The organism is Flavobacterium filum DSM 17961 (assembly GCF_000425465.1).
GTDB lineage: Bacteria > Bacteroidota > Bacteroidia > Flavobacteriales > Flavobacteriaceae > Flavobacterium > Flavobacterium filum.
Genome location: NZ_AUDM01000008.1, coordinates 1 through 57,671, shown reverse-complemented (window position 1 = coordinate 57,671; position 57,671 = coordinate 1). Strand labels below are relative to the sequence as shown.

Below are 57,671 nucleotides of genomic sequence, written 5' to 3'. Positions count from 1 at the left end.
GTACTCTTTCAGATGCAGTTTTACAAGTATTTAGCGGACCTTGTGCATCCCTCACAAGTTTAGCTTGTTCAGACAATACAATTTCTGGTGCTGAATCAGCCACGATTTCAGGGCTAACGATTGGAAATACTTACTTTTTTAGAGTTTACAGTTATTCAAATGGCTCCGGCCAAGGAACATTCACTGCTTGCATCACAACGCCAGTTAACCCATGCTCTGCCATTACTACCATAACCTCATGTGGTTTACAAATCAATGTAAATATTGCTGGTGGCTCCGGTTCTTTCGCTAATTCAGCTTGTGGTTGGACTACTCCAGGAAATGAAATGATTTTTAGTTTTACTCCAGCTACAACTGGACTATATTCACTTCAACAATTATCATCATTTGGAACTATAGATTATCAATACAAAATAGCATCTTCGGGTTGCGGAAGTACAGGATGGACTTGTATTAGTGCAGTTTCAGGAGCAGCACCGGCTGCAAACATTAATTTAACAGCCGGAGTAGAATATTTATTTTTACTTGACCCCGAGTCAACAACAGGTGGTAATGTTAGTTTTATCATCAATTGTCCATGTATTTTTGGTAATGGAACCGGAACTACTTCTTTAGCTTGCCCGGATGTAATTAGTGGAGGTTTGGGATTGAATGGTGCAGACCCATTTCCTATAGATTGTAACACTGCTTCAAGTTGTGTAGACATTGAAGCAATTTATACTCCAATTGCTCAAACAACATCATATAGCGTGACAAACATCCCTTATAATCCACCCTATCAATTTGCATGTTTGCAAAACCCAGTTAGTGTTAACATTGATGATGTTTGGTCACCTGTAGTGAACCTCCCTTTTGACTTTTGTTTTTATGGCAATAACTTTAATCAATGTTTAATTGGATCAAATGGAGTATTAACATTTGATTTAACGAACAATACACCAGGTGGATATTCTACTTGGTCATTTAATAGTAATTTACCCAATAATACGTTATTTATGAACACTATTTTTGGTGTTTATCATGATATTGACCCAAGCAAAGGTGGAAGTGTTGGATATGAATTAATCACACTGAATACCGGATGTAGAGCTTTAGTAGTTTCATGGCATAAAGTTCCTATGTTCTCTAGCACTTGTAATTCAATACTATATTCAGGAATGATGGTGCTTTATGAAAATACTAATGTGATTGAAATTTATATTCAAGAAAAAAATGTATGTTCGAGCTGGAATAGCGGTAATGCAATCGTTGGTCTTCAAAACGGAAACGGTACTCAAGCAATTGTTGCACCAGGTAGAAATGGACTAGATGCTGACTGGACAGTTGTAAACGAAGCATGGAGATTTACCCCTACCGGAGCTCCACTTACAACAGTAACGTGGTTTGAAGGCTCAGGCACCTCAGGGCCTGTTGTTGGAAATACTGATGTTATTAATGTTTGTCCAACATCAACAACTGTTTATACTGCACAAGTTACTTATCAACTTTGTACAGGAAACACACTTGTAGAAACGGCTGAAACAACCGTAACAGTTCTTGGCGATAAAACTTGGAATGGTTCAATTGATACCGATTGGAACAAACCAAATAACTGGACTCCAGCCGGAATTCCATATTTAACAGATTGTGTTATTATTCCTGTAACACCTAATGATCCAATTATTTCAGGCACTAACTACCATGGAATGGCAGGAACATTGACCATTCATAATGGTGCAACACTTACAGTCAACTCTAATAATATGATTACCGTAACCGATTGGGTAAATGTAAATGCAGGTGGAACATTTATAATCAATAATAATTCAAGTTTGATACAAGTGAATAATGTAACCAACACAGGAAACATCAAATACAGAAGAAATACAAACATCAGGAGATTAGACTATGTATATTGGTCATCACCGGTAGCTGGTTTTAATGTAAATAATATTTCAAGTCCTATTGCTCCTGGACCTATTTACACTTGGCATCCAACAGTGGCTAATCCAAATGGTGGTCAAGGAAATTGGCAAGCAGCAGGTGGCAGCACAATGCTTCCGGGAAGAGGTTACATCGTTAGAGGTCCAAATTCATTTACGGATACTCCGTCCACTTTATTTGGCAGTTTTACTGGTGTACCAAATAATGGTCCATATACTGTTCCAATTTCAAGAGGCAGTATTCAGACATCATTTACGGGTACTAATGGAACATTAATCACGAATTTAAGTGATAACAATAATCTTTTAGGTAATCCATATCCTTCAGCCATCCGAGCTAGTCAATTTTTATTTGATAACAGAACAAAAATTGAAGGAAATGTAAAATTATGGACACATGGTAACCTACCTGCCATCATTTCAAGTCCTTTTTATGATACCTACGCTTACAATTATTCACCGGGTGATTACTTAACGTATAATTTTACCGGAACTAGTTGTTGTCCTACAATGGGTGCTGACCTATTTATCGGTGCTGGTCAAGGATTTTTTATCCAAATGTTAGACGGCCCAGCTGCTTCAGATGTAATTTCATTTGGTAATCACTTAAGAAGTGCCACTTATGATAATAGTTTGTTTTATCGTCATGCCAATCAAGAAACCTATGTTGAGCAATTAATCCCGACCGAAAAAAGCAGATTTTGGCTTGATATTATAAATGCTCAAAATGTTTCTGAAAGAACATTAATAGGCTATGTTGAAGGGGCAACAATGGATAAAGATAACTTTTTTGATAGCTCAATTGCTATTACAAATGATTTATCGGTTTTTTCAATTATCGATGATTTGAAATTAAATATTCAAGGTAGAGCTTTACCTTTTAACACTTTAGATGAAGTTCCAATTGGTTTCCACGCTCCATCAGCCGGAAATTATACGATGGCAATTGCTGCTGTAGATGGATTATTCAATGACCAAACTATTCTGTTAGAAGATCTTTATTTAAATAGTGTTCATGATTTAAAACAATCACCTTATACTTTCCAAACCGTTAGCGGAACGTTTATTGACCGATTTAAAATTATCTATGAATCATCTTCAACTTTAAGTAATCCTACTTTTTCAATTGAAAATACTGTTAGGGTGATCACTAATGAAAATGTAGTTGTTTCTTCAAGTATAGAAAATATTGATTCGATTCAAGTATTTAATGTATTAGGACAAATGATTCATCAGTCAAGAAATATAAATTCTAAACAAATTGAACTAAGTCAACTTCAAAGAAATAACGCAACCTTATTATTAAAAATAAAATTAACTGACGGAACAACTTCCATCGAAAAAGTAATTTATTAAAGATAATTTATAAAACGCCAAAAAGACCTTTGCTTTACATAGTGAAGGTTTTTTTCGTTTTGATAAGCTTCTCGTTCAAACGAAATATTTCTGTAAGCCAAATTGCTGTTTTTAAATTGAATCAAACGAACCAAATATTCCAAACTATACCAAACATAAAAAGGCAAAACCAACAGTTCAATTTGTTGCCGAATGTGAATGCGTTCGTGGTTTAATAAAACTACATTTTCTTTGTCCGATTTGTATTTTAAAAACACAAACGGATACAAAGTGAGTCCACGAAAACCTTTTGGGGTTAAATATTTAAAAACTAATACAAACATTTGTGGCAAAGTTGCTAATTTTGTAGTTATGAATACACCAAATCCTGAAAATAAATTAATTGAAGGCGAAGATTTTTATTATACGCCCGAAGGTTATAAATGTTTTACAGAAAAATATCATTTAAAAAGAGGCTATTGCTGCAAAAGCGGATGCCGACATTGTCCGTATGGATTTGATAAAAAAGCGAATACAATCAAAAAAAAGTAATTCGAAAAATCTAATAATCCAACAATCTGAAAATCTAACTATCTAACAATCCAAAAATCTGATGCAAGCAATACATACCAAATCATTCAAAGAACAAATTTCTGAAGGAATTCCAACCGAATTACCTTCTCTAAAACCATACGAAACAGAAATAAATCACGCTCCAAAGCGAAAAGAAATTCTTTCGGAGGAAGAAAAAAAATTAGCTCTTCGCAATGCGTTACGCTACTTTGAACCGAAACACCATGCTACGCTCCTACCCGAATTCAAAGACGAATTAGAAAAATACGGTCGGATTTACATGTATCGTCTTCGCCCAGATTACCGAATGTATGCCCGACCAATTTCGGAATATCCCGGAAAAAGTGAGCAAGCTAAAGCCATCATGCTAATGATTCAAAATAATTTGGATTATGCTGTGGCTCAACATCCACACGAATTGATTACGTATGGAGGAAATGGAGCGGTTTTTCAAAATTGGGCTCAATATCGATTAACCATGAAATACCTTTCGGAAATGACGGATGAGCAAACCTTGGTGATGTACTCCGGTCATCCGATGGGATTATTTCCTTCGCACAAAGATGCTCCAAGAGTTGTCGTAACCAACGGAATGGTTATTCCAAATTATTCCAAACCCGATGATTGGGAAAAAATGAATGCGTTAGGCGTTTCACAATACGGACAAATGACAGCCGGAAGTTATATGTACATTGGTCCACAAGGAATTGTTCACGGCACTACCATAACGGTTTTAAATGGATTTAGAAAAATTAAAAAAAATCCGGAAGGTTCACTTTTCGTAACTTCTGGTTTAGGCGGAATGAGTGGTGCTCAACCAAAAGCCGGAAACATTGCCGGTTGTGTGACCGTTTGTGCCGAAGTGAATCCGAAAATAACCCACATTCGTCACTCACAAGGTTGGATTAATGAAGTGATTGAAAATGTTGATGAATTGGTAATTCGTGTCCGAAAAGCTCAAGCTGAAAAAGAAGTGGTTTCCATCGCTTATCTCGGAAATATCGTAGATGTTTGGGAACGATTTGATGCGGAAAATATTCATATTGATTTAGGTTCAGATCAGACTTCGTTGCACAATCCGTGGGCAGGAGGTTATTATCCGGTTGGAATTTCGTTTGAAGAATCGAATGAGCTAATGGCTAATAATCCCGAACTTTTTAAAACGAAAGTGAAAGAAACGTTAGTGCGTCATGCAGCGGCAGTAAATAAACATACTGCCAAAGGAACCTATTTCTTTGATTACGGAAACGCCTTTTTATTAGAGGCTTCTCGTGCCGGTGCTGATGTCATGGCGATTGATGGCATTCATTTTAAGTACCCCAGTTATGTGCAAGACATTATGGGACCGATGTGTTTTGATTATGGATTTGGTCCGTTCCGATGGGTTTGTGCCAGCGGAAAACCGGAAGATTTAGCCAAAACCGATCAAATTGCTTGTGATGTTTTGGAAGAAATGGCAAAAACCGCTCCTATTGAAATCCAACAGCAAATGCAGGATAATATTAAGTGGATTAAAGAAGCTCAGAAAAATAAATTAGTCGTGGGTTCGCAAGCCCGAATTTTATATGCCGATGCAGAAGGAAGAATGAAAATTGCTGAAGCATTCAACAAAGCCATTGCTAAAAACGAAATTGGTTATGTCATTTTAGGTCGCGACCACCACGATGTTTCCGGAACCGATTCTCCTTATCGAGAAACGTCCAATATTTATGATGGTTCGAGTTTTACGGCAGATATGGCGATTCATAACGTGATTGGCGATAGTTTCCGTGGAGCAACTTGGGTATCAATACATAACGGCGGCGGAGTTGGCTGGGGCGAAGTAATTAACGGTGGTTTTGGTATGGTTCTTGAAGGTACAGAGGATAGCGACAGACGATTAAAATCGATGTTATTTTGGGATGTAAACAACGGAATTGCTCGCAGAAATTGGGCCCGCAACGAAGGTGCAATTTTTGCCATAAAAAGAGCCATGGAGACGCAACCTTTATTGAAAGTTACCATCCCTAATGTAGTAGATGATGAATTGTTCAAAATGGTTTAAGATTGTTTGATTTTGTTCAAGGTTGTTAACCGTGACTATTCAAACCCTTTTAAACACTTAAACTTTTAAACTTTTAAACAAAAAAAGCTATGAAAACACTCAAATTCCTACCCGTACTTCTACTCTTTCTGCTTGCATCATGCAGTTCCGTAAGAGTTTATTCTGATTATGATAAAAGTGTTGATTTTACGCAATACCGAACGTATGCCTATCAAAAAAGCGGCATCGATAAAGTAGAAATTTCTGATTTAGATAAGAAAAGAATTCTTCGTGCTATTGACGAACAAATGACCGCTAAAGGTTTTAGCAAAAGTGAAAATCCTGATTTGTTGGTTAATATTTTCACGAAAGAACGTGAACAAGTGGACGTAAACCAATTCAACGCCGGCTGGGGTTGGGGTTGGGGTTGGGGCTGGAACCCATGGATATGGGGTGGCATGAACACCAGTGTTTCCTCTTATGTTGAAGGAACATTATTTATTGATTTAATAGACAACAGAAAAAAGGAACTCATTTGGCAAGGCGAAGGCATTGGGGTTTTAACCCGAAACATCGATAAAAAAGAAGAACGCATTAATGAATTTGTGGCGAAGATTTTAGCTCAATATCCACCGAAGAAGAAGTAAGGAGTTGATAGTTTGGAGTTTTTAGTCTTAAAAAAGGATAGAACCGGAGTAGAGATGCTTCGGTTTTTTTGTTAATATTTGCTAATAAGTATAGTTGACATTTATTATAACATACTTTAAATTAGCTATTCAAATAAATAAAATATGAGTATTTCAAAATATAGTCATAGTGGAACAGAAAATCTAAAAATAACCTATTTATTGGGTGCTGGAGCTAGTTATTATTCTAATCCAATTTGGAAAGAACAAGGAAAAACTATGTTTAGTGTTGCAAAAAATATAATTGCACTATTAAAGCGTGATAGTTTCTATTATAAAGATTCTAAATATCCCTCATTAAGAAATAATATGATATTAATTGATTTTTTTAATAAATTAGAAAGATTTGGAAAATTAGCAATGGAATATGGTTCAATCGATATTTATGCAAAACGATTATCAATTATAGAAAAACACCAAGAATTAAATGATTTAAAATATTGTTTAAGCGTTTTTTTTGATATTTGGGAGAATTTCATTAGTACTGAAACAATTTTAAAATATGACACGAACAACATAAGTAACAATGGCATCTATTTTGAAAAAATTGACAAACGCTATTTTGCTTTGTTATCTGTATTGTTAGAAAAAGTTAATAAAACACCAAAATTAAATGAAAATGTTTCTTTTTTAACTTGGAACTATGATTTACAATTAGAAAGTTCATTTGAATCATTTTTACCATATGAGTCATCTTCAATGAAACAGACAAATGAGAATTTTAATTTTATGAACTTGCCTGATTGTGATAAGAGAAAAGAGATTATTCATTTAAACGGTTTTAGAGGTAATTTTAGGCATACTAATAATTTTCATGAAACCGTTGAAAAAAAGTTTTTAAACTCTTTAGAAGAATATTTATACAAGTTTTTACAAAATTTTGATCAATTTAATGAAACGGATTATTCTAACTCAATCAAATATTCATGGGAAATTGATTCAAATACTAAAGAAAATGCTCTAAATGTAATGAGAGAAACCAATATTTTGGTAATTATAGGCTATTCATTTCCAGCATTTAATAGAAAAATTGACAGTGAACTCATTAGAGAATTTGAAAAAAAAGATGAGTATAAAAAAGTTTATTACCAAGATCCTTTTGGGAATTTAGAACTTATAAATTTACTTTTTTCGAACTCTTCTAATGTTGAACATATTAGCAATAGTAGTCAATTTCACATTCCTCACGAATTTTTGTTTCCAACTCCAGCATCTGAACCATATATCTAATCCCCTAGCCCAGATTGCAATGAAAAGACGGATTAGGGTTTTAAAACTTACTCAAACAACTTCCCTAAAGACCAACTTGCAACTCTGTCATTCTTTGATTGAATTGGGAGTCTTGGATTAATTTCATAGAGTAGCTCTATTTTTTCGATAGCTAATTCAAAGGAAATAATTTCGTGTAGTAATAATTGGTCAAAAACATATAAAATCCCTTTTACAGAAATTCCGTTTGCCATAGCTTGTTTTCTTAATTTTCCATCACCTGAAAGTAATATTCCATCAAGTTTATTGGCATAATGCCATACAGAACAATCTTCAAAACTTAAACCTGAACTATTTGCTAAAATAGTCGTAATACTTTCAAAATCTTCTTCTGTATCAGTAAGAATTAATTCAATGTCATCAGAATTAATATAAGCTTCAATTATAACTTTTTGATCATGATTAAGCTCCTCAAAAACAAAATCCGTTGTTTTCAAATCTAAGTTTAGCTTAATAAATTCATTCATTAAATCTAAATGAACCAAATCAATTAAAATATTTGCATCGTTTATAATAATTCTCATTTTATAAACTATAAAAGTGAATTTTCAATTAGTGAATTTATATCTTTATTCAATAAGGACGATGCTTTGCTTACAGATATTATTTCTTGAGATAAAGCTCTGTAAACCAGTTGTTCAAATCGATTTGATTTTTCTGGAGTTTCAAATCTTGATAAATTAACTTTTTCTTTAATACTTGGATTAAAATTTATTTTTTTATAAAAATCAGTTTTTCTGTTTTCAGTAAAAATTCCCGCATCAACTAATCTGTAAACTATTGCTTGAATACTGATACCGTATTTTTTTTGTACTTCTATCAACTCGTTTAATGAAATTAAATCTCGCTTAATACCAAATTCTTTAACTACGAGTTTTTTTGGAAAAAGGAATTCAGAAGCAAATTTATTACAATAATTTTCTTCAGCTTTTACGTCACATTCCGGAAGATTGAGTAGTAAATGACCTAATTCGTGTAATAAAGTAAATCGTTTTCTTTCTACAGGAAAATTACCATTTACAACAATCACCGGAAATTTGTCATTTACAAAAGTTGCTAAACCATCAAAAGTTTCCTCTACATCAAACAATTCAATTACTTTAATTTCATTGTCTTCTAAAAGTTGAATTATATTATGAATCGGGTCAAGACCAATTTCCCATTCATTTCGTAATGATAAAACTAGCCTTTCTATATCTTTAATAGAATTCACTTTTTCGTTACCGATTGAATTTTTAAAAGAATAATCAATTTGCAGCAAATCTTCAATCTCTAGATAATTTTCTAAATTAAGTTTTATTAATTGCTCAAGTGATTCTTGTTTTTTATTTGAAAATGAACTTTTCTTTCTAAAATTTAAAACTCCTAACTCAATTTTGCTAGGTTTGAAAAAATAATCAATCTTAACTTTCAAAGATTTCCCTATTTTTAAAAGATTAGAACTACTTGGAATAGATTCACCTTTTTCATACTTACTAATCATTTGCTTAGAAACACCTATCATATCTGCTAACTCTTGTTGAGAAAACCCATTGAGTGCTCTAGCATTTTTGAGTTTTTGTGAGACTATTTCTTTCATGATTATTTAGTTTAGTTGACAAAAATACAAAATTAATTATATTTTGTCAACTAAATACTTATTTCTTTTGAAATGCAACTCCCCTAGCCCAGATTGCAACGGAAAGCTTTTTTTGAAAAAACAAAGTAGTTTTGTTGGCTTTACAAAGCGACCAGAGGAAGCTCTTGGAAAGGCTTACAAAACTTTTGTTTTTCAAAAAAACTTGTAGTGGAAAGCCGGAATAGCTTCTGAAAAAAGTCTTCAGTCGCAGTTTTCAGTAAGCAGATATTCAGTTCAAATTGAAAAATTGAAAGCTTAACATAATGAGATTCCTCCTGCGTCGGAATGACAAGATTGTGGGGAAACTGAGACTAAAAACTGCAACTGAACACTGCGAGTGAGACTGAAAGCTGTGACTGTGACTGAGACTGTGACTGAGACTGAAAACTGCGACTGTGACTGAAAACTAATAATTCAGCAACTCCTCCATCTTCGCACGAACCTTATCCACATTTGGAATCATCGTGAATTCTAACGTGCTATTCAACGGAATCGCAGGCATATTTTCGGAACCGATGACCATGACTGGAGCATCGAGGTGTTTGAAACAGTTTTCCTGAATGAGTCCGGCTAGACTGCGTGCAAACGAATTATTGGTAGGTTCTTCGGTGACAACCAAACACTTTTTGGCTTTTTTAACGGATTTGAAAATGGTTTCTTCGTCTAGCGGATACAACGTTCGCAAATCAATGATTTCGACTTGGTTTTTGATGTCTGATGAAGCATTTAATGCCCAATGAACACCCATTCCGTAGGTAATAACAGTCATTGTTTCTGCCGTTTCTTGTTCCCAGATTTCTTGAACGATATTCGCTTTTCCGAACGGTAACATATAGTCTTCGCTAGGTTCATTCACTCTCGCAGCATCTGTTCCTTTCACTTTGCTCCAATATAAACCTTTGTGTTCCAAAATCACAACCGGATTCGGGTCGTAATAAGCGGCTTTCATCAAGCCTTTTAAATCGGCTCCGTTGCTTGGATAGGCTATTTTGATTCCGCGAATGTTGGTCAGAACACTTTCCACCGAAGACGAATGATACGGTCCACCACTTCCGTAAGCACCAATTGGCACACGCAAAATCATGCTTACCGGCCATTTTCCGTTGGATAAATAACACGAACGACTCACTTCGGTAAACAATTGATTCAAGCCCGGCCAAATGTAATCGGCAAATTGCACCTCAACAATCGGTTTTAAGCCAACCGCCGACATTCCGACTGTTGAACCCACGATAAATGCTTCTTGAATGGGCGTGTTAAACACTCTTTCATCACCAAATTTCTGTGCTAAAGTGGCTGCTTCACGGAAAACGCCACCTAAACGTCCGCCCACATCTTGTCCGTATAACAAACATTCGGGGTGTTTTTTCATTAATTCTTCTACGGCAAACAAGGCACAATCGACCATCACGACTTTTTCCTCACGGGATGGATTTCGCTCGCCAATTTCTTCAGTAATTGGCGTTGGTGCAAAATCATGTGTGAATAAATCTTCCGATTTTGGATCTTCGGCTTGTTGGGCTTTCATAAAATCTGCCTCAACCACGGTTGAAACCGTGGTTTCTATTGCTTGAATTTCATCTTTTGAAAATCCGGCATCAAGCAATTGCTGAATCAAAACCGGATACGGATCACGGGATTTTGCTTCTTCCAAATCGTCTCGGTACCATTCCATCCGAACGCCGGAAGTATGGTGATTTAACAACGGAACTTTAGCATGAACCAAAAAAGGACGACGTTCTTCACGAATGGTTTTGACTACTTTTTCAAGAGCCAAATAACTTTCGGTAAAATTTGCACCGTCAATCGAAATGGCTTCGATTCCGTGGAAACCTTTGGCATATTCAAAGGCATTTTGAGCTCGGGTTTCTGCAGCATTGGCAGAAATATCCCAACCGTTGTCTTGCACTAAATATAAAATAGGTAATTGCTTCAAAGCGGCCATTTGTAAGGCTTCGGCAATTTCACCTTCAGTTACAGAAGCATCGCCGAGAGAACAAACGACTATTGGTTTTGGCTCATTATCATTTTGGACTCCTGTGTTCTCTTTATACCAAAATCCCATCGCCGCTCCAGTTGCAGGAATGGCTTGCATCCCGGTAGCAGAAGATTGATGCGGGATTTTCGGTTTGTCAACATCCTTTAAACTTGGGTGACAATAATAAGTTCGACCTCCTGAAAATGGGTCGTCTTTTTTAGCCATCAATTGCAACATTAAATCATACGGACGCATTCCGATTCCGAGCAGCATGGCATCGTCACGGTAATACGGAAAAGCATAATCTTGTGGCAATAATTGCATCGCCATCGCAATTTGAATGGCTTCGTGACCGCGTGAAGTGGCATGCACATATTTGGAAACAATTTTGAAATTATCTTCATACAATTCAGCCATCGTTTTGGCGGTTGCCATGGTAGTAAAGGCTTTTTTCAGGATATTTTTGTCTAACATAATTGTCATTTTAAACCTGACAGGTTTTTGAAACCTGTCAGGTTTAGGTTTATTACTTCGCTTCCACAATCCAACCAAATGTGTCTTCTTCTTTTTGGAGTTTAATAGCGTTTAGTGTATCATTTACCATCACAGAAACTGGATTATTTTCAGGGAATTTAATGGTAAAATCATTATTTCCAATTTCGTCAATCATAGCAATTCCAACGGCTGTTCCGGTTCCGAATGCTTCTTCTAACGTTCCGTTTTTAGATGCTTCAATGATTTCAGAAATTTTGATAGGTTTTTCAATGACTTCAAAACCTTTGGAACGTAGTAAATCAATGACACTCATTCGCGTAATTCCTGATAAAATAGAACCGCTTAAATCTGGCGTGATGAATTTACCATCAATTTTGAAGAAGATATTCATTGTTCCCACTTCTTGGATGTATTCAAAATCGTGAGCATCTAGCCACAATACTTGGTCATATGCTTTGGCTTTAGCATATTCAGTTGGTCGAATGGCTGCTGCATAATTACCTGCGGCTTTGGCTTCTCCTGTTCCACCATTCACGGCACGAACATATTTTTTCTCCGCATACAATTTAATTTTTCTGCTGAAAAAAGGTCCGGCTGGTGAGGCAATCACCATAAATTTAAAACTGGTTGCGGCACGCATTCCGATAAAAGGCTCATCGGCATACATAAACGGACGCAAGTACAAAGCACTTCCTTCTTTAGTAGGAATCCATTGTTTTTCTAAAGCGGTGAATTGTTTCAATGCTTCCACAAATAGTTCCTCCGGAAAAGTAGGCATTCCCATTCGGTTGGCACTAAAATTTAATCGCTTTGCATTTTCATAAGGACGGAATAATAACGGCGTTCCCTCTTTTCCCAACGTGGCTTTCATTCCTTCAAAAATTGCCTGACCATAGTGCAAAGCCATGGCAGCAGGATGTGTCGGAATAAGCTGTAAAGGTTCAATTCGCGGATTTATCCACTCGCCGTTTTGATAATCGCAAACAAACATATGATCGGTGAACTTGAATCCCATCACGATATTGTTTAAATCGACTTCTCCAACGGTAGAATGTGCTGTTTTTGTTACTTTAATTGCTGTCATTACTTCTTGCATTGTGTTTATGTTTGCTCTCAATTCAAATTACGAAAAGAGAAAATTATATTTTTGTATTACTGTCAAACTGTTCTAAATAATCGCCCACTCGTTTTAAGAATGATCCGCCTAAAAATCCATCCACTACCCTATGATCGAAGGATAAGGATAAAAACATCATACTTCTTATGGCGATTTCGTCTCCTTTTTCTGTGGTAACTACTTCCGGTCTTTTTTTGATGATACCTAAGGCTAAAATGGCTACTTCCGGTTGATTGATAATCGGTGTTCCCATTAAACTTCCAAATGTTCCGACGTTGGAAATGGTGAAAGTGCTTCCTTGAATATCTTCCGGTTTTAGTTTATTATTTCGAGCACTTTCGGCTAAATAATTGACTTCTTTAGCAATCGAAATCATGTCTTTTTCATTGGCATTTTTTACCACAGAAACGATTAAATTTCCGGTTGGTAAAGCAGTTGCCATTCCGATATTGATGTCATTGTGTACAATGACTTTATTTTCATCAACAGAAACATTAATCATCGGAAAATCTTGAATCGCTTTTGCTACGGCATCAATAAATATTGGTGTAAACGTCAATTTTTCACCGTATTTCTCTTGAAATGTGTCTTTATTTTCATTTCGCCAATTCACCAAATTCGTCACATCCACTTCCAAATAAGAAGTTACGTGTGGCGAAGTTTGCTTGGAATAAACCATGTGATCTGCAATCATTTTCCGCATGCGATCCATTTCTACAATTCGGTCTTTTCCTTCAACAAAATTGATTTTAGGTTTAGGGAAAGTTGTCGGTTGTTTGTCCCGATAGCTATCGGGATTTGTTATCGGTTTTGATTGTAAAGGATATTTTCTGTTTTTTAGGTAATTGAACACATCACTTTTTTGAATTCTACCATCAATTCCATAACCCGGTATGCTTTGCACTTCTTCTAATGAAAGATTTTCTTTCTGTGCGATACTGATGATTAAAGGAGAAAGATAAGCATCTGGATTGGTTTTTACTTGTTTAAATTCAATATTAGATGGTTTAATTACTTCTGGCTGAGATTCAACTTTAGCAGTAATAATTTCTTGGCTCTTGCTTCTTGGCTCTTGCTTCCCTTCGGCATCAATTAACGCCAAAACAGTCCCCACTTCCACCACATCATCTTTTTGAAAACGAATTTCAGTAATGGTACCGGAAACGGGTGAAGGTACTTCGCTATCGACTTTGTCGGTGGCAACTTCCAACAGAGTTTCTTCCGCTTCAATATAATCACCTACGTTTTTGGTCCAACTGATGATGGTGGCTTCGGATATGCTTTCGCCCATTTTGGGCATTTTGAATTCAAACATATTAATTTGTTTCAGGTTTCAGGTTTAAAGTTTCAGGTTGCGATAACTTGAAACTTTAAACTTGAAACAAAATTTATTTTTTCTTAAACTCTTCTAATGTTTTATAAAACGCTTCTTGCGATGGCCGATTCTCCGGTATTTCACGCAATGGCTCAACAGCTCTCAATGATTCGTAACATTCTGCCGGTAATTGCTGATATAATGCTGTTCCTTTTGTTTTCCAATCAATCATTTCGTCTGAAACGTCTTTTATAATTGTGGCTGGATTTCCAACGACCATTTTTCGATTTGGGATTTGCATTCCGGCTTTTACAAAAGCTAAGGCTCCAATGATGCATTCGTCTCCCACATTCACATCATCCATGATGACCGCATTCATACCTACTAAACAATTTCTACCAATATTGGCTCCGTGAATAATAGCTCCGTGACCGATATGAGCTCCTTCTTTCAAAATCATTGACTTACCGGGAAACATGTGAATGGTACAATTTTCTTGCACATTGCAACCGTCTTCAATGATGATTTCTCCCCAATCGCCACGGATAGCTGCTCCGGGACCAACATACACATTTTTCCCAATGATTACATTACCCGTTACCGCTGCCTGCGGATGGATAAAACTGCTTTCGTGTATGACGGGAATGAACCCTTTGAATTCGTAGATCATATTTTTTTTAGATAAAAGAGAATAGAATATAGAAAATAGATTTTCGGTTTCGTCTATTTTCTATGTTCTATTTTCTATATTCTTTATTTAAACTTCTTCAACGTTTCTTTTGTGAAATCTGATAAAACCAATCGTCCGCTGATGGCGGCTCTTTCGGCTAATAGATTATCCCAATTGTCGGTGCCTCGCCAGAAAATCTTTTTCATTTCTTGCATGGCTTCCGAATTATAGGTGCAAAGGTGTTCTGCAAATTTTTGAACGGCTTCGTCTAATTCTTCGATGGTTTCAAAAACAAATGCATACAATCCTTTTTCTCTTGCCCAATTGGCTTCGTAAAAGGTGTTGGCATCAATGGCGATTTGTGACATCGCTGAAACTCCCATTTTACGTTCAATTGCAGGTGAAACCACAAATGGCCCGATTCCAACGTTGAGTTCGCTTAGTTTGATTGCAGCGAATTTGGTCGCCATACAATAATCGGTTGCAGAAGCGATTCCGACTCCGCCACCAACTGTTTTTCCTTGAATTCTTCCGATGATGAATTTTGGACATTTACGCATGGCGTTGATGACATTGGCAAATCCGGAGAAAAATACTTTTCCGGTTTCGGCGTCGTTGATGGCAATCAATTCTTTAAAACTGGCTCCTGCACAAAAAGTTCGGTCGCCACCACTTTTTAAAATGATGACTTTCACTTGGTCATTGTTTCCGGCTTCGGTGATGGTATTGGCTAATTTTTTTAAGACATCACTTGGTAGGGAATTTTGTTCAGGATGAAAAAATTCGATGGTGGCGATGTAATTGTTTATTTCAATTTTAACGTATGCTTCCATATTGATTTATTTGATTGATGATTAACGATATTTGATTGATGAACTTATTGTACTTCTATAATGTTAGGCCAATTCGAGCAAAGCTCTCGATTCAAAAATCGTATATCTTCAATCGTTATCTTTCTTTAATTTATTTATTTCTTTGTCAAAATCACTTAAATATTTTTGGTCTTGAATTATTCTAAATTTATCAAATTCCATCTCAGCTTTTATTTTGGCTTCTAAAAAAGTTATTTTTCCTTTATTGAGTAAAATTGGATAATTTGAAAGTTTGAGAAAATTATCCATAAAATCTACCCAATCGTCCATTTTCATTAGTACTTGTCGTTTAGCATTATTCTCGGCTAAATCTAAATAGGCTGAAACAATTCTATTTAATTCGGCTAAATGCTCTTGGTTCAAATAATTTTTTGCTACACTTATATCGGTCTTATGAATCTTACCATCCGGAGCATCTTTCCATGTAGTTAAACCCATAAATATTTTGTTGGCATCTGCTTCACTATATATTATTTCTGCTGCTGTTTTACCTGTAATTGCCCAATGTAGTTTGTTTTGAATGGTTGCAAAAAAAGTTTTTGTTTGTTCATGATTTTTATCGTAATCGGCAGAAAGTGCAAAAATATCTGTGATTTTTTGATAAAATCTTCTTTCAGAAGATCTTATTTCTCTGATTCTTTCTAATAACTCTTCAAAATAATCTTTACCAAATGACTTACCGTTTTTTAACATCTCATCATTTAGAACGAATCCTTTAATAATAAATTCTTTCAGCGTTTTTGTTGCCCAAATTCTAAATTGAGTTGCTTGCTTTGAATTTACCCGATAACCCACTGCTATAATTGCGTCAAGATTATAAAAATCTAATTCTCTGGATACTTCTCTTTTTCCTTCTTTTTGAACTACTCGAATTTTTCGAGTAGTTGAATTTTGCTCTAATTCGTTACTTTCAAATATTTCCTTTAAATGATAGGTTATTGTATGACTTTCAACTCCGAATAATTTTGCCATTACTTTTTGAGTTAACCAAAAACTTTCATCAAGGTACGTGACCTCAACATTAATATTGGTTTCTGCTGTTTGGTATAAAAGTATTGGCGACTGCATTGTAATAGTAACTTTTTAAATAAGATTAATTTAAAATTCCAAATTGTTCAAAATGATGATTCAAATGCTTTCGTTCGAGTAAATACGATTCATATTTATTTAAATGTCCAAACACCATGTTCTTTAATTTTACTTCCGGATTTTCTTTAAAAAATACTTTATACGCTTCTCTGGCTTCGAAAAATTTTGCTTTGGCTGTTTCAAAATCGGGGTGAATCAAATCTTCCAATTCTCCTTTTCTCATCGTTGGAAAAGCGGTTCCTTTTGGGAATTTATCATAATTGTACAATGAATTGTGCACTTTATCCAGAATCTTTTCGGGGGTTGCAATTTCGAAATCCTGAATTTCACCCGACATAATTCTGTAACCGTGTTCCAAATGCTCCAAAAGGTGTTGCGGTGTTAAAATTCCCCATTGCGGTTTGGTTTCTTCGGTTAATTTATTTAGACATTCAGCAATTTTTTCATCCGTCATTTCTATGAAGACTTCTTGCTTTTTCTGAACCATTGTTAAAATGGTGGCAACAGCAACGAGTTCATTTTCGGCATCAAAAACTTCCACAAACCATTTTACGATTCCACTTGGATGCTCGGCTGAAGCGACGTCGCGTTCAATTTTTTGTTTACACGTTAAACGAACATAAATCGTATCGTTGTGATAAATTGGTCGTAAAAATCGACATTCTTCCAGTCCATAATTGGCAGCAACAGGTCCTTTGTTCGGATAAACAAATAATCCGGCGGCGGCGGCTAAAATGAAATAACCGTGAGCGGTTCGTTTTTCAAAAATGCTTCCGTCAAGCGAAGTGATGTCGGTGTGAGCATAAAAATGATCCCACGTTAAATTGGCAAAATTGATGATATCAGTATCGGTGACTGTGCGTTTATGTGTTTTGAGCGACATTCCGGGTTGGATATCTTCCCAATGGTATTGAAACGGATGTTGTGTAATTTCTTTATAAGCCGAATTCGGTTGATAAATTCCGGTAATTTCCGTTAATGTAGTTGGCGAACCTTGAATGGCACAGCGTTGCATATAATGTTTGATACCGCGAACACCACCCATTTCTTCTCCTCCTCCGGCACGACCGGGACCACCGTGAATTAATAACGGAAGTGGCGAACCGTGTCCGGTGCTTTGCTTAGCATTTTCACGATTTAAAACCAATATTCTTCCGTGGTGAGATGCGGCATTAACCACATATTCTTTGGCAATTTCATCAGAATTGGTTACGATGGATGAAACCAAGGAACCTTTACCCATTCGGGCTAATTCCACCGCTTCATCTATATTTTTATAAGGCATGATGGTTGAAACGGGTCCGAATGCTTCTGTTTCATGAACTGATAAATTTTGAAAAGGTTTGTCTTCTCGCAATACAATCGGACTAACGAAAGCACCTTTTTCATCGGCTCCAACCAAGTTTACTTTATCTAAATTTCCATACACAACCGAAGCTGTTTTGGATAATTCATTTACTCTGTTTTTTAATACATCCGCTTGGGCTTTGCTGACTAAAGCTCCCATTCGAACTTCTTTTAATCGTGGGTCTCCGATAGTTACTTTGTCTAATGATTTTGCGAGAGCAATTTGAACATCATCTACTAATTTTTCAGGTACAATCATTCTGCGAATGGCAGTACATTTTTGTCCGCATTTCACAGTGATTTCGCTTCTGGCTTGATTGATGAACAAATCAAATTCGGGCGTTCCGGGAACGGCATCTTCTCCTAAAATAGAAGCATTTAGGGAATCAGCTTCCATGGTAAATGGAACAGACTCTTGAATAATTCTTGGGTGAGCTTTTAATAATCTTCCGGTTGCGGCTGAACCGGTGAAGGTGATGACATCCTGACTTTCAACGGTGTCAAATATATTTTTAGCTGTACCGCTGATAAGTTGCAATGCTCCTTCGGGTAGAATATTGGAAGCGATGATTTCTTTTACAACTGCCTCTGTTAAATAAGCAGTTACAGGAGCCGGTAATACCACTGCCGGCATTCCGGCCATCCAGTTTACGGCACATTTTTCTAACATTCCCCAAATTGGGAAATTGAACGCATTGATGTGAATAGCAACTCCTTTTTTGGGTACTAAAATATGATGAGCCATGAATCGACCGCCTTTTGACAAATCGATAGCGTCACCTTCTACGTGATACGATTGATTAGGAAATAATTTTCGTAAGGATGCGTTGGCGAATAAATTTCCAAAACCTCCTTCGATATCAATCCAAGAATCCACTCGTGTTGCTCCGGTGCGGTAACTGATTTCGTAGAATTGTTCTTTGCGTTTGGTTAAATACATTGCCAAACTTTTTATCATATTTCCACGCTCTTGAAAGGTCATTTTGCGGAGTTTTTCTCCACCTTTGGTTCTACCGTAATGCAAAATAGCAGGAATATCTAGGCCTTCTACAGTTGTGGAAGCGATAAATTCTCCTGTAACGGCGTCGAATGAAGGAATTCCTTCGCCGGTTCCGGTGGTCCATTTTCCGAGGACGTAATGTTGTGTTTTGTTCATATTTTCAACATTTATTTTTTTTTTTGAACCATTAAGTAATTAAGGTTCATTAAGTTTTAAGCTCTTTCTATGATGGCTGCATAACCTTGACCGACACCAATACACATAGTTATTAAGGCATATCGTTTTCCTGTTAGTTGCAATTCTAAAGCGGCGGAATAAGCAATTCTCGCTCCTGTTACGCCAAGCGGATGTCCGATGGCAATCGAACCTCCATTTGGATTTAATCGAGGGTCGTTATCAGCAATTCCCCAAGCTCTGGTGCAGGCTAATACTTGTGCGGCAAAGGCTTCGTTTAGTTCGATAATATCCATATCGGCTAAGGTTAAACCGGCTTTCGCTAATGCTTTGTTAGTCGCTTCAACAGGACCAATTCCCATTATTCTTGGTTCTACTCCAACCACGGCCGAACTAATGATTCGAGCTAATGGTTTGAGGTTATATTTTTTTACGGCTTCTTCTGATGCGATGATGGTTGCGGCTGCTCCGTCGTTTAATCCGGAGGCATTTCCGGCGGTAACACTTCCTTCTTTTCTGAAAGCCGGACGAAGTTTTGATAATCCTTCTAAGGTTGAATTTGGTTTTACAAACTCATCTTTTGAAAATAGGATTGGGTCGCTTTTTCGTTGCGGAATTTCTACTGCTACAATTTCTTTCGCTAAACGTCCGGATTGTTGAGCTGCTGCAGCTTTCATTTGACTATTGAAAGCAAAAGCATCTTGATCTTCTCTTGAGATTTTATATTTATCCACTAAGTTTTCTGCAGTTTCTCCCATCGCATCCGTTCCATATTGTAGATGCATTTTCGGATTGATGAAACGCCAGCCAAAACTGGAATCATACATTTTACTATCCGTTCCGAAAGCGGCAGATGGTTTGGAAACCACTAATGGTCCACGAGTCATGTTTTCGATTCCACCAGCTATGAAAATGTGTCCGTCTCCGGCTTTGATAGCACGGTTGGCATGAATAATTGCTGATAATCCAGAACTGCACAAACGGTTTACGGTTTCACCTGGAACGGAAAATGGTAAACCAGCTAGTAATAGCGACATTCTGGCTACATTTCTGTTATCTTCTCCTGCTTGGTTTGCACAACCCATGATAACATCATCATAGGCTTCTTTTGGTATGTTTGGATTTTTTTCTACTACAGTTTTGATGACCAAAGCTCCTAAGTCGTCCGGGCGAACGGCTGATAAGGTTCCTTGGTAACTTCCTATTGGAGTTCGAACTCCGTCTATGATGTATGCTTCCATATTTGTTGTCGGTTGTCGATTGTCGGTTTTTAGATTTCTGTTGAAAAAAACCGAGCCATTCTATTCTAATTATTTATATTATTCCCACTCTTTTTCGCTTCGGAACACGGTTCCTTTGAAAAGTGCGACTGTTTTTTCTTCTTTTTTTATTTCAATGGTATAGAACCCAAATTTGTTTTTTAGAGCATTTTCGGTGGCGATGGCAATGATTTTATCCCCTTCTTTCAAGGCTTCAATGTGATTAATCGACGTATCGATGCTCACTGATTGACGACCATATGAATTCGCCGCAAAAGCCAAAGCACTATCGGCTATTGAATACGTGATTCCACCATGAGCAATGCCAAAACCATTAGTCATTTCTTTGCGGATGGTCATGGATAAAACGCATTTTCCTTCTGAAATTTCTTCAACGGCGATGCCGAGCCATTGGCTAAAAGCATCGTTTTGGAACATTTTATTTACAATTTCATTCGGTTTCATTATTTGAAAAAAGTTGTGTTTTCACGCTTCATTTTTCTTAAAATCGGACTGCAGCGGTAGCGGTCTTCGTGATATTCATCATATAATTCATCCATTTTTTCGACACACCAATTGATTCCTTTTTCGTCTGCCCAAGCGAGTAATCCTTTTGGGTAATTGACTCCTTTGGTCATGGCATTGTCGATGTCTTTGGCGGATGCGATGTTTAAAAAATAAGCTTCTGCCGCTTCGTTGATGAGCATTACTACAATTCTGTCAACGATGTATTGTCCTAATTGATTATCTTCGGTTGGCTGTGGTAATTCTTCACTATAATTGTAATATCCTCTTCCTGATTTTCTTCCGAAAAAACCGGCTTCTGAAAGTCGTTTTTGGGTAAATGAAGGCTTGTATCTTGGGTCGAAATAAAAAGCGGTGAAAACAGTTTCGGTGACGGTGTAATTGACATCGTTTCCGATGAAATCCATCAATTCAAAAGGTCCCATTCGGAATCCGCCGATGGTTTTCATGGCCCAATCGATGGTAGCGAAATCTGCTTTCCCTTCTTCATAAATACGTAATGCTTCACTGTAAAATGGACGAGCTACTCGATTCACTATAAATCCGGGTGTATCTTTGGCAATGGCGACGACTTTTTTCCAATCGGTGATGGTTTGAACGGTTTGTTCTACCACTTCTTGACTGGTTTGTATGGCAGGAATGACTTCAACCAATTGCATAAGCGGAGCCGGATTAAAGAAATGAATCCCAATTACACGTTCCGGTTTTTGACAGGAAGCGGCAATGGAAGCGATGGATAATGAGGATGTATTGGAGGCTAGAATTGTTTCTGGTGAAACGTAATTTTCTAATTCTGAAAAAAGTTTTCGTTTGATGTCTAAATTTTCAATTATAGCTTCGATGACTAAATCAGAATATGATAACTCGGCAAATGTAGTTGAATACGAAATATTATTGATGATTCTGCTTTTTTCAATTTCATCAATTTTTGCTTTTTCGACTAATTTGGAAAGGGTGATTTCTAGGTTTTTTTCACTTCTTTCCAATGCGACATTACTGGTGTCAAAAATTTTAACATCACAACCAGCAGTAGCCGCAACTTGAGCAATACCGCTACCCATTGTACCACATCCTATTACTGCTACTTTCAAATTAGTTTCCATTAAATGTTGGTTTTCTTTTTTCTACGAATGCTGTGACACCTTCTTTATAATCGTTGGATGAACTGGCTTCAATTTGTAAATCAGATTCTAATGCCAATTGATTTTCTAAATTATTTATCATGGACTGATTCAACAATCTTTTTGTTAAACCAATCGCTTTGGTTGGCATTTCTGCTAATGTTTCGGCTAGTTTGTTAACTTCTTCTGTGAATGACTCCGGTGCAATTACTTTGTAAACCATTCCTAATTGCTCTGCTTCAGTAGAAGAAACTTTGTCGCCTAACATCATTAAAGCGGAAGCTTTTTGGAACCCGATTAAACGTGGTAGGAAAAATGTTCCGGCACTATCAGGAATCAATCCAATTTTACTAAATGCTTGAATGAAAGATGCATTTTCGGAAGCTAACACAATATCACAAGCTAGAGCAATATTGGCTCCGGCTCCGGCTGCTACGCCATTCACAACTGCAATTATGGGTTTTTCGATTGTTCTGATTAATTGAATAATCGGATTGTAATGTTCTTCCAGAATTTTTCTGAAACCGGGATTCAAATCTGGATCGGTGACTTCTTTTAAATCTTGCCCGGCACAAAAGGCTTTTCCGTTTCCGGTAATGACGATGGCTCGAACAGCGTTATCTGTTGAACAATCCGTTAGAATTTTTTGTAATGATAAAGCCATTTCACGGTTGAAGCTATTGAACACATCTGGTCTGTTCAATATAATGTAAGCGACTTTGTTTTCAATTTTCAAAAGAATTGAATTGCTCATACCTTATTTTATTTATTTAAGATTGAAGATTAACGATTTTTGAAATTAGAATTCTTCAACTTCAAAAAATCAACAATCTACAATCTACAATCATTAATTTTTTTATTTTAAACATTTAAAATAATCAAATGGTTCCAAGCAATCGTCGCATTGAAATAATGCTTTGCAGGCTGTTGAACCAAATTGACTCACTAATTTTGTATTAAATGAACCACATTGTGGACATTTAACTACTTTTTTATTACCTAATAATGCTTCTTTGTCTGCTGTTTCGTTTAATGGTGAAGCGATTCCGTATTTTTCTAATGCTAATCTTCCTTTCGGAGTAATCCAATCGGTTGTCCATGCTGGAAAAAGAACGAGTTCAACTTTTGCTTCTAATCCTTTTTCTTGAAAGGCCTTTTTAATATCATCTCCAATCACATCCATTGCCGGACAACCGCTATAGGTTGGTGTGATTTGAACATTGACGATTCCGTTTTGTAATTTAGCCGAACGAACGACACCCATTTCCATAATCGATAAAACCGGAATTTCCGGATCGGAAACTGTTTCGAGGATTTCGAAAAGTTGTTGGTCGATATGTTGGATTTGTTCTGTCATATAGATTTGTTTGATTGAAGATTAACGATTTTTGAACATCTTAAATCAAAAATCAAAAATCGTTAATCACTACCAAGTCATATTTGGGTATGTGCGTTGCATATATTGTAAATCAGATAACAAATACCCCATGTGTTCACTGTGAATACCTAACTTACCTCCTTTTTGAAAATACTCAACTTGTGGAATTTCAAGCGTAGCTTCTTCTAAAATGGAATTTATTTTTTTATAATAATCTTCTTTTAACAAGGTTACATCAACACCAACTCCTTGTTTAACCATTTCTTTATCCGCATCCGTTTGATGGAATAATTCATCGGTAAAAATCCACAAATCATTGATTGCGGTTTGAATTTTTTGATGACTTTCTTCTGTTCCATCGCCTAATCGTTTCATCCAATCAGAAGAAAAACGAACGTGATAGGAAACTTCCTTAATACTCTTATTAGCAATCGCTTTAAGCATATCATCCTTACTGTTTTGTAATTCAGTTAGCAAAGCCAAATGAAAAACATCAAACAAAAACTGTCTGGCTATTGAATAAGCAAAATCAGTATTGGGCTGTTCCACTAACAACACATTTTTGTATTCTCTTTCTAAACGCAAAAAGGCAACAGTGTCTTCGGTTGAGTCATTTCCTTGTAATTTAGCTACATACTGATAATAACTTCGGGTTTGCCCTAATAAATCGAGTGAAATATTGGTCATGGCAATATCGGTTTCCAAACTAGGACCATGACCACAAAGTTCACCAAGACGTTGACCTAAAATCAAGCAATTATCAGCAACTCCGAAGATGTATTGAATTAAATTTTGATTCATATTTATTATTTTGACACGAATTTCACGAATTAGCACGAATTCAAAAAATGCGTAAATTTCACAAACTACTTAAAACTACAAGGTTTTGCAAACCTTGTAAGTTGGATATTACATGTGTTTTAATTCGTCCGGAAGTTCATAGAAAGTGGGATGACGATAGGCTTTATCCATTGCCGGTTCAAAAGTTTCTCCGTTTAATTCAGGATTGGAAGCGGTGATTTGTGAAGAAGGTACCACCCAAATACTCACGCCTTCCATTCTTCTGGTGTAAACGTCGCGTGCATTTTGCAGAGCCATTTGAGCATCTGCTGCATGCAACGAACCACAATGACGGTGTTCTAATCCGTTTTTACTTCTGATAAATACTTCCCAAAGAGGCCAGTTTTTCATAATTTTATCGGTTGTCGGTTGTCGGTTGTCGGTTGTCGGCTTAAAACTGACAACGGATAACAAACAACTGAATTTATATTGCTTTTTTCAATTCTCTATCTTCTTGTTTTTCGGCATATGCAACAGCCGCATCACGCACCCATGCTCCTTTTTCCCAAGCCGATTTTCTGGCTTCTAAACGTTGTTTATTACATGGTCCGTGACCTTTAACCACTTGCCAAAACTCATCCCAATCTAAATCACCGAAGTCGTAATGTTTACGTTCTTCGTTCCATTTTAAATTAGGGTCTGGAATGGTTAAACCTAAAATATTAGCCTGCGGAACCGTTTGATCTACAAATTGTTGACGTAATTCATCATTGGTTTTACGTTTCAATTTCCATTTTACGGATTGTTCGGTATTAGGAGATTCTGCATCTTTTGGTCCGAACATCATTAACGATGGCCACCACCAACGATTCAAAGCATCTTGTGCCATTGCTTTTTGTTCCGGTGTTCCGTTGCATAAAGTCAATAAAATTTCATACCCCTGACGTTGGTGAAAACTTTCTTCTTTACAAATGCGAACCATTGCTCTGGCATACGGCCCATAAGAAGTTCCCATCAAAGCCACTTGGTTCATGATGGCCGCACCATCAACCAACCAACCCACAGCACCCATATCCGCCCAAGTTATGGCAGGATAGTTGAAAATACTGGAATATTTTGCCTTTCCGGAATGCAATTGCTCGTACATTTCTTCTCTTGAAATTCCCAATGTTTCAGCTGCACTATATAAATACAATCCGTGACCGCCTTCATCTTGAATTTTTGCCAACAAAGCCACTTTTCTGCGTAAAGAAGGTGCACGTGTAATCCAATTGGCTTCCGGTAACATTCCAACAATTTCTGAATGAGCATGTTGCGAAATCTGACGAATATGCGTTTGACGGTATTTCTCCGGCATCCACTCTTTCGGTTCAATTTTTTCGTCCCGATCGATGCGGGCTTGAAATAATTCTTCTAAACTTTTTAATTCTTTTTCAGACATTTTTTTTAATTTTTTAAGGATTAAATACCAAAATCAATGACTACTTTTTTAGATAACGGAACGGCCTGACAACTCAATACGTAGTTTTTGGCCAATTCATCTTCTTCTAACGAATAATTTAATTTCATTTCAACATCGCCTTCTACCACTTGACAACGGCATGTACTACAAACACCACCTTTACAAGCATAAGGCAAATCGGCACCGGCTGCGATGGCTCCGTCTAACAAATTATCAAAATCTTCACCCATCACAAAGTGAAATTCTTTCCCCCCATCAATAATCGTTACTTCTGTGCCTTCTACTTTTTTCTCTAAAATTTGAGAAATGCGTTTTTTATCATCTTCTGACATTCCCGAAGTAAACAGCTCGTAATGGATATTTTCTTTTGGTAAACCGGCAGCTTGCAATTCATCACGCAATAAAAAAATCATTTCTTCCGGTCCGCAGATAAAACAAGCATCTGTAGAGGAAACATCAATAATTTTATCAGTCAGAATGTTTATTTTTTCTTTCGTAAATCTACCGTTGAACAATTCAGCGGAACGATGCTCTTTGGTTAAAAAATGAAAAATTTCAAAGCGATTGAAATAGACATTTTTTAATTGCTCAATTTCTTCTTTAAAGATAATGGATTTTACACTTCTATTCAAATAAAACAACTTAAACGTTGCATTTGGTTCTGCTGCTAAATGCGTTTTGATAATAGACAAAATCGGTGTAATTCCGCTACCGGCAGCAAACGCGATATAATTTTTTGTTTTTTGAGGTTCAATTTGGGTATGAAACGTTCCGTTAGGTGGCATCACTTCTACTACGTCTCCTTTTCTTAATTTTTCATCCACAAAAGTGGAAAACAAACCACCGTTGATTTTTTTTACGGCAACTTGCCATTTATTTTCGAGCGGACTCGAACATAAGGAATAAGAACGTCTTACATCTTCGCCGTTAATATCTTTTTTTAACGTTAAATGTTGCCCTTGTTGAAACTGAAATTGTGGTTTCAATTCTTCCGGAACATCAAACGTTATTACGGAACAATCCTTGGTTTCCTTGTAAATATCCGCTACAGTAAGGTTATAAAAATTTGCCATACATCATTTTAAATTAAAACTAACAATTGTTAGTTTAATAGGCAAATTTACTGATTTTTTTTGAATTACGAAAACGTTTGAAAATTTAACAATTGTTCGTGAAATTGTTTTTATTAGTTTTCCAACCCTTTGAAATATAACGAAGTAATTGATTTTAGTAATGTTTTTTCATCCAACCCTTTTGATTTGGAATGCCAAAGATACATGGTTCGCAAAGAGGAAAGAATGGCATAAACCATTACTTCTTGATTGGATTTTTTGAGTTGACCATTTTGAATCCCTTCTTGAATAATTTTTCTGAAATTTTGTTCGTAGTCTTCCCGCATTTTAATAAAATACGACAATTGATCATCAGTAAGATGCATCCAATCGTTATTCAAACAGGCTAATGCATCTGAATTTCGTAATGTAATTGTGATATGCAATTGAATTACTCTTTCAATTTTTTTTAAGGTTGAAAGGTTGGAGGAAACTATTTCATTCATCACCAAAGTAAATTCTTCTGCAATTTCAATGATGATGAGCACCAAAATTTCTTGTTTGGATTGAATATGATTATACAGACTTGCGGCTTTAATATCCATTGCTTGGGCAATGTCACGCATGGTAACTGCACTATACCCTTTTTCTTTAAACAAACGAGCCGCTACAGCAATAATCTCAGTTTTTCTATCGGAAATTTTCATACGATTCAAAGATAGAGAGTTTTATTTGAGTTTGGTAACTTTTGTTACGGAATGGTTTTGAGGAAGTTGTTACTTTTGTTTCAAATTTAAATATCTAAGAATTGAAAAATCTAAAAGATGAGTATTCAATAGAACACAGATTCAAGAAATTTTAGAAAGTTAAAAAATAGTTGAACTTAAGTGATTTAGGTTCATTAAGTTAAAAAACTAATTAAAAAAAATAAACATGGGATTGTTAAGTATGTTAGGTATTGGTGGAAAATCGGAAAGTGTAAAAGAATTCATGGACAAAGGAGCGATCATTATTGATGTAAGAACTGCCGGAGAATATAGAGAAGGGCACATCAAAGGTTCAAAAAATATTCCATTGGACACCATTTTTTCAAAAGCAGCAGAGATTAAAAAATTAAACAAACCGGTTATTGTGTGTTGTCGTTCCGGTATGCGAAGCGGTCAAGCGGCTTCTATTCTAAAAAACAGCGGTGTGGAAGTGATGAATGGAGGTGGATGGGAAAGTTTGGAGAGTAGATTATAATCTAAAAATAAAAAGCGACTAAAGAAATTTCAGTCGCTTTTGTTTTATTTTAAATCATCTACAACATCATACGAAAGCACACTTACATTGAATGATTTGACATAGGTTGTATCAAAATTTTTTGAACCTTCTTTTGTTCCGTCGGTAAACGTAATTTCGGAGAATTTAAAGAAATTGCTCAACGAATCGTCAAATTCGTCATATTCTGTTGCTCTGCTTTTCAAAATGGCACCCGTTTTTCCATATATATAATTCGTATGGTATTCATCTAATCCATCATCTAAAAGAATTCTGTTCCCTTTGGAATCATATTCGTATTGATACAAAATATTACCCAAGGAGTCATTGATTTTTTTTGACATCATAAGGTACTTTACATACTTATCTTCTATTATTGAAATCTCTTTTCCGTTTGAAAATATTTTTGAAACCACAGTATAATCAGTTGGAGTAGTATAATTATATTTCACTTCTTCCATTACTACATTGTCTTCATCGAATGTTTTGGATTGAATGATTTTTCCCGATTTATCATACGTCATTTCTTTGATTATTTTTTTGCTCCCTCCATGCGTAATCACTTTAGTCAATTGATTTTGGGTATAAAAAAATTCTTTACTCAAATAATACTTCGGATTTTGATAATCTGAGGCTTCTTTTATGGCAATCAATTGCTTCTGGTCGTTATATTCATAGGTTTTCAAATTTGCATAAATCCCTAAATAATTATCCATCAGAAAATCCGTTTTCAACATTCCATTTTCGAAAAATAATAGTTTCTTTTCAACTGTTTTAAATTTTCCGGAAGGTACGTCATATAAATAGGTAAACGTATGATAACTTTTCACATTTTCGGGAAGAGCGTAATCTGCCGTTTTGTATTTTTCTGTTTGGGCATTGCTAAAAATGGAGAGTAACAATGCAAAAAGTACAAATTTTTTCATATTCATATCTTATAACCAATTATCATTTCCAAAGAAAGAAATCATAACCATTTGTGAACCATTAAACTTCCCGGAAGTGATTTCCATCACCACATTATTCGATGTTGCATCTGTTAATCGTGTAGTCATAACTTTCGTTTCAGGATCGTTGAAGTCTTCACCTTTATATTTTCCACCAGAGACTAAAAGATTGGCAAAACCTATCGCATCTTCAACAATTTTTGCTACTGCTGTTAAATCATTAGAATTAAGTTCAGATAAATTAAAATACAAAGTGTATAATGATTTTTGTTTGTCATTTATACTTTCAACGGTGATGAATTCCGTGGTAGTTAAAAATCCGTCTTTACAGGAATGATAGGTCTTTTTACCATCTTCACTTTTGTTAAAGGCATCACCTTTAATAGTTGAAAAGTTTTGTTTTGCTTCATTTAATAAAAGCATAAATGTAATTTGATTGTTATTTTGAGCTTTAACGGAAAAGCTTGAGAATAATACAAATAAGAACAATGTGAATACTATTTTTTTCATGATTTTAAAATTTAATTAGGAAGTAATATTACGTCTGAAACTGTTTTAGGTTGAGGCGAAGAAAGCAAGGTTTTTACAATCGATAGTAATACTCCGTTTGATGTTCCTTCTAACGCAGAAATAGTTTCGTTATCTTGGAATAATTCAGGTTTGTGCATTACAAAAGTTGATTCGGATAATTTGTATAGATTTTTATCTAGACCAGTGATGAGATAAACATTGTTACTGGAAAAAACCAACTCTTTATATACTCTTACTGAACCTGAAATGATTGGAATAGAAGTAGGCAGCGATATGCCGGTTTTAACTATTTCAATCGATGAACCGGTGAATTTATAAATGTCTAAAATATCTGAATTATACCGTCGGACAACCATGTAAGGCTGATTGAGATTATTTGGATTTTTATGAAGTGTAATGGTATGAACAGCATCCCACCCGGAGCCAATACTACCGATGCCCTCTAAACTGGTAACCGAACTAAAAGAACTTCCGTTATAACTGATAATGTTAATTTTTCCATTGGTTAGATTGGTTGTATAACTGAGCCAAGCCCAATATACTTTATCGCTATTCCCTACTTTCGAGGCATCGTTTGTCATTGGAATATTCACACCACTACCTTGAACATAATCCATTGGTGTTACGAGGTCACCAAGCCAAGTGTTGTTAACAGGATTGTATCGATAAAGCATCGGTTTACCATAATTGGAATTCAATCCCAAACTCAACATAAAATTACTATCATTTAAAGTATGCATGTAACCTTGATTAGAACTTGCCGATATAGCTCCCATAAAAAAAGTTGGATTATGCACTAAAACTTTGGTTCCATAAAAACCATAGGCTCCATGTGCTCCTCCTGAGGAATTATAAGAGATTAATCGGTTGCCATCCAAAACTTCAAAATCATCAAAAGCATAAGTGTTTTGCAACGGAACCGCAGTGGAAGATTGAGGAGAAACAATTTCATCTTGAATGTTTAAAACTGCTCCTGTTGACTGCAATGAAATAGCCGGAACCAAATAGCGTCCAATAATTGATATTTGACCATTTTGATCAATAATTTTATGAACATCTGCCATGTGATTATTGTTGTTATTATTATCGCCTTCAATTGGCGGATAATTATACAAGCGAAATTTAAACGTAGCTCCGTTATTGGAGTAAAAAGTTTTAGCGGGTTGAATTTCTTGAGTAATTGTACTATTGCTCCCTCCATCATCCTCAGAGGAGGAACAAGCTGATGAGAATACCCCTAAGACGATTAAAACTGGTAAGATTATTTTCTTCATTTTCTTCAGTATTAGTGAAACATTTTTGTTTGTAATAATGAAGTAAAAGTAGGCGGGATTACTACGTAATGAAATACGAAGAAATTCGTATATTGGTTAAATCAAATTATTGTTTTTTGCTTTTTGAATGGCTTCTAACTTATTATGAACCTGAAGTTTAGTGTAAATATTTTCCACATGTTTGCGGATGGTTCCTAGTGACAAAAACAAATTTTCGGCTATAGCATTATAGGTTAATCCTTTGCTTAATTGCTCTAGCACTTCAATTTCTCTGTTGGTTAGGCTAATTTCTTCTTTTGAAATCGAATCGTCAAAAACCAAAGGCTCACGAAGCAATTTTAAAGTTCGGGTTGCAATGGAAGGTGTCATTCCGGCACCACCGGCTAATGTTTCAACAATTCCATCGTAAAGTTCTTGTGGATTCACTTCTTTCAAAAAATAACCATCCGCTCCGGCTTTAATGGCTTTAAAAATATTTTCATCATTATCAAAAACCGTCAGCATGATGATTTTAATTTGAGGAAACTTTGATTTGAGAAGTGAAGTTGCCTCAATCCCATTCATTTTTGGCATTTCGATATCCATTAAAATCAAATCGAGATGATGATTCTTTTCTACTTTTTCAATAATATCCAAACCGTTGATTGCTTTGAATCGCACCTCAACATCTGAAAAAAACTTTAATTTATCTTGAATCGTTTTTTGTAAAAACGGATTATCATCAACAATGGCAATTCGAATCATATTTTATAAAGAAATGGTTATTTGAGTTCCTTTTAACTGTTCAGAGTGAATGACAAAAGTTCCGCCAATGTCTTCTATTCGCTTTTGCATGTTTAGTATTCCGTTTCCAAGTTCAATGGCATCTCTATCAAAACCTTTTCCATTGTCTGAAATCAAAATGTTCACTCGTTCATTTGCAGCATTTACATGAATGGAAATTTCGGTTGCATCAGCATACTTTATCGCATTATTCAGAGCTTCTTGTATTGTTCGATAGATGTTAATTCCTTCCAAAGAAGTAAACGATTTAGTTTTACATTGTTCATCAACTTTCAACTGAAATACAATATTTTCTTTTGCCGCTTGAGCTTTTTCAATAAAATTATACATTCGGGAACTTAAATCTTCAAAACTAAATCCGGAAGCATTCAAAGCCCAAATGGTATCGCGAAGTTCAACAATGGTTGTTTTGGTAAATTCACTAATGGTCGTTAATTGATTTTTGATGGATGCTTCAATGGTTGGAAAACCAAACTTTAAATTCTCAACAGATGAAATGATAAAAGTTAACTGTGCCCCAATATTATCGTGTAAATCTCTCGAAATTGCCAAACGTTGTTCATGCAATTTATTCTGATTGTCAATTTGAGCTATAGCTGATTGCAATTCAAATTCTTGTTTTTGCTGACGGTTTTTCAAACGCTGTTGACGATAAATTAAATACCCCACAATTGCGATAAAAAAAGCAAATAAAGACAAAATGATAATGGTTGTCGTTTTTTGTTTGGCCTCCGCATTTTTTTGCAAAAGTTGCTTTTCTTTTTCGGCTGTTTGGTATTTGGTTTCTAATTCTGATGTTTGCTCTAAAACAGATTTTCTTAATTTTTCCTCTTTTAGATTGATGTATTTTTCAAAATAAAAAATACTGCTGTCTTTCATCGCTTTTTGCAAACATACATTTGTTAACAGTTTATACGTTTCCAACAAATAGCGATCAGATTCAAAAGTTTCGTGGATATTTTTTACTTGAAGTAACTTTTCATAAGCCTCGTTAAATTTATTTTGTTGAATGAATTCATTAGCTTTAACCAATAATAAATTTGATTGCTCAATTTCAGAATTTAATTCTTTTAATAACTTTTCGGAAAGTTGAAAGTATTTCTTTGCGTTAGCTGAATTACCTTTCGCTGCATACACCGAACCTATTCGTTGATTAAGTGTAGAAATTCCTAAATTATCTTTACAATCTTTGCAGTTTTCAAGACTGGTTTGATAATAATTCAAAGCTTTTAAGGTGTCACTTTTATCTAAATAAACATCACCAAGAGAAAGATAAGTTCGACACAAACCTTGCTTTAAGTTATTTCTTTTTAAAAAATCTGTTGATTCTTCAAGATATTTTATGGCTTTGGAAAAATTTTTCATTTCGTAAAAAATCAAGCCAAGATTTCCTTTCGTTAAACTTGCAATCGTATCATTTTTACCTTCAAAATAATCAATAGCTTCAATAAAATAAGTTGTAGCCGGCAAATAATCTTGTTGACTTGCAAAAACGTTTCCTACATTGATTTTAGCTTTCGCAACGCCATCAAAATCTTTATTTACTTTTCTAATTTCTATTGCTTTTTGATAATATTCAAGAGACTTTTTGAAATTCTCTTTTCGTAAATAAACTCCACCTAAATTAGAATAACTCTGTGAGATTAAATCATGCCGTTTGGTTTTTTGAGCTGTAAGCAAAGCTTTTTCACCATAAACAATAGCTGAATCTAATGAAATATCAATATAATCCCATGTTAAATCAGAGTAAAGCTGAGTTGTTCGTTCTATATTTGGTTTGGTTTTTAATTCCTTTTTTAGATTTGTAATGTGCTCTTGCAAATCTTGAGAAAATCCAAAACATGGAATAAATAGAAATATTAAATATCGATTTTTCATGAATATACCCTAATCAATTTTAAAATAAATGTAACAAATTATTGCTTAGTAATAAGTTCAAAAATCTTTTTTTGAAGTACAAAGATTTCTTCACTCAATTTGCTCATATCCGATTTGTATTTTAGCTGAAATTCACTTGAAATTGTAGCTTTTTGATGTAGCATTTCTTGCTTTTTTACCAAACCACTGAACAATTCATTTAACTGCTCCATCTTTTGATGATGAATACTTTTCAGTTTTGTAAAAAGAATTCGCAACCAAATCATTAAAACCAAAAGAGAGAAAACTAATATTACTACAATTGTATCCATAAAAAAATCGTTTAATCAAAAACAAAATTGACACAACGATTTTACTCTTTCAATACGAAGAAATGCGTATTTATAGTTTATGCTTTATATCGCTTTCGCTTTTTATGGTTTTACCTTCGTAATTTAATGTCCAACCCATAGTATTCGTCAAAATCAAAATTTTAGACAATTCGCTAATCAATCGATTTTCGGCATTTGTTTTTAATTTTGATTTTTCCATTTTTTTAGCAATTTCAGCTTTCACTTTTTTGTTAATTTTGTTGTAATCGGCAGTACCAAATGGATTAAACGTACTCTCATCAATACTATAAAAATGAATGTCAGGATTAATTTTCATTTCCGCTTCAGGAATATTAGTAATGGAAATGGTTTTGGCCGTTTCGTTGATGTCGTATTTAATCTTGCTTAAATCATACGAAACGGTAACATCTGCATTCACTACCATTAACGCTTTCTTTTCAAAAGAAACCAAATCCATAAAGTATTTTTTCTGGTCTTTATAGGTCATTACTTGCGAATAATGTCCTTCTGTAACCACTAATTTGGAAACATTTTTCAGTTGTTTTTCAATTAAAGCGGAATTGTATTCAATTGTAGAAGATGCAGACGAGCGAGTAAAAAATTGGTATGCAAAAAATAAAACTATTCCAATTATAATTAAATAAATTAATTTTCCTGATCGTCCAATAGCTTGAATAATTGGAACTAATACATTTTTAACTTGGGTTTCTGTGGATTGATTTCTTCGCGTAGCCATCGCCTTTAAATTTATACGAAGATAAAAATTTAAATCAATTTATTGGATTTGGCTTTTTGAATGGCTTCCAACTTATTGTGCACTTGCAATTTGGTATAAATATTTTCAATATGTTTTCTAACGGTGGAAGGGGAAAGAATCAAATTATCGGCAATTTGATTGTAATTTAGTCCTTTTGAAAGTTGTTCCAACACTTCAATTTCACGCGTAGAAAGTTTGATTTCTTCTTCTTCCGTTTTCGCATCAAAGTCGATTGGATTTCGCAATAATTTTAACGTTTTTAAAGCAATAGAAGGATTCATCGCCGCACCACCATTGAGTGTTTCGATGATACCTTGGTGCAAATCGGTTGGGTTAACCTCTTTGAGTAAATAACCATCGGCTCCGGCTTTGATGGCGTTGAAAATATTTTCATCATTGTCAAATGCCGTTAGCATAATTACTTTAATGTGTGGATATTTTTGTTTGACGATGGCAGTTGCTTCAATACCGTTTAACACCGGCATTTCAATGTCCATCAGCAACACATCCAGGTTGTGGTTTTCGTCTAATTTTGTCAACAATTCTGCTCCGTTTAAAGCGGTAAATTTGATTTGAATAGCCTCAAAAAAAGACAATTTCTCTCGAATGGCTTTGATTAAAAAACTATTATCATCAATTATGGCGAGTTTGATGTTCATTTTTTTAAAAATTAGTTTTACTAAAAAGATGTAAAAATTCCAATTTCAATTGAATGGCGGTTAATTGTTGTTGCGTGTTTTCTTCCAATTCTGCCAAATTGTTAATGGAATCATTCATTTTGTCTTTTTTATTTTTTTCTGAAACCATTTGATCTTGTATACAAAAAACTCGATAAAGATGCTCTTTTGTATTCTCACTGTTTTTTCGTTTGAAATATAAAATCAAAAACAAATTGATCAAAACAAATACGATTAAAAGGGAATGATTCATGATAATTACATTTTTTGACAACATTCAAATGTAGTAAAAAGCATAACTGAAATCCATACGGCAATTGCCTTATTCTATCCAATATCTTTTGAAATCGAAACCATCGTTCCTTTTCCTTTTTCAGCTTCAATTTTCAATTCAGCTTTTAACTCTAAGGCTCTTTTTTTCATGTTATTCAAACCATTTCCGAGTTCAATTTCGCCTTCTGAAAAACCAATTCCGTTATCGCTGATAGAGAAAATCATCTTATTGCTCTCTTGTTGCAATTGAATTTTTATTTGAGAAGGGTTGGCGTACTTAATCGCATTATTGACCGCTTCTTGAATAATTCGGTAAATATTCATTCCTTCAATAGATGAAAATTCATGTGAGGCGTTCACGTTCTTTTCAATAGCAAAATCAAACGAAATTCCCTGAGTAGCTAATTTAGCTTGATCAATAAAATTGGTGATTCGAATTTGCAAATCTTCAATAGAAATAGCGTTTTTATTCATGGCCCAAATGGTATCACGCAATTCGGTAATCGTATTTTTAGTAAACCCGCTAATGTTATCAAATTTGGAAACTAATTTCTCTTTGGCGATATCAAAATACTTCAAATTATCAATCGAGGAAATGATAAAAGTGAGTTGTGAACCAATATTATCGTGTAAATCTCTTGAAATTTGTAGCCGTTGTTCTTGCAATTTGTTTTGAGTTTCAATTTTAACAAGAGCTTCTTTGAGTTCGGCTTCTTTGATTAATTGATTGTTCTTAATTTTTTGTTGGTTATATAAAAGATAACCCAACAAACCCAATACAAAAGCAAAACCTAACGAACCGAAAATCATCGTATTTTTCTTTTTTAATTTCAATTCTTTTTCGGCTAAATCGGCTCTGTTTTTAGCAATTTCGGAATCTTTTTTGGCGGTTTGGTATTTTGTTTCCAGTTCTTGAAGTTGTTTTACATTGGACAATTTTTGGATACTATCGCTAAAAACACCTTTCTTTTTATAAAACTCACTTGCTTTTTTATAATCATTTTTGGCTTCATATAACAGAGCATAATAATTTAACGTGTTTTCTATATCAAAAGCGGATTTGGATTTTTTTGCATAAAAATAGGCACTATCAAAACTTTTTTTTGCAGCATTATAGTCTTGTTTATATAAATGAACATCGCCAATATTATTATAAGAAGAAGCTAAACCGGCAAAATTTTGAATGGAATACTCGGTCTTTAAAGCTTTGTTAAAATATATAAAAGCAGAGTCTGTTTGTTCTAAATAATAGTAAACACCACCAACGTTGTTCAATGACTCGGCAATTCCTCTTTTGTCATTAAGTTGAATTTCAAAATCAAGTGATTTTTTAAAATATTCTAATGCTTGCTCTAAGCTATTTTCTTCCGCATAAACAATTGCCAGATTATTATACGCTTCCGAAAGTCCTTTTTTATGATTTAACTTTTGATATGCATCAATCGCTTTTTGATGATAACTTTTTGCTTTCTCTGCCACTTCAAGTGATTTGTAAACCAAACCCAAGTTGTTATAAATAGTAGCTTGATTCAGAACATCATTTTTTTTGTCATAAATTTTTAATGCATTCAGAAATGATTTTAGTGACGCTTCGTATAAACCCATATTTCGCTGACAAGCTCCAATGTTATTGTGTGAGGAAGCTACAATCATTTCATCTTTTGACAATGAAAGTGCTCTTTTGGAATAATCAATAGCTTTTGGATAATCACCAATCACACGAGTTACAATACCAAAACTACTATAAGTGTAAGCTAGAGAAAGTTTTAGATTTTTAGATTTAGCGATTTTTTCAGCTTTTTCTAATAAATCTATCGCTTGATTAGAATTGGAAGGATATACTTTTAATGCTTTTACATTTAATTCATCAATCGTTTTATCTTCTTTTACTTGTGCAAAAGTATAGATTGTAAAAAAAAGAAATAAGCAAAAAATTCTCAATTGGTTCTTCATACGACTATTTTAGTAATCTATTCAAATTTAATTGTTTTAAGCTAAATTTCATAAAAAATAGCTTTACTCATTTGATTTTTATTTCAACACCATCATTAAATTGAGTAGTAAAACTAAAAATACCATAAAATAAAGGAGCAGCACGATACGTAATGATTTGATTGTTTTCATTTTTTTTTTGAATATTGGGATAGAACAAAATTCGGCATATGAATTTTGCTGTACAATACGACATTTGCCGTAAAAAAAATTCCCAACCAAAAAATCTTGATTGGGAATGAACTACAAAAAACAAACTAACTACATTTTCAAATCAAATGCCTGAATGGTTTTATCATTAGATTGATAATATAAAAACCCTCCAATTTCATCAACTTCATATTCCGGTTTTTTATCTTCAATGACAATTTCTTTTTCCACCTTTCCGGTATCTTTACTTACTTTTACTAACCCAATTCCGTTATCAAGTTTAGTCAATATAAATTGATAATTTTGAGTTGCAGCAGTGGCTTTAAATCGTTTCCCCATTTCTGCAAAGGATGCCGAAGCAGCTACCGCAAAATCTCGTGAACTATCCATTAAAGATTCTCCATAACTTGTATAACTTCCCAAACTATTGCGATGTTGATTTGCTTCTGCAGCTGTAGCGGCAGACATGGCAACAGACGCAACTCCCATTACTCCTGCAAAAATTGCACCGGCAGCACTTTTGCCTGGTGCTTTATAAAACTCATGGAACTTTTGTTTCCCATCAAAACCTAACATCATCATATTTTGTTCTGAAGAAAGCAAAATTCCCTCTTTTCGCAAGATTACTTTTGATGGAGTTTCTTTTCCTTTAAATTCATACGAAGCAAGTGTGGAAATATTTCCTGAATTTTCATCAATAGCTACCATTTCTTCTCCTGTGCTAATCAAATAGCGATTATGCTCTTTATCATAAGCACTTGCCACTGATGTAGCTTTTTTGTATTTTATAGGTTTACTCCAAATAGACTCACCTGTTTTTAAATTAATGATATCTGCATCAGTATCAGTAATATAAATCATTCCTTTCGGCGTTAAGGCCATCGTATGAATATTTTCGCCCGTCTTTAATGGTTTTTTAAACAACGGATTTCCATCAAAAGAAATTTTATTGATACCTCCTTCAAATAGTCCAAATAAGATACCATCCTCAAGAATATAAAAATGTTGAATGTAACCTTTTGTTTTAGGTGCTTTTTCCCATAAGTCTGAACCATCAGCTGCATTCAAAAAAGCTATCTTCGATTCTGAAGCAGAAGAAGCTAATTTTGCCAAACCACTTTTCCCTGAATTATCAACGTCGCTAACAACTGCCAAACCTTGAGGTAAAATCTCAAATCGAGATACTTTCCCTTTTATCTTTCTTTCTTTTTCCCAAAGAATTGTTCCGGTACTGCTAATTTTATGAATTCGTGTATCTCCATTTTGTCTTTCCTCAAATGTATAAATTTCTTTACCTGATGGATCAGCCGTAATCCAAGTAATATCATCAACATCTTTATTGGTCCACAACACTTTTCCGTTGGCAACATCAATTCGCATTAAACTTTTAGTCGTGGGAACAAGCAATCCATCACCTACAATTACCGGTCTACCGGAAAACTGTGGAATTGAGGAACCAACAGTTACTTTTTTTGGATCATTTAATTCCACTAATCCTTCCTCTTTTCCTGTGGCTAAATCATAAATACCAACAGCCATTGCACCGCCTTTTCGCATTCCCAAGACAACCAATTTATTTTGCGGCAACATCACATCACATCGATTAGTTACTTTCCAATTGTTTTCTTCTGTTCCAAACAATTTTTTTCCAGAAATAAAATCTATAACTGATTTCTTTGAAGTCATAAATCCACCTTGACTAACAACTAAGTATGGCGACATCGGAACAAATTCCAGCTCTTCCGGCTTTACTTTTCCATAATCTTTAAAATTAAAATGAGGCTCTTTTGCATTCGGTTTTATTCCCACCAATCCATCACCATTTGCTACTACCAAAATACCAGCATCGGTTAATTTCATTAAACTGATTTTACCTCCTAAACTATAGGTGTGATTTGCCTCTGTTTTCTGAGCAAATAAATTATTAGCTTCTAAAACTATAAAACCAATAAATAAGACTTTGAAAATTAATTTTACAAAATTTTTCATTTTTTAAAATTTAATATTGTTATTGTATATCTTTTTTTCTCAACAACTCAAAACATTATAGGATGTAATAAAACTTCCCAACTGAAATCAATTTTCAATTGGGAAGAACTACTACTACTTTCAGCTTTTAGTATTATAATTCAATATTAAAAGAACCCTCAGTAATTTCTTTAGTTGTATTATCATCAACATTTTTAGCTGTGAAAAAGAAGGTTCCTTTTACATTTGTATCCGTAACTTCAGAAATTTTAATTTCGCCCACTTTTTCACCACCTTCAAAAGGAGCATTCCAAGTTTTGATATCTGGTGCTGTTGGGTTAGATAAGTCAACTGTTGTTTCAACATAACTAACATTTGCTTGACCTAATCCCGTTTCGCCTCCACCAATATCATATGTTCCTACACCATCAAAAGTTAGAATGTTTAATACAAATGCTTTACTGGATGTCCCCCCCGTATTTCCTTGTATTTGCATTATAGACCCAAATTGATTAGCAAATGTTGCAATTTCTACCGTTGTAACTGTTGAACCATTAACTTTAGCTCTAATGGTTCCGGCTGCCGCACTACCGCCACCTCCTCCATCATCGTCACTTGAACAAGAAGAGATGAACATTGAACTTGTTACCAAAAGGCACGCACAGATAAATTTAATTGTTTTCATAATTGTTAAAAATTTAAATTGGTTATTGTATGGGGCAAAGTTGAACCAAAAACCAATGCTCATCAATAAGGCAAATGCCGTATTTTAACAATTAAACGCTAAAAATGAATAAACTATTGACTATGTCAATTGTAAAAAAGGATATTTTTCTTGTAGCTGTTCAATACGTTCATGCAGCTTTTGAACAAACAAAAGATGTTGTTCTGTGTTTGGATTAAACGGACGATGATTCAATCCTTTATGAATGCTTTCTAATTCTGTCATGATAGGGAAAACATGATACGAAATGTGCGATTCTACGAAATATTTCCAAATATAATCCACCGCCGTTTGATTCGGATGCAACATGTCTTCAGCATAAAAACGATAATCACGAAGATCGTCCATCATGATTTCATAACTCGGAAAATAGCTTGAAGTTGAAAGATGGGTGATGGAAGAATGTAATGCTGCTATCAAATGTGCTTTGCTCAGTTGATTTTCTACAAAACCATCTTTTATATGACGTACGGGTGAAACGGTGAAAATAAATTTTATTTCAGGATTAAATTCGGTTAATTTAGTTTGGATGTTATGTAGCGAATCAGTGATTTCTTCAACCGACAACAATTCTTTTGTAAAATTGCTTTGTGGTATTTTATGACAGTTGGCCACTCTTTTCTGCGTATGCGAAAAACGATACGACCAAGCCGTTCCTAAAGTGATAATTACATGTGAACACGTTTGAAGTTGTCCGTTCAAATAGGTTAAAATACCATTCAAATTGACAAGCATGTCGGCTTTGTCCGGATTATTCAACTCGGAATGCACTTCAAAACAATGCCATAATTCATTGTCAAAAAATAAATCGGCTTCGGTGAACAAACGCATTTCGATGGCACGCAACAATACGTTTTCAATTGCATCCGGTTGAAAAAGTATCCCAAACGGATTGTTGTAATGCTGAAATTTGTATTGCTCAAATTTCGCACTGATATTTTCTGAAAAACAAGAACCCATCGTCACCACCTTCGAATAATAATCGATGGGATGATTGCTTTTTGGAATGCTGATTGGGGTTCGGAAGTTCATGAAAATTAAGCTAAACCGGAAATACTTACTTCAATTAAATACGATTGAATTTCCTCCTCTGTGGGCGGATTTGGAATGATATATGTAACTTCTTCTTCATAATTGATTCCTTTGAAATAGCCGAGTTGCATTTTAAATAACTTTTTTGAAAACATTTCACCAAATAGCAATTCTGCTTGTGCAGCTATTTCATCAAACGAATAAAAATCTTTTAATATAAAATACAAATCAACATAATCTTTCCATTTGGCTCTTCTCCCTAAAGCAAATGCCTTCATCGCTGCTAACGTTAATAAATCCGGCATTTTAATAACACTCTTTATTTCTGAGTTTAATGGAATTTTATGGGGAAATGAAAAAAAAGTAAACTTAACATTATTAATGATCAAATTGAGTTGTTCATAATTTTCATAACCGAATTTATAACCAACTTTGGAAGCCGAAATTTTTCTGTAAATATCATTCTTACGCAAAACGGATAATTTAAACAAATCAAAATCAATAGATTCTCTATGACCAATATGCAAGGCAATAGCTGTTCCACCAACCAAATAATATTCTCTTTTAAAAAGACTAATAAATGGCAACAGTTCAACTTGATTCTGATTTAGAATATTAAGATGCATATTTATTTACAATAAGTCCCAAATAGTTTAAAATTTCTGGATGGTAATTCCCAACTTTTCTATCGGTAATTCCTTCATAAACCCGTTTTAATTCCTGAAAACCGATGATTTTTATCAATTCTTTTACATCTTCCCAAGTGCCGTAATTAAAGATAAATTCCACCAAAACCTCATTGCTGATGTTGGGAATAGCCTCCTTTTTGATGTACCAAAAAAGATGAGCATTTTTTGCTATGAACTCGGCTCTTGTCATGGTTTAAATATAATAAAATAAATTAATCAAAAAACAAGTACATAAACTGTTTAATATGCTTCTGAATTAATTTCTTGTAAAAGTTGTTATATACACAAAAACACCTTCAGGTTCATTAACGGTTTGCTTTAATTTAAGTTCTTCATTGGTTAAACTCTCTATCACATAGGTATATTGATAAATCATTGGGTCTTGAGGTGGACTTGCTACAGTCAATATGTTTCCATTCAATGTCCATATAGATGTTTGAGTATCACTTAATGTACATTGAGCATTAAATCCATTGAAAGTGAATTCACCATTTTCAAAAAACTCTTGGAAATCTTTACTCGTTTCACAATCATGGTTATAATTTTGAAATTCTCCTCCATTTGAAGTACCCCCTTTTATGTACCATTTCCCTAAAATAGTGGGTTCAGAAGTTGTTGAACCTTCATCATCATTTGAATTACAAGAAAATAATATTACCGTAAACAGTAAAAATAAAATTACTTTTTTCATCTATTTAAGTCGTGATTTTTATTTAACAAACTCAACCGCCTTCTCCAACGCTTCTTTAATTCCATCCACATTTTTACCACCGGCTGTAGCAAAAAACGGTTGTCCGCCGCCGCCGCCTTGGATATATTTTCCTAACTCACGAACCACTTGTCCGGCATTCAAATGGTGTGAAGCAACCAATTCTTTGGAAATATAACACGTTAACATCGGTTTATTATCCTCGGCTGTAGCCAAAACCATGAATAAATTAGTACCCAAATTACCTAATTCATACGCCAAATCTTTTGCTCCTTCCGGATTCAAATCAACTTGTTTGGCTAAGAATTGTATACCGTTAATTTCTTTTAGCTCTGATGCTAATTCACCTTTTAAATTCTTAGCTTTCTCACGCAATAATTGCTCAATTTGTTTTTTCAATTTGGCATTATCATCTTGTAAGGAAACCACTGATTTTAAAACATCTTGTGGATTTTTTAAAGCTTCTTTAAGTTCCGCTAAGGTATTTTCTTGATTTTTGTAAAAGTCTTTCACCGCATCTCCGGTAATCGCTTCAATTCTGCGAATTCCCGCAGCCACAGCACCTTCTGAAATGATTTTGAAATGCCAAATGTCGGCTGTGTTTTTCACGTGAATTCCACCACATAATTCTTTACTGTCACCAAATTCAATCATTCGAACCGAATCGCCATATTTTTCGCCAAACAAAGCCATTGCACCTTGCTCCATTGCTTGCTGAATTGGAATATTTCGGTGTTCGACCAATTGTAATTGCTCTTCAATTCTGGCATTTACAAAAGCTTCAACTTGTCTAATCTCATCATCTGAAACTTTCGAAAAATGCGAAAAGTCAAAACGCAAATAATTAGGATTGACCAATGAACCTTTTTGTTCCACGTGTGTTCCTAATATCGTTCGTAAAGCCAAATGCATCAAATGCGTAGCCGAGTGATTTTTTGAAGTAGAAGTTCTTAAATCGGTATTGACTTTCGCCACAAAATCAGCTTCCACATTTTCAGGAAGTTGTTTCGCAAAATGCAAAATCAAATTATTTTCTTTTTTGGTATCGATGATTTCGATGGTTTCATTTGCTGAAACTAAAGTCCCTTTGTCTCCAACTTGTCCACCACCTTCGGGATAAAAAGGTGTTTTATCTAAAACGATTTGGTATAAAATTCCATCTTTTTTAGAATCTACTTTACGGATGCGAGTGATTTTCACTTCGTTCTCCGTTTGGTCATAACCAACGAAGGTTTCTACATTGCCATCGATTAAGATTTTCCAATCATCGGTTGTTACTTCCGAAGCGGCACGAGAACGGGCTTTTTGTTTTTGCAGTTCCGTTTCAAAATCGGCTTCGTTAAATGTATATCCTTTTTCTTTTAAAATTAACGTAGTTAAATCCTTTGGAAAACCAAACGTATCGTACAATTCGAATACTTTTGCTCCAGAAACTTCGTTCCCTTTGGTTTCGGAAACTACATTTTCCAACAACTGCAAACCTTGTTCTAACGTTCTCAAAAACGAAGCTTCTTCTTCCCGAATTACATTTGTAACTAAATTTTGTTGTGATTTAATCTCAGGAAAAAACTCACCCATTTGATTGGCTAAAACAGCCACCAATTCATAAATAAATGGCTCTTTGGTATTTAAAAATGTAAATCCGTAACGAATCGCTCTTCGTAAAATTCTACGAATTACATAACCGGCTCCGGTGTTAGAGGGTAATTGTCCATCGGCAATCGCAAATGCTACCGCACGTATGTGATCAACAATTACTCGAATGGCAATGTTGATTTTATTTTGTTCTTCATCCACCTGAACGGACAGGTCGCGACCTGTCCCTACGGGATTTGGTGTATATTTTAACCCCGTAATTTGTTCTACTTTTTCAATCAATGGTGTAAAAACATCGGTATCATAATTGGATGTTTTTCCTTGTAACGCCATACACAAACGTTCAAAACCCATTCCGGTATCCACGTGTTGAGCGGGTAATTTTTCTAGACTTCCATCGGCTTTACGATTGAATTCCATGAATACGTTGTTCCAAATTTCCACTACTTGCGGATGGTCGTTGTTCACCAAACTTTTTCCGGAAACATTTGCTTTTTCTTCCTCCGAACGCAAATCAACATGAATTTCAGAACAAGGTCCGCACGGTCCTTGATCGCCCATTTCCCAGAAATTATCTTTTTTATTTCCTAAAATAATTCGGTCTTCATCGATCAATTCTTTCCAAATATCCCACGCTTCTTGGTCAAAAGGTACATTTTCATCAGGATTTCCTTCAAAAACAGAAACATATAAATTTTCTTTTGGAATTTTATATACTTCCGTTAACAATTCCCACGCCCAATTGATGGCATCTCTTTTAAAATAATCGCCAAACGACCAGTTTCCTAGCATTTCAAACATGGTGTGATGATAGGTGTCAAAACCAACATCTTCCAAATCATTGTGCTTTCCGGAAACACGTAAACATTTTTGGGTATCGGCAATTCGTTTGCTTTTGGGTTCGGCATTTCCTAAAAAATATTCTTTAAACTGAGCCATTCCTGAATTGTTGAACATCAAGGTTGGGTCATCTTTCAAAACAATAGGAGCCGAAGGAACGATTAAATGTCCTTTACTTTCAAAAAACTGCAAAAACTGCTTGCGGATATCGTGTGATTTCATTGTAAAAATTGTTCGGTGTTTAATTTTCAATTGGTTAGACTAATTTTACAATAAAGAATCATTTATACAGTTAAAATACCAATGCTTTTTGAAAAAAATTAAATTAGTATTAGAATGAAACATTTCTTAAATTTGTTCGTCTAATCGGTTTTGAAAGCACAAAAATAGTATAATTTAAGAAATGTCGAAGAAAGTAAAGTATTATTACGACACAGAAAGTTTAGCCTACAAAAAAATCAGTCCAAAAAAAGGTCGGAAGTTTGGTTATGTGGCTTTATTTCTGCTTTCATCAGCTCTTTTTGGATTTTTATGTTTTGTAATTTTATTGAATACACCCTATTTTGAAACGCCAAAAGACCGTTTACAAGCAAGAGAAATTGAGAATTTAAAGTTGCGATACGAAATTCTAAACAAAAAAATGGACCAGTTGGATGAAGTTTTGGTTAGTTTAGAAGAGAGAGACAACAACTTATATCGGGTTTATTTTAACTCCTCGCCCATTCCAACCGAACAACGAAAAGCAGGATTTGGCGGAGTAAATCGATATAAAGAATTGGAAGGATACGACAATTCAGAGTTGGTAATTAATACCACTAAACGAGTGGATATGATTTCAAAACAATTGTCCATTCAATCCAAATCTTTAGATGAAATTTTAACGTTAGCCAAAGGAAAAGAAAAATTATTAGCCGCCATTCCGGCGATTCAACCAGTTAAAAATGAAGACTTGAAACAAATGGCTTCCGGTTTTGGGTATCGGAATGACCCTTTTACCAAAATCAGAAAATTTCATTACGGAATGGATTTTTCTGCAAAAACCGGTACACCTGTGTTCGCTTCTGGTGACGGAGTGGTGTATAAAGCTGATAATTCGATGTCAGGTTTTGGAAATTTGATTATCATTAAACATGGATTTGGCTATGAAACCTTTTATGCACATTTGAGCAAATACAAAGTCAAAGCCGGTCAAAAAGTAAAACGTGGCGACATTATTGGTTATGTAGGCAGCACCGGACGTAGTGAAGCTCCGCATTTACATTATGAAGTGCACAAAGACGGCGAACCGATTAACCCAATTAATTTTTATTACGGCAGTATTTCTGCAGATGAATATATTGCGATTTCAAAATTAGCTAACCAAGAAAACCAAGCACTCGACTAATGCATTTAAACTTACCAGAAAAACGATATTATAGCATTGGAGAATTGGCCAAGGCATTTGATGTAAACGCTTCATTGATTCGTTTTTGGGATAAAGAATTCGATATTCTGAAACCAAAAAAGAACGCCAAAGGCAACCGAATGTTTACACCGGAAGATGTAAAAAATCTTCAATTGATTTATCATTTGGTAAAAGAACGTGGATTTACGCTAGATGGAGCTAAAACCCATTTGAAAGAAGGCCAGAAAAAAACGTTGGATAAATTTGAAATTATCAGTAAATTGGAAGGAATAAAGGCACAATTACAGCAGATTAAAGAGGGGCTTTAGGATGGTGATTGGTAATTGGTAATAGGTTATTGGTAAAAGTAAACACATAAAATATAAAAAAACTCAGTAACTCAGTAACTCAGCAACTTAGTAAAAAACTCAAAACCTTAAAAAACAAATAATATGAGAAAATGGTTATTACCCGTAGGGATTATAGTAGGACTAATTTTAGTCATCGGATTTTACATAGTAGGAATCCAAAACACAGCGATTACAAAGAGTCAAGCTGTAAATAAGTCTTGGGGTGATGTGCAAACGTCTTACCAACGCAGAAATGATTTAATTGGGAATTTAGTAAACACGGTTAAAGGAGCGGCTGATTTTGAAAAAAGCACGTTAGAAGCGGTGATTTCTGCAAGAGCTAGAGCAACGCAAACAACCATTGACCCGACTAATGTTACACCGGAGCAATTGGCACAATTTAATCAAGCCCAAAGCGGTGTTTCTTCTGCTTTGTCAAGATTATTGGTAACGGTTGAAGCCTATCCTGAATTAAAGGCGAACCAGAACTTCTTGAAATTACAAGATGAATTGGCCAGTACAGAAAATACGATTCAAACTGCTCGCGTTCGTTTTAATGAAACGATTGAAGTATATAACAACCACATCTTGAAATTTCCAAACAATCTGTTTTTAGGTGAATACAAAGAAAAACCATTCTTTGATGCTGAACCGGGTGCAGAAAAAGCTCCTGAAGTAAAATTCTAATCCATGTCTAGTACAGAAGATTTTCTGAGTGCAGCAGATGAACAAGAAATTGTTCAGGCGATTGCTTTAGCTGAAAAAAACACTTCAGGTGAAATTCGTGTGCACATTGAAAAACACTCTGATACTCCACCTATTGTACGAGCAAGAGAAGTGTTTGATGAATTAAAAATGTACAAAACCGAAGCACGTAACGGTGTTCTGTTTTATGTAGGTGTAGAGGATCATACTTTTGCCATTATTGGGGATAAAGGTATTGATGATGTAGTGGAAAGTGATTTTTGGGAATGTACCAAAGACATTATTATTGAACACTTTAAAAACAAACAATTTAAAGAAGGTTTGGTAAATGGCATTGAAAGAGCAGGCAATCGCTTGAAAGAATATTTTCCTTATGCATCTGATGACACCAATGAACTTTCCAACGAAATATCCAGAAGCTAGATGAAAGTAAACATACGTTATTTGTTGATTGTATTCGGATTGTTTTTTCCGATTCAATTGGTTGTGGCTCAATTTACTATTCCTGACAAGCCTAGTTTTCAAACCAGCGTTTATGATTATGCCAAGGTGTTGTCTGACGTTGAAAAGAAAACGTTAGAAGAAAAGTTAATTCGATATACTGATACTACTACAACTCAAATTGTAGTCATTACCATTGAGGATTTAAAAGGAGAAAATATTGGATTGTTAGCTCCAAGATGGGGACAAGAATGGGGAATTGGTGGTACAAAAGAACAAGACAATGGTGTTGTCATTTTGTTAGCTAAAAACGACCGTCGTATTCATATTTCACCGGGTTATGGTGTTGAAGATAAACTGACAGCGGGAATTACTGGAGAATTAATCAGAAATATCATTTTGCCGGAGTTTAAAGCAGGTAGTTACTATCGTGGTTTAGACAAAGGCACAGATGCAATTTTTGAAGTACTTAAAGGCACCTACAAAGGTAGCCGAAAGTCTGACAAAGGTGGAGCCATTCCGATGCTGGTGGTTTTGGTATTCATCATTATCTTTTTAATCATTGCCTCAAAAGGGAACAAAAACAACCGTAATGGCGGTTCCGGACGTTTTTCCGGACCGGATATAATGGATATTATCATCTTGAGCAGCCTCGGAAGAAGTAGCGGTGGTGGTAGTTTCGGAGGTGGTTCATCCGGAGGTGGATTTGGAGGTGGTGGATTTGGAGGTGGTGGATTCGGCGGAGGCTTCGGTGGCGGAGGCTTTAGTGGCGGTGGTGCCGGTGGAAGTTGGTAAAATCAAAAAAACAATTATAAACAAAAAGCGACTTGAATTTACAAGTCGCTTTTTGTTTAATCTATAAAGAACATTCCACCTTCATTATCTTTTTTTCCTCCAAATTTATCTAGTTTATAAGTCAATGAAAACATCACATATTGTTGCAGAACAATATTTTCGGTATCGGTAATGGCGGTTGGCGTAATGGTTCTTCGCACACCCACGTTTTGATTTAACACATCATACACTTTTACTTTGGCTAGTAATCGGTCTTTGTAGAAATTGTAACCTAAACTGGTATTCCACAAATAAAAATCTTTTTGAAAACCATCGGCTATATTAGAGTTGTAGGTATATCCAAAATCATTTCCAAAAACTACTTTCTTTGGCCAATAACTGGTAAATTCCATTTTGAATCGGTGCACAAAATTATTGGCATTTTCAATTACATAATTGGTAAAATCGGTAGAATTGAAACTGTAACTGTAGGATGGAGCAATAGTAATCAATTCTTCAATAGACCAATTTAAACTCATACGAGGTTCCATTCTCCATCCTTTTGCTTCATATAATTCAGCATTTGTCAATCCTTGATTAAGATTATATCCACCATCAATACCCAAACTCAACCGCAAGCTTCTTTTTTCTTTTTTGAACGTCTTACTCCATGATGCTCCAAGATAACTATTAAATCCTTTGTCCACATTTTCATAAGTAGTTTGTGCTCTGAAACTTTCATCAAAAACAGTTGAAGAAACTATCTGGTCTTTGTAAAGATTCATTCCGCTGTAAAAGAAGAATCCACTTCGCGATTGCCAATCATAATTGTTGAAATTCATGTACATATTATGTTGTTGGGTCGGATTCAAATCGCCATTTCCAACAATCGTATTCAACGGATTGGATAAATTAATGACCGGCAAAATTTGATTGGCTAATGGCAATTCCATTCTGAAATTGTAATTAGCATAAACCGATTTACTTTTTGAAATGGTATAATATAAATTAGCAGTTGCTCGTGGAAAAACATAATTTTTATCCAAATTGGTTCGAACACCTAGGTAATCAGATTCATTTTTAAAAGTTACAAATTCCGGCCCAATGTTAAAACGAGTTCGCAAATTCTTTTTGTTCCAATTTAAGCCAGCTGTGGGATGAATTTTTACAACACTTGAATTAATTTCATTCGACAAGAATCCATTAAAATCAGTATAACTGCCGGATGTGGCATTAAAATCAAACGTTGCATCTTTATCTTTGGAAGCATAATAATCTATTTCGGTGGTAACACTCAATTTTAACGAATCCGTTATGGGTTCACCAAATCGAATTTCTGAGGCAATTTTATTAAAGTTATTATCACGGTATAAATTCTGATTTCGAATATCATCCGGTTCAGCAGTTTGATAATAAAAAGTAGAAGAATTTACAGTTGAAAAAGTAGCCGATTTTCGATGTTCATTTTGTAAAGAAACACTCCAACCTCTGTTTTTCTTCTTTTTCGACTGTTGATAATACAGCATATAATTTTCAAAAGATGTGTTATCTACATCAGAATACGTATCGTTTATGCTTTCATTCGATAATACATCTGCTTGATTTAGCGTTTCCTGTTGACTGGAAAAGCGGTCTTTATTGATACTCCTAACCAACTTGGGTTCGATATATATACTTGTTAAAGAGTCAAACTTAACCTCAAAATTCATACTTAGATTATGAGAATTTCCCAATCGATTAGAATTGGAAACTGATTCTGTAAAAGTTGTTTCCGTAGGCAATAAATTGGTTCGTGAAGAACGGGTTACATTTTCAGATTCTGTATTCGTGAAAAAATAATTGTTGTTTACTTCTACTTTTTTAAACCATTTGTCAGCATAATTTACGCCTATCAAATTAGAGGTTGTTAAACCGTTGCTACCACCAAAATTCATCCCGTTTATACCAAATGAACCATCATCATTAGAATAAACCGAAACATTTCTACCGCCACCCATGTTATCAAAAATTTCGTTCATCGAAAATCCGACAGAATTGATATTGTTGGCAGAGGCCAAAACGCTAATTTTTTGATCTCCCTTGAACCAATTGAGCAATAAACTCGATTCGTAGCGTTCATCCGAACCATAACCGCCCATGATTTTACCAAAAAAACCTTTGTTTTTATCTTCTTGAATAGTGAGATTAATGGTCTTTTCTTCTCCTGAAGCTGTTTCACCCGAAAGTTCTTCAGCTTTAGTTTTGGTATCCACTACTTGTATTTTCTCAATAATTTCTGCCGGTAAGTTTTGCGTGGCAATTTTGCCGTCTTTGCCAAAAAATGGTTTTCCGTTGACTAAGATTTGGTTTACTTCCTTCCCGTTCACTGTAATTTTTCCTTCCGGTGAAATCTCTACGCCTGGTAACTGTCGCAATAGTTTTTCAACGTTTGCATCGGCTCCCACTTTAAAAGAAGCCGCATCAAACTCTAATGTGTCATTTTTGATTCGAACCGGCGGTGCTTCTCCTTTTACGACAACTTCACCAAGGGTTGTACCGGACTCCGTTAACGATAGCAAACCAATTTCCGTATCGGCAATCAATTGCGATAATTCCTGACTTTTGGTAGCATAACCTATAAAAGAAGCTTTTAGTTGTAATGGATTGGTACTTTTAGGTGCTTTTAATATAAAATTCCCGTTTTTTTCTGAAATAGAATACGCAATAACCGTTGAATCTTTTTTAGAAGTCAGATAAATGGTAGCGGATTCAAGTGGAAGTTTGGTTTGTTCATCAATAACCTTCCCTTTAATAGAAACTAAACTTTGAGCGTTTAGCATAGAAACAAATAACAAAACAATAACGGCAAATAGTGATTTAAACATAATGCTAATTTAACTGTGAGAAAATTCTATAACAGCGAAATAACAATTTTAGTATCAAACGTTAAAATTTCTTACAGAATATTTAACATTTAAATCCTGTTGATTGTTAAAATCGTCTTTTGTATAGTATAAAATAAACCTGAATATCAAATCCCATTTTTTTGAAAATTGCTGTATATTTGTAACATAAAATGCTGCTATTATGACAACTATAACCTTAAACATCAACGAAAAAACTGAAAAAGGAAAAGCGTTACTTGCTTTTTTGAAAGCTTTTTATGAAGAAAAAGAAGTTGTTCATATTGTTGAGGAACCCAAAAGCCCATACAATAAAGAATTTGTTGCTAAAATTGAAAAAGCAAGAAAGGAAATTATTGATGGAAAAACTACTATCATCGAAACTGATTCTATATGGGAAGGTATAGAATAGAAATTACAGAAAACGCAAAAAAAGATTTTCTAAAACACAAAAAATCAGGCAATAAAGCAGTTCTTAATAAAATTGATAAAATTTACAAAGAATTAAAAGAACATCCCTACACCGGCACAGGAAAACCTGAACCTTTAAAACATGAGTTTCAAGGCCTTTGGTCAAGAAGAATTAATCAAAAAGACCGATTAATTTATGAAGTGCATGAAAATGTTGTAACCGTTTATGTACTCTCTGCAATGGGGCATTATGATGACAAGTAATTTTCTAATTAGTTTCAATTATAAATAAAAACCATTAAGAAATTAAGGTTCATTAAGCAATCAATCCCTTAATGAACCTTAATTTCTTAATGGTTTAAAATAAACCTGATGCTTACTTCTCCCGAATATAAATATCAATCGGCACCCCCGAAAAATCCCAATTTTCACGGATTTTATTTTCTAAGAACCGTTTATACGGATCTTTTACATATTGAGGTAAATTTGCAAAAAACACAAACTGAGGGGTTGGTGTAGGCAATTGCATACAATATTTAATTTTCACATATTTACCTTTTAAAGCCGGCGGTGGAAAGGCTTCAATCAATTTCAACATGAATTCATTGAATTTTGAAGTGGAAATTCGCTGCTTTCTGTTTTCAAAAACTTTAACCGTTTCTTCCAACGCTTTGAGTAAACGCTGCTTCGTTAAAGCGGAAACAAACAATATTTTCACATCCGTAAAGGGTTCTATTTCTTTTCTGATTTTAGCCTCATAATCACGGGTGGACATGGTGTCTTTTTCTACCAAATCCCATTTGTTTACTAATATAATAATTCCTTTACGGTTTTTGGCGGCTAACCAAAAGATACTTTGGTCTTGTCCTTCAAATCCGCGAGTGGCATCAATCATCAATATACAAACATCGGCATGCTCAATAGCCCTAACCGAACGCATAACTGAATAGAATTCTAAATCTTCTTTTACTTTTGCTTTTCTTCGGATTCCGGCGGTATCTACTAGGTTAAACTCAAACCCAAAACGGTTGTATTTAGTATCAATAGCATCACGGGTGGTTCCGGCAATATCTGTAACAATATACCGATCTTCACCAATTAATGCATTGATAAAACTTGATTTTCCGGCATTCGGACGACCCACTACTGCAAATCGAGGTAACTCAACTTCTTCTTGAACCGGTTCCGGTTTTTCCGGAAAAACAGCAATCATTTGATCCAACAAATCACCTGTTCCACTTCCGGAAGTACCGGAAATCGTATAATAATCGCCTAAACCTAAATTATAAAATTCAAGAGCGTCTTTTTCCCGCATGGCGTTATCTACTTTGTTCACCACTAGTAAGACCGGTTTTGTAACTTTTCGCAACAACTTTGCTACTTCATCATCCATCGGTGTAATACCTTCTTCAACATCTACCACAAACAAAATAACATCCGCCTCATCAATAGCTAACTCAACTTGCTTGCGTATTTCTCCTTCAAAAATATCTTCTGAACCTTTGATGTATCCACCGGTATCAATTACTGAAAACTCTTTTCCGTTCCATTCACTTTTTCCATAATTTCGGTCGCGGGTAACCCCACTCACAGCATCAACAATGGCCTCTCTTCTTTTGATTAATCGATTAAAAAGCGTTGATTTTCCTACGTTTGGTCTCCCTACTATGGCTACAATATTATTCATGATCATTTAAAATATGGTGCAAAGGTAGTATTAATGAATACAATATCAATTTTTTTATTAATTTAGTACGTTAAACTAAATCTCCAAAGCAACATGGAAAAATCTTCAAGCATCCCTTTACGTCCCAGATTTCAAATCGATGTAGAGGAAAATATTGATTCTGTAAGACAAAAATTTGTGGAGCATAAAACGAGTATCAGTGCCGGTATTTTTATGAAAATTAGAAATTATCACATCCAATATACTTTTTCCGGTGAACGACAAAAATATTGGTCACCCCATTTATCCATAGATTTAGAGGAAAAAGAAGGAAATGAAAAAAATGCAACGCATATAAGAGGAATGTATGGTCCGGCTCAAACCTTATGGACATTTTTTATGTTTTTACATTTTATTATTGCCGGAGTATTTATTTTGTTTATGATGTTTGCCTTTTCAAATGCCATGATCCATAAACCCTTTACAAATGATGTAATAGTGATGACACTAATGGTTTTTTGCTGGTTTTTACTTTATTTCATCGCACGACAAATTAGAACGAACGGATATGATCAAATGAGGGAACTTGAAGAGGAATTTAATAAAATTATTCCGTAACTACTTCTGATTATACCCCAATCTTCGCAATTGAAAAGTATTGCTTCGCCAATCTTTACTCACTTTCACAAAAAGCTGAATGTGAATTTGTTTGCCGAAGAATTTCTCTAATTCCTCACGGGCTTGGATTCCCACTTTTTTTAAAGCTGCACCTTTGTGACCGATGATAATACCTTTTTGTGTATCGCGTTCTACCATGATAATGGCTCGTATGCGGATAATATCATCGTCTTCTAAAAACTCTTCGGTTTCCACTTCAACCGCATAAGGTATTTCTTTTTCGTAATTCAATAAGATTTTTTCCCGCACAATTTCATTCACAAAAAATCGCTCAGGCTTGTCGGTTAACGCATCTTTTGGATAATAGGGCGGACATTCAGGTAACAAAGCAATGATGCGGTCAAAAACCTCTTTCACATTAAAATTCTCTAAGGCTGAAATGGCAAAAATCTCTGCATTCGGCACTTTTTCTTTCCATAAAGTTACTTGCTCCTCTAATTGTTCTTGGTTGGATTTATCAATTTTGTTCAACAAAAGTAAAACCGGTATTTCACTGTAAATAATTCGATTAAAAAAGGCTTCATCTTTCAATTCTTTCTCTCCAATCTCAACCATATAAATCAACACATCCGCATCTTCAAAAGCCGATTTTACAAACTGCATCATGGATTCCTGCATTTCATAGGCCGGTTTGATGATTCCGGGTGTGTCAGAAAAAACAACTTGAAAATCATCGCTGTTTACAATTCCTAATATACGGTGACGGGTAGTTTGTGCTTTTGAAGTGATGATCGACAACCGTTCTCCCACCATTGCATTCATAAGGGTTGATTTTCCAACGTTTGGATTACCGATAATATTGACAAATCCTGCTTTGTGAGCCATATTCATAATTTTGGCAAATATACGGTTTCTTTTTGCTTCTTATCACCTCAAAAATAGTTTAAAAGTATATCTTTGCCAACCTAATTAAATAAATTAAACAATGAAAAAAATCGTATTAAGCTTAATCGCTTTAACTGTATTATCAGCCTGTAGTAGTTCTGACGACAATAACAACAATCCAGACACGACCACACCTTTAGTATCTAAAATTGTTGAAACGTATGAAGATGGTTTTGTAGAAACTCTTTTATTGACCTACAATGGTACTAAAATTGTAAAAAGTAACTGGAACAACGGTGAAGAAGTAACTGAATTTACCTATACCGGAGATCTTATCACAAAAGAAGAATACTTTTTTGATGGTGAATTAGAGGATGTAATCACCTATGAATATGACACTAATCAACGATTGATCAAATCAACAAGAGTAGATTCTTTTGGAGATATTGAAATTGATTTGTATACACACAATGCTAATGGAACAATTTCATTTGTAACGGAAACAAATGATGAACTTTCCGCTGACGGAACTATTTATTTTGATTCTAACGGCAATCCAAACAAAAAAGAAATAACAACTTATTTCATGGGGTTTGAATCAACAGAAATCATTACAGTTACGTATGACAATAAAAATGAACCTTTTAAAAACGTAACCGGATTGGATAAAATAAGTTTTGCATTACCAAATTATTCAGCTTTTGAAGCCTCTTTAAACAATCCATTAACTATTAATACTAATGGTGTAAATAACACAACGCATACCTACACTTATAATTCAAATAATTTTCCTGCTACTTCAACAACAGTAACAACTGATTTTGAAGGAAATTATACAACCGTATTTTTTTACTAGAAAATTATATTGTTCTTTTAAAGCCCTTCGGGGCTTTTTTTTGTTTAAAATTTAACAGTTCAGGATAACAATTTAGTAATCATTTCGTTTCGAAATATTATGAATGTTATATTACCTTTGCCCATATTTTACTGAATTGAAAAAACTGCTCATAATTTTAGTCCTTTGGCTATTTTGCTCTCAAAATACTTCTGCTCAGTGTTTTGAAATAGAAGCCATTTATGTTGATGCCTGTGGTGGCCAAGAAGGTTTTAACGAAATGGTTCGTTTTAAAGTTGGCTCTGCTCCTATTAACACCTCAACCTTATCTGTCACTTGGCCTAGCAATGCTTGGCAAGGTCTTATTCAAAATGCTGCTACAGCAAACGTGGTTTCTGCATTAAATGCAGATGTAATAGCCAATGGGGGTTGTGGACAAATTCTTCAACCCACCGGAGGAGTATTACCGGCAAACGCACTGGTTTATCTTGTTACCGGTGAAAATTACGATGTTACTTTAAATTCATTTGGGGCTTTAATGGATACGGTTTACATTTTATTTCAAAATAATACAACTGTAACAGCCGGTCATTTTGGGAATGCAGGTACAGGTTTTAGAACGCTTACTATGTCTTTTGGTGCATGTACAGACCAAGTAACCTATGACAGAACTTTATTAGTTGACCAATTTGGTGCGAACATTGCTGCTGATGGAGCTACGGTTTTGTTTACTCCCTCCGGACAAGCTACTTATACCAATTTAGGTTGTGTTGCTCCTATCAATCCTTTTTATGCCATTGCAAATCCAGATTCAGTAGTAGCATGTGCCGGTAGCACAATTAACCTTACCGGTTCAGTTGCCGGTCAACAATCCTTTCAATGGAGTGCTCCTGTTGGTTCGCTTTCAAATGTAAACTCATTAACTACCTCCTACACCATTCCTTCAACGGCAAGCGGCACTATACTAGTCACCTTAACTGCCTCAAATAGTTGTGGGCTAACCACTTCCGATCAAGTAACGATAACAGTCACTCCGGCAGTCACTCCCAATTTCGTAACCTCGGCTACCTATTGTACCGGAAGTTCAATTCCTGCTTTAGTCAATACGTCACCCAACGGCATCACAGGAACGTGGAATCCGGCAACGGTGAGTAATACCGCTTCGGGTAGTTATCTTTTTACTCCGAATCCAAATCAATGTGCCACGCCGGTAACCTTGAATGTGACGATTACCAATTCTATTGTACC

The 57,671-nt window shown here is 34.9% G+C and carries 55 protein-coding genes and 1 pseudogene (1 of these 56 running past the window's edge); 16 read left to right on the top strand and 40 right to left on the bottom strand.

The window, feature by feature from the left end; translation table 11 throughout:
- A protein-coding gene (locus H601_RS0105590) for a T9SS type A sorting domain-containing protein (RefSeq protein ID WP_026710591.1) crosses the window boundary here: on the top strand, nt 1–3,278 show its 3' portion. 1,387 nt of this gene lie to the left of the window's left edge; the window shows 3,278 of its 4,665 coding nt (coding positions 1,388–4,665); its start codon lies off the left edge, out of view; it ends in the stop codon at nt 3,276–3,278.
- On the opposite strand, the gene H601_RS0105585 is transcribed toward H601_RS0105590, so the two are convergent.
- Nucleotides 3,275–3,601 carry a hypothetical protein gene (locus H601_RS0105585; RefSeq protein WP_026710590.1) on the bottom strand — a complete coding sequence of 109 codons (327 nt, stop codon included), beginning with the start codon at nt 3,599–3,601 and terminating at the stop codon, nt 3,275–3,277. The genes H601_RS0105590 and H601_RS0105585 overlap by 4 nt on opposite strands.
- A 28-nt stretch (nt 3,602–3,629) precedes the next feature.
- Here H601_RS0105585 and H601_RS0105580 point away from each other — a divergent pair, with 28 nt between their 5' ends.
- From H601_RS0105580 to H601_RS0105565, 4 genes are all read left to right on the top strand, one after another.
- Entirely contained in the window at nt 3,630–3,809 is a 180-nt protein-coding gene (locus tag H601_RS0105580; RefSeq protein WP_026710589.1) for a C1orf53 family protein, read from the top strand.
- A 61-nt stretch (nt 3,810–3,870) separates the two neighbouring features.
- Nucleotides 3,871–5,874 (top strand): urocanate hydratase, encoded by a 2,004-nt coding sequence (locus tag H601_RS0105575; protein ID WP_035655600.1) that lies wholly within the window; start codon nt 3,871–3,873, stop codon nt 5,872–5,874.
- 89 nt (nt 5,875–5,963) lie between these two features.
- On the top strand, nt 5,964–6,500 hold the full coding sequence (locus H601_RS0105570; protein WP_026710587.1) for a DUF4136 domain-containing protein: 537 nt from the start codon (nt 5,964–5,966) through the stop codon (nt 6,498–6,500).
- A 144-nt stretch (nt 6,501–6,644) separates the two neighbouring features.
- Entirely contained in the window at nt 6,645–7,769 is a 1,125-nt protein-coding gene (locus H601_RS0105565; RefSeq protein ID WP_026710586.1) for a hypothetical protein, read from the top strand.
- A 47-nt stretch (nt 7,770–7,816) separates the two neighbouring features.
- Here H601_RS0105565 and H601_RS0105560 read toward each other — a convergent pair whose 3' ends face one another.
- The 19 genes from H601_RS0105560 to H601_RS0105470 all read right to left on the bottom strand — a co-directional run bounded on the left by H601_RS0105560 (nt 7,817) and on the right by H601_RS0105470 (nt 27,767).
- Nucleotides 7,817–8,332 (bottom strand): PIN domain-containing protein, encoded by a 516-nt coding sequence (locus tag H601_RS0105560; protein ID WP_026710585.1) that lies wholly within the window; start codon nt 8,330–8,332, stop codon nt 7,817–7,819.
- 8 nt (nt 8,333–8,340) lie between these two features.
- Nucleotides 8,341–9,387, bottom strand: a complete 1,047-nt coding sequence (locus H601_RS0105555) for a helix-turn-helix domain-containing protein (protein ID WP_035655597.1) — start codon at nt 9,385–9,387, stop codon at nt 8,341–8,343.
- Between the two features lie 445 nt (nt 9,388–9,832).
- Nucleotides 9,833–11,887 (bottom strand): alpha-ketoacid dehydrogenase subunit alpha/beta, encoded by a 2,055-nt coding sequence (locus tag H601_RS0105550; protein WP_026710583.1) that lies wholly within the window; start codon nt 11,885–11,887, stop codon nt 9,833–9,835.
- A 43-nt stretch (nt 11,888–11,930) separates the two neighbouring features.
- The gene (locus H601_RS0105545; protein WP_245571616.1) at nt 11,931–12,995 is read right to left on the bottom strand and encodes a branched-chain amino acid aminotransferase; all 1,065 of its coding nucleotides are present in this window, start codon (nt 12,993–12,995) and stop codon (nt 11,931–11,933) included.
- A gap of 43 nt (nt 12,996–13,038) precedes the next feature.
- Complete coding sequence (locus H601_RS0105540) at nt 13,039–14,337, bottom strand: dihydrolipoamide acetyltransferase family protein (RefSeq protein ID WP_026710581.1); 1,299 nt, start codon at nt 14,335–14,337, stop codon at nt 13,039–13,041.
- Nucleotides 14,338–14,404: 67 nt separating this feature from the next.
- Nucleotides 14,405–15,001 carry an acyltransferase gene (locus tag H601_RS0105535; RefSeq protein WP_026710580.1) on the bottom strand — a complete coding sequence of 199 codons (597 nt, stop codon included), beginning with the start codon at nt 14,999–15,001 and terminating at the stop codon, nt 14,405–14,407.
- Nucleotides 15,002–15,084: 83 nt separating this feature from the next.
- The gene (locus H601_RS0105530; RefSeq protein ID WP_035655595.1) at nt 15,085–15,834 is read right to left on the bottom strand and encodes an enoyl-CoA hydratase/isomerase family protein; all 750 of its coding nucleotides are present in this window, start codon (nt 15,832–15,834) and stop codon (nt 15,085–15,087) included.
- 108 nt (nt 15,835–15,942) lie between these two features.
- On the bottom strand, nt 15,943–16,941 hold the full coding sequence (locus H601_RS0105525; RefSeq protein WP_026710578.1) for a virulence RhuM family protein: 999 nt from the start codon (nt 16,939–16,941) through the stop codon (nt 15,943–15,945).
- Between the two features lie 25 nt (nt 16,942–16,966).
- Nucleotides 16,967–19,465, bottom strand: coding sequence for a phenylacetic acid degradation bifunctional protein PaaZ (paaZ, locus tag H601_RS0105520; RefSeq protein WP_026710577.1), 2,499 nt, complete (start codon nt 19,463–19,465; stop codon nt 16,967–16,969).
- Nucleotides 19,466–19,521: 56 nt separating this feature from the next.
- Nucleotides 19,522–20,724 carry a 3-oxoadipyl-CoA thiolase gene (gene pcaF / locus H601_RS0105515; protein ID WP_026710576.1) on the bottom strand — a complete coding sequence of 401 codons (1,203 nt, stop codon included), beginning with the start codon at nt 20,722–20,724 and terminating at the stop codon, nt 19,522–19,524.
- 78 nt (nt 20,725–20,802) lie between these two features.
- Complete coding sequence (locus H601_RS0105510; protein WP_026710575.1) at nt 20,803–21,207, bottom strand: PaaI family thioesterase; 405 nt, start codon at nt 21,205–21,207, stop codon at nt 20,803–20,805.
- Nucleotides 21,207–22,370: a 3-hydroxyacyl-CoA dehydrogenase NAD-binding domain-containing protein gene (locus tag H601_RS0105505; protein WP_211223536.1), complete on the bottom strand. Its 1,164-nt coding sequence runs from the start codon at nt 22,368–22,370 to the stop codon at nt 21,207–21,209. Before H601_RS0105505 ends, H601_RS0105510 begins: the two co-directional genes overlap by 1 nt.
- Nucleotides 22,360–23,142 (bottom strand): enoyl-CoA hydratase-related protein, encoded by a 783-nt coding sequence (locus H601_RS0105500; protein WP_026710573.1) that lies wholly within the window; start codon nt 23,140–23,142, stop codon nt 22,360–22,362. The genes H601_RS0105505 and H601_RS0105500 overlap by 11 nt, the downstream gene beginning before the upstream one ends.
- 102 nt (nt 23,143–23,244) lie before the next feature.
- Complete coding sequence (gene paaD / locus H601_RS0105495; protein WP_026710572.1) at nt 23,245–23,745, bottom strand: 1,2-phenylacetyl-CoA epoxidase subunit PaaD; 501 nt, start codon at nt 23,743–23,745, stop codon at nt 23,245–23,247.
- 69 nt (nt 23,746–23,814) lie between these two features.
- On the bottom strand, nt 23,815–24,567 hold the full coding sequence (gene paaC / locus H601_RS0105490) for a 1,2-phenylacetyl-CoA epoxidase subunit PaaC (RefSeq protein ID WP_026710571.1): 753 nt from the start codon (nt 24,565–24,567) through the stop codon (nt 23,815–23,817).
- Between the two features lie 108 nt (nt 24,568–24,675).
- Nucleotides 24,676–24,960, bottom strand: coding sequence for a 1,2-phenylacetyl-CoA epoxidase subunit PaaB (gene paaB / locus H601_RS0105485; RefSeq protein WP_026710570.1), 285 nt, complete (start codon nt 24,958–24,960; stop codon nt 24,676–24,678).
- Nucleotides 24,961–25,030: 70 nt separating this feature from the next.
- A complete protein-coding gene (gene paaA, locus H601_RS0105480) occupies nt 25,031–25,987 on the bottom strand; it encodes a 1,2-phenylacetyl-CoA epoxidase subunit PaaA (RefSeq protein ID WP_026710569.1) in 957 nt (318 codons plus the stop codon).
- Nucleotides 25,988–26,007: 20 nt separating this feature from the next.
- Entirely contained in the window at nt 26,008–27,081 is a 1,074-nt protein-coding gene (gene paaE / locus H601_RS0105475) for a 1,2-phenylacetyl-CoA epoxidase subunit PaaE (RefSeq protein WP_026710568.1), read from the bottom strand.
- 113 nt (nt 27,082–27,194) lie between these two features.
- Nucleotides 27,195–27,767: a TetR/AcrR family transcriptional regulator gene (locus H601_RS0105470; protein WP_026710567.1), complete on the bottom strand. Its 573-nt coding sequence runs from the start codon at nt 27,765–27,767 to the stop codon at nt 27,195–27,197.
- A gap of 226 nt (nt 27,768–27,993) precedes the next feature.
- Between H601_RS0105470 and H601_RS0105465 the strand changes: the two genes are divergently transcribed.
- Nucleotides 27,994–28,302, top strand: a complete 309-nt coding sequence (locus H601_RS0105465; RefSeq protein ID WP_026710566.1) for a rhodanese-like domain-containing protein — start codon at nt 27,994–27,996, stop codon at nt 28,300–28,302.
- A 44-nt stretch (nt 28,303–28,346) separates the two neighbouring features.
- Here H601_RS0105465 and H601_RS0105460 read toward each other — a convergent pair whose 3' ends face one another.
- The 17 genes from H601_RS0105460 to alaS all read right to left on the bottom strand — a co-directional run bounded on the left by H601_RS0105460 (nt 28,347) and on the right by alaS (nt 45,694).
- Entirely contained in the window at nt 28,347–29,246 is a 900-nt protein-coding gene (locus H601_RS0105460) for a hypothetical protein (RefSeq protein WP_026710565.1), read from the bottom strand.
- Between the two features lie 9 nt (nt 29,247–29,255).
- Nucleotides 29,256–29,777, bottom strand: a complete 522-nt coding sequence (locus tag H601_RS0105455) for a hypothetical protein (protein WP_026710564.1) — start codon at nt 29,775–29,777, stop codon at nt 29,256–29,258.
- Nucleotides 29,778–29,788: 11 nt separating this feature from the next.
- Nucleotides 29,789–31,072, bottom strand: coding sequence for a hypothetical protein (locus H601_RS0105450; protein WP_026710563.1), 1,284 nt, complete (start codon nt 31,070–31,072; stop codon nt 29,789–29,791).
- Nucleotides 31,073–31,168: 96 nt separating this feature from the next.
- A complete protein-coding gene (locus H601_RS0105445) occupies nt 31,169–31,816 on the bottom strand; it encodes a response regulator (protein ID WP_026710562.1) in 648 nt (215 codons plus the stop codon).
- A 3-nt stretch (nt 31,817–31,819) separates the two neighbouring features.
- Nucleotides 31,820–33,733, bottom strand: a complete 1,914-nt coding sequence (locus H601_RS0105440) for a tetratricopeptide repeat protein (RefSeq protein ID WP_026710561.1) — start codon at nt 33,731–33,733, stop codon at nt 31,820–31,822.
- A 38-nt stretch (nt 33,734–33,771) separates the two neighbouring features.
- Nucleotides 33,772–34,044 carry a hypothetical protein gene (locus H601_RS0105435; RefSeq protein ID WP_026710560.1) on the bottom strand — a complete coding sequence of 91 codons (273 nt, stop codon included), beginning with the start codon at nt 34,042–34,044 and terminating at the stop codon, nt 33,772–33,774.
- Between the two features lie 70 nt (nt 34,045–34,114).
- Entirely contained in the window at nt 34,115–34,801 is a 687-nt protein-coding gene (locus H601_RS0105430; RefSeq protein ID WP_084139936.1) for a DUF4230 domain-containing protein, read from the bottom strand.
- 29 nt (nt 34,802–34,830) lie between these two features.
- A complete protein-coding gene (locus tag H601_RS0105425) occupies nt 34,831–35,481 on the bottom strand; it encodes a response regulator transcription factor (protein WP_026710558.1) in 651 nt (216 codons plus the stop codon).
- A gap of 4 nt (nt 35,482–35,485) precedes the next feature.
- Nucleotides 35,486–35,752 carry a hypothetical protein gene (locus tag H601_RS0105420; RefSeq protein WP_156900350.1) on the bottom strand — a complete coding sequence of 89 codons (267 nt, stop codon included), beginning with the start codon at nt 35,750–35,752 and terminating at the stop codon, nt 35,486–35,488.
- Between the two features lie 74 nt (nt 35,753–35,826).
- Nucleotides 35,827–37,725 carry a tetratricopeptide repeat-containing sensor histidine kinase gene (locus H601_RS15300; protein WP_051220668.1) on the bottom strand — a complete coding sequence of 633 codons (1,899 nt, stop codon included), beginning with the start codon at nt 37,723–37,725 and terminating at the stop codon, nt 35,827–35,829.
- Between the two features lie 300 nt (nt 37,726–38,025).
- Nucleotides 38,026–39,903, bottom strand: a complete 1,878-nt coding sequence (locus tag H601_RS0105405; protein WP_026710555.1) for an outer membrane protein assembly factor BamB family protein — start codon at nt 39,901–39,903, stop codon at nt 38,026–38,028.
- A 133-nt stretch (nt 39,904–40,036) separates the two neighbouring features.
- Nucleotides 40,037–40,567 (bottom strand): DUF6252 domain-containing protein, encoded by a 531-nt coding sequence (locus tag H601_RS0105400; protein WP_156900349.1) that lies wholly within the window; start codon nt 40,565–40,567, stop codon nt 40,037–40,039.
- Nucleotides 40,568–40,687: 120 nt separating this feature from the next.
- Entirely contained in the window at nt 40,688–41,638 is a 951-nt protein-coding gene (locus tag H601_RS0105395) for a GSCFA domain-containing protein (protein WP_026710553.1), read from the bottom strand.
- A gap of 5 nt (nt 41,639–41,643) precedes the next feature.
- Nucleotides 41,644–42,264 (bottom strand): nucleotidyl transferase AbiEii/AbiGii toxin family protein, encoded by a 621-nt coding sequence (locus tag H601_RS0105390; RefSeq protein ID WP_026710552.1) that lies wholly within the window; start codon nt 42,262–42,264, stop codon nt 41,644–41,646.
- A complete protein-coding gene (locus H601_RS0105385; RefSeq protein WP_026710551.1) occupies nt 42,254–42,517 on the bottom strand; it encodes a hypothetical protein in 264 nt (87 codons plus the stop codon). The genes H601_RS0105390 and H601_RS0105385 overlap by 11 nt, the downstream gene beginning before the upstream one ends.
- A 66-nt stretch (nt 42,518–42,583) precedes the next feature.
- The gene (locus H601_RS0105380) at nt 42,584–43,018 is read right to left on the bottom strand and encodes a lipocalin family protein (RefSeq protein WP_026710550.1); all 435 of its coding nucleotides are present in this window, start codon (nt 43,016–43,018) and stop codon (nt 42,584–42,586) included.
- An 18-nt stretch (nt 43,019–43,036) separates the two neighbouring features.
- On the bottom strand, nt 43,037–45,694 hold the full coding sequence (gene alaS / locus H601_RS0105375) for an alanine--tRNA ligase (RefSeq protein ID WP_026710549.1): 2,658 nt from the start codon (nt 45,692–45,694) through the stop codon (nt 43,037–43,039).
- 181 nt (nt 45,695–45,875) lie between these two features.
- On the opposite strand from alaS, the gene H601_RS0105370 reads away from it, so the two are divergent.
- The 5 genes from H601_RS0105370 (at nt 45,876) to H601_RS16595 (ending at nt 49,147) form a co-directional block, all read left to right on the top strand.
- Nucleotides 45,876–46,856 (top strand): M23 family metallopeptidase, encoded by a 981-nt coding sequence (locus tag H601_RS0105370; protein WP_026710548.1) that lies wholly within the window; start codon nt 45,876–45,878, stop codon nt 46,854–46,856.
- Entirely contained in the window at nt 46,856–47,185 is a 330-nt protein-coding gene (locus H601_RS0105365) for a MerR family transcriptional regulator (RefSeq protein ID WP_026710547.1), read from the top strand. The genes H601_RS0105370 and H601_RS0105365 overlap by 1 nt, the downstream gene beginning before the upstream one ends.
- A 123-nt stretch (nt 47,186–47,308) precedes the next feature.
- A complete protein-coding gene (locus tag H601_RS0105360) occupies nt 47,309–47,893 on the top strand; it encodes a LemA family protein (RefSeq protein ID WP_026710546.1) in 585 nt (194 codons plus the stop codon).
- 3 nt (nt 47,894–47,896) lie between these two features.
- Nucleotides 47,897–48,334: a TPM domain-containing protein gene (locus H601_RS16600; protein WP_026710545.1), complete on the top strand. Its 438-nt coding sequence runs from the start codon at nt 47,897–47,899 to the stop codon at nt 48,332–48,334.
- Entirely contained in the window at nt 48,335–49,147 is an 813-nt protein-coding gene (locus H601_RS16595) for a TPM domain-containing protein (RefSeq protein WP_026710544.1), read from the top strand.
- 56 nt (nt 49,148–49,203) lie between these two features.
- On the opposite strand, the gene H601_RS0105345 is transcribed toward H601_RS16595, so the two are convergent.
- A complete protein-coding gene (locus H601_RS0105345) occupies nt 49,204–51,990 on the bottom strand; it encodes a carboxypeptidase-like regulatory domain-containing protein (protein ID WP_026710543.1) in 2,787 nt (928 codons plus the stop codon).
- Nucleotides 51,991–52,192: 202 nt separating this feature from the next.
- On the opposite strand from H601_RS0105345, the gene H601_RS0105335 reads away from it, so the two are divergent.
- Together H601_RS0105335 and H601_RS0105330 are read left to right on the top strand one after the other, a co-directional pair.
- Entirely contained in the window at nt 52,193–52,420 is a 228-nt protein-coding gene (locus H601_RS0105335) for a DUF2683 family protein (protein WP_026710542.1), read from the top strand.
- Nucleotides 52,402–52,683 (top strand): Txe/YoeB family addiction module toxin, encoded by a 282-nt coding sequence (locus H601_RS0105330; RefSeq protein ID WP_026710541.1) that lies wholly within the window; start codon nt 52,402–52,404, stop codon nt 52,681–52,683. Before H601_RS0105335 ends, H601_RS0105330 begins: the two co-directional genes overlap by 19 nt.
- A gap of 112 nt (nt 52,684–52,795) precedes the next feature.
- Here H601_RS0105330 and der read toward each other — a convergent pair whose 3' ends face one another.
- On the bottom strand, nt 52,796–54,106 hold the full coding sequence (der, locus tag H601_RS0105325; RefSeq protein WP_026710540.1) for a ribosome biogenesis GTPase Der: 1,311 nt from the start codon (nt 54,104–54,106) through the stop codon (nt 52,796–52,798).
- Nucleotides 54,107–54,199: 93 nt separating this feature from the next.
- Between der and H601_RS15295 the strand changes: the two genes are divergently transcribed.
- Entirely contained in the window at nt 54,200–54,703 is a 504-nt protein-coding gene (locus H601_RS15295) for a hypothetical protein (RefSeq protein ID WP_035655593.1), read from the top strand.
- On the opposite strand, the gene era is transcribed toward H601_RS15295, so the two are convergent.
- Nucleotides 54,704–55,588: a GTPase Era gene (era, locus tag H601_RS0105315; protein ID WP_026710539.1), complete on the bottom strand. Its 885-nt coding sequence runs from the start codon at nt 55,586–55,588 to the stop codon at nt 54,704–54,706. It lies immediately after the preceding gene.
- Nucleotides 55,589–55,688: 100 nt separating this feature from the next.
- On the opposite strand from era, the gene H601_RS0105310 reads away from it, so the two are divergent.
- Entirely contained in the window at nt 55,689–56,444 is a 756-nt protein-coding gene (locus H601_RS0105310) for a hypothetical protein (RefSeq protein WP_026710538.1), read from the top strand.
- A gap of 136 nt (nt 56,445–56,580) precedes the next feature.
- A pseudogene (locus H601_RS15290) lies at nt 56,581–57,671 on the top strand (hypothetical protein); the annotation flags it as partial.

Excerpts from the sequence above, each read along its gene's own strand:
- H601_RS0105555 (WP_035655597.1), bottom strand. The coding sequence starts at position 9,387 with ATGAAAGAAATAGTCTCACAAAAACTCAAAAATGCTAGAGCACTCAAT.
- H601_RS0105435 (WP_026710560.1), bottom strand. The coding sequence starts at position 34,044 with ATGGATACAATTGTAGTAATATTAGTTTTCTCTCTTTTGGTTTTAATG.
- H601_RS0105460 (WP_026710565.1), bottom strand. The coding sequence starts at position 29,246 with ATGAAAAAATTTGTACTTTTTGCATTGTTACTCTCCATTTTTAGCAAT.
- H601_RS0105430 (WP_084139936.1), bottom strand. The coding sequence starts at position 34,801 with ATGGCTACGCGAAGAAATCAATCCACAGAAACCCAAGTTAAAAATGTA.
- paaC (WP_026710571.1), bottom strand. The coding sequence starts at position 24,567 with ATGAATCAAAATTTAATTCAATACATCTTCGGAGTTGCTGATAATTGC.
- H601_RS0105405 (WP_026710555.1), bottom strand. The coding sequence starts at position 39,903 with ATGAAAAATTTTGTAAAATTAATTTTCAAAGTCTTATTTATTGGTTTT.
- H601_RS16600 (WP_026710545.1), top strand. The coding sequence starts at position 47,897 with ATGTCTAGTACAGAAGATTTTCTGAGTGCAGCAGATGAACAAGAAATT.
- paaZ (WP_026710577.1), bottom strand. The coding sequence starts at position 19,465 with ATGAACAAAACACAACATTACGTCCTCGGAAAATGGACCACCGGAACC.
- H601_RS0105525 (WP_026710578.1), bottom strand. The coding sequence starts at position 16,941 with ATGCAGTCGCCAATACTTTTATACCAAACAGCAGAAACCAATATTAAT.
- H601_RS0105345 (WP_026710543.1), bottom strand. The coding sequence starts at position 51,990 with ATGTTTAAATCACTATTTGCCGTTATTGTTTTGTTATTTGTTTCTATG.
- H601_RS0105580 (WP_026710589.1), top strand. The coding sequence starts at position 3,630 with ATGAATACACCAAATCCTGAAAATAAATTAATTGAAGGCGAAGATTTT.
- H601_RS0105570 (WP_026710587.1), top strand. The coding sequence starts at position 5,964 with ATGAAAACACTCAAATTCCTACCCGTACTTCTACTCTTTCTGCTTGCA.
- H601_RS0105575 (WP_035655600.1), top strand. The coding sequence starts at position 3,871 with ATGCAAGCAATACATACCAAATCATTCAAAGAACAAATTTCTGAAGGA.
- paaD (WP_026710572.1), bottom strand. The coding sequence starts at position 23,745 with ATGACAGAACAAATCCAACATATCGACCAACAACTTTTCGAAATCCTC.
- era (WP_026710539.1), bottom strand. The coding sequence starts at position 55,588 with ATGGCTCACAAAGCAGGATTTGTCAATATTATCGGTAATCCAAACGTT.
- H601_RS0105330 (WP_026710541.1), top strand. The coding sequence starts at position 52,402 with ATGGGAAGGTATAGAATAGAAATTACAGAAAACGCAAAAAAAGATTTT.
- H601_RS0105585 (WP_026710590.1), bottom strand. The coding sequence starts at position 3,601 with ATGTTTGTATTAGTTTTTAAATATTTAACCCCAAAAGGTTTTCGTGGA.
- H601_RS0105470 (WP_026710567.1), bottom strand. The coding sequence starts at position 27,767 with ATGAAAATTTCCGATAGAAAAACTGAGATTATTGCTGTAGCGGCTCGT.
- H601_RS0105560 (WP_026710585.1), bottom strand. The coding sequence starts at position 8,332 with ATGAGAATTATTATAAACGATGCAAATATTTTAATTGATTTGGTTCAT.
- H601_RS0105425 (WP_026710558.1), bottom strand. The coding sequence starts at position 35,481 with ATGAACATCAAACTCGCCATAATTGATGATAATAGTTTTTTAATCAAA.
- H601_RS0105500 (WP_026710573.1), bottom strand. The coding sequence starts at position 23,142 with ATGAGCAATTCAATTCTTTTGAAAATTGAAAACAAAGTCGCTTACATT.
- H601_RS0105530 (WP_035655595.1), bottom strand. The coding sequence starts at position 15,834 with ATGGAAGCATACGTTAAAATTGAAATAAACAATTACATCGCCACCATC.
- H601_RS0105395 (WP_026710553.1), bottom strand. The coding sequence starts at position 41,638 with ATGAACTTCCGAACCCCAATCAGCATTCCAAAAAGCAATCATCCCATC.
- H601_RS0105310 (WP_026710538.1), top strand. The coding sequence starts at position 55,689 with ATGAAAAAAATCGTATTAAGCTTAATCGCTTTAACTGTATTATCAGCC.
- H601_RS0105440 (WP_026710561.1), bottom strand. The coding sequence starts at position 33,733 with ATGAAAAATCGATATTTAATATTTCTATTTATTCCATGTTTTGGATTT.
- H601_RS0105385 (WP_026710551.1), bottom strand. The coding sequence starts at position 42,517 with ATGACAAGAGCCGAGTTCATAGCAAAAAATGCTCATCTTTTTTGGTAC.
- H601_RS0105455 (WP_026710564.1), bottom strand. The coding sequence starts at position 29,777 with ATGAAAAAAATAGTATTCACATTGTTCTTATTTGTATTATTCTCAAGC.
- H601_RS0105465 (WP_026710566.1), top strand. The coding sequence starts at position 27,994 with ATGGGATTGTTAAGTATGTTAGGTATTGGTGGAAAATCGGAAAGTGTA.
- H601_RS16595 (WP_026710544.1), top strand. The coding sequence starts at position 48,335 with ATGAAAGTAAACATACGTTATTTGTTGATTGTATTCGGATTGTTTTTT.
- der (WP_026710540.1), bottom strand. The coding sequence starts at position 54,106 with ATGAATAATATTGTAGCCATAGTAGGGAGACCAAACGTAGGAAAATCA.
- H601_RS0105565 (WP_026710586.1), top strand. The coding sequence starts at position 6,645 with ATGAGTATTTCAAAATATAGTCATAGTGGAACAGAAAATCTAAAAATA.
- H601_RS0105450 (WP_026710563.1), bottom strand. The coding sequence starts at position 31,072 with ATGAAGAAAATAATCTTACCAGTTTTAATCGTCTTAGGGGTATTCTCA.
- H601_RS0105505 (WP_211223536.1), bottom strand. The coding sequence starts at position 22,370 with ATGGAAACTAATTTGAAAGTAGCAGTAATAGGATGTGGTACAATGGGT.
- H601_RS0105545 (WP_245571616.1), bottom strand. The coding sequence starts at position 12,995 with ATGCAAGAAGTAATGACAGCAATTAAAGTAACAAAAACAGCACATTCT.
- H601_RS0105380 (WP_026710550.1), bottom strand. The coding sequence starts at position 43,018 with ATGAAAAAAGTAATTTTATTTTTACTGTTTACGGTAATATTATTTTCT.
- H601_RS0105550 (WP_026710583.1), bottom strand. The coding sequence starts at position 11,887 with ATGACAATTATGTTAGACAAAAATATCCTGAAAAAAGCCTTTACTACC.
- H601_RS15300 (WP_051220668.1), bottom strand. The coding sequence starts at position 37,725 with ATGAAGAACCAATTGAGAATTTTTTGCTTATTTCTTTTTTTTACAATC.
- paaA (WP_026710569.1), bottom strand. The coding sequence starts at position 25,987 with ATGTCTGAAAAAGAATTAAAAAGTTTAGAAGAATTATTTCAAGCCCGC.
- H601_RS0105400 (WP_156900349.1), bottom strand. The coding sequence starts at position 40,567 with ATGAAAACAATTAAATTTATCTGTGCGTGCCTTTTGGTAACAAGTTCA.
- alaS (WP_026710549.1), bottom strand. The coding sequence starts at position 45,694 with ATGAAATCACACGATATCCGCAAGCAGTTTTTGCAGTTTTTTGAAAGT.
- H601_RS0105445 (WP_026710562.1), bottom strand. The coding sequence starts at position 31,816 with ATGATTCGAATTGCCATTGTTGATGATAATCCGTTTTTACAAAAAACG.
- pcaF (WP_026710576.1), bottom strand. The coding sequence starts at position 20,724 with ATGGAAGCATACATCATAGACGGAGTTCGAACTCCAATAGGAAGTTAC.
- H601_RS0105370 (WP_026710548.1), top strand. The coding sequence starts at position 45,876 with ATGTCGAAGAAAGTAAAGTATTATTACGACACAGAAAGTTTAGCCTAC.
- H601_RS0105360 (WP_026710546.1), top strand. The coding sequence starts at position 47,309 with ATGAGAAAATGGTTATTACCCGTAGGGATTATAGTAGGACTAATTTTA.
- H601_RS0105390 (WP_026710552.1), bottom strand. The coding sequence starts at position 42,264 with ATGCATCTTAATATTCTAAATCAGAATCAAGTTGAACTGTTGCCATTT.
- H601_RS0105335 (WP_026710542.1), top strand. The coding sequence starts at position 52,193 with ATGACAACTATAACCTTAAACATCAACGAAAAAACTGAAAAAGGAAAA.
- H601_RS15295 (WP_035655593.1), top strand. The coding sequence starts at position 54,200 with ATGGAAAAATCTTCAAGCATCCCTTTACGTCCCAGATTTCAAATCGAT.
- H601_RS0105365 (WP_026710547.1), top strand. The coding sequence starts at position 46,856 with ATGCATTTAAACTTACCAGAAAAACGATATTATAGCATTGGAGAATTG.
- H601_RS0105510 (WP_026710575.1), bottom strand. The coding sequence starts at position 21,207 with ATGAAACCGAATGAAATTGTAAATAAAATGTTCCAAAACGATGCTTTT.
- paaE (WP_026710568.1), bottom strand. The coding sequence starts at position 27,081 with ATGGCAAATTTTTATAACCTTACTGTAGCGGATATTTACAAGGAAACC.
- H601_RS0105420 (WP_156900350.1), bottom strand. The coding sequence starts at position 35,752 with ATGAATCATTCCCTTTTAATCGTATTTGTTTTGATCAATTTGTTTTTG.
- H601_RS0105535 (WP_026710580.1), bottom strand. The coding sequence starts at position 15,001 with ATGATCTACGAATTCAAAGGGTTCATTCCCGTCATACACGAAAGCAGT.